General features: G+C 76.1%; 42 protein-coding genes. 27 read left to right on the top strand and 15 right to left on the bottom strand.

All coding sequences use genetic code 11. From position 1 onward, the window contains the following. The first annotated feature begins 131 nt into the window (after window positions 1-131). Window positions 132-2,186, top strand: a complete 2,055-nt coding sequence (locus ACI79B_RS21485) for a prolyl oligopeptidase family serine peptidase (protein WP_456930470.1) — start codon at window positions 132-134, stop codon at window positions 2,184-2,186. A gap of 1,848 nt (window positions 2,187-4,034) precedes the next feature. On the opposite strand, the gene ACI79B_RS21480 is transcribed toward ACI79B_RS21485, so the two are convergent. Beyond that, window positions 4,035-5,741: an Hsp70 family protein gene (locus tag ACI79B_RS21480; protein ID WP_456930471.1), complete on the bottom strand. Its 1,707-nt coding sequence runs from the start codon at window positions 5,739-5,741 to the stop codon at window positions 4,035-4,037. 97 nt (window positions 5,742-5,838) lie between these two features. Between ACI79B_RS21480 and ACI79B_RS21475 the strand changes: the two genes are divergently transcribed. Next, window positions 5,839-6,852, top strand: a complete 1,014-nt coding sequence (locus tag ACI79B_RS21475; RefSeq protein ID WP_456930472.1) for a TerD family protein — start codon at window positions 5,839-5,841, stop codon at window positions 6,850-6,852. 57 nt (window positions 6,853-6,909) lie between these two features. Here ACI79B_RS21475 and ACI79B_RS21470 read toward each other — a convergent pair whose 3' ends face one another. Continuing rightward, window positions 6,910-7,152 (bottom strand): hypothetical protein, encoded by a 243-nt coding sequence (locus ACI79B_RS21470; protein WP_456929812.1) that lies wholly within the window; start codon window positions 7,150-7,152, stop codon window positions 6,910-6,912. Window positions 7,153-7,469: 317 nt separating this feature from the next. On the opposite strand from ACI79B_RS21470, the gene ACI79B_RS21465 reads away from it, so the two are divergent. Further along, window positions 7,470-8,102, top strand: a complete 633-nt coding sequence (locus ACI79B_RS21465) for a hypothetical protein (protein ID WP_456929811.1) — start codon at window positions 7,470-7,472, stop codon at window positions 8,100-8,102. A 20-nt stretch (window positions 8,103-8,122) separates the two neighbouring features. On the opposite strand, the gene ACI79B_RS21460 is transcribed toward ACI79B_RS21465, so the two are convergent. Next, window positions 8,123-8,782 carry an MBL fold metallo-hydrolase gene (locus ACI79B_RS21460; protein ID WP_456929810.1) on the bottom strand — a complete coding sequence of 220 codons (660 nt, stop codon included), beginning with the start codon at window positions 8,780-8,782 and terminating at the stop codon, window positions 8,123-8,125. A gap of 48 nt (window positions 8,783-8,830) precedes the next feature. On the opposite strand from ACI79B_RS21460, the gene ACI79B_RS21455 reads away from it, so the two are divergent. The 3 genes from ACI79B_RS21455 to ACI79B_RS21445 all read left to right on the top strand — a co-directional run bounded on the left by ACI79B_RS21455 (window position 8,831) and on the right by ACI79B_RS21445 (window position 14,103). Further along, entirely contained in the window at window positions 8,831-10,252 is a 1,422-nt protein-coding gene (locus ACI79B_RS21455; protein WP_456929809.1) for an amidase, read from the top strand. Between the two features lie 136 nt (window positions 10,253-10,388). Next, on the top strand, window positions 10,389-13,286 hold the full coding sequence (gene uvrA / locus ACI79B_RS21450) for an excinuclease ABC subunit UvrA (protein WP_456929808.1): 2,898 nt from the start codon (window positions 10,389-10,391) through the stop codon (window positions 13,284-13,286). Window positions 13,287-13,296: 10 nt separating this feature from the next. After that, window positions 13,297-14,103: an MBL fold metallo-hydrolase gene (locus ACI79B_RS21445; protein ID WP_456929807.1), complete on the top strand. Its 807-nt coding sequence runs from the start codon at window positions 13,297-13,299 to the stop codon at window positions 14,101-14,103. A gap of 18 nt (window positions 14,104-14,121) precedes the next feature. Here ACI79B_RS21445 and ACI79B_RS21440 read toward each other — a convergent pair whose 3' ends face one another. From ACI79B_RS21440 to ACI79B_RS21430, 3 genes are all read right to left on the bottom strand, one after another. Beyond that, the gene (locus ACI79B_RS21440) at window positions 14,122-14,691 is read right to left on the bottom strand and encodes a copper resistance CopC family protein (RefSeq protein ID WP_456929806.1); all 570 of its coding nucleotides are present in this window, start codon (window positions 14,689-14,691) and stop codon (window positions 14,122-14,124) included. Between the two features lie 18 nt (window positions 14,692-14,709). Further along, window positions 14,710-15,597 carry an alpha/beta fold hydrolase gene (locus ACI79B_RS21435; protein WP_456929805.1) on the bottom strand — a complete coding sequence of 296 codons (888 nt, stop codon included), beginning with the start codon at window positions 15,595-15,597 and terminating at the stop codon, window positions 14,710-14,712. 129 nt (window positions 15,598-15,726) lie between these two features. Then, on the bottom strand, window positions 15,727-15,930 hold the full coding sequence (locus ACI79B_RS21430; protein WP_456929804.1) for a hypothetical protein: 204 nt from the start codon (window positions 15,928-15,930) through the stop codon (window positions 15,727-15,729). A 200-nt stretch (window positions 15,931-16,130) separates the two neighbouring features. On the opposite strand from ACI79B_RS21430, the gene ACI79B_RS21425 reads away from it, so the two are divergent. The 20 genes from ACI79B_RS21425 (at window position 16,131) to ACI79B_RS21330 (ending at window position 35,190) form a co-directional block, all read left to right on the top strand. Then, window positions 16,131-16,304, top strand: a complete 174-nt coding sequence (locus ACI79B_RS21425; RefSeq protein ID WP_457000244.1) for a hypothetical protein — start codon at window positions 16,131-16,133, stop codon at window positions 16,302-16,304. Window positions 16,305-16,400: 96 nt separating this feature from the next. Continuing rightward, window positions 16,401-16,871: a helix-turn-helix domain-containing protein gene (locus tag ACI79B_RS21420; protein WP_456929802.1), complete on the top strand. Its 471-nt coding sequence runs from the start codon at window positions 16,401-16,403 to the stop codon at window positions 16,869-16,871. Between the two features lie 10 nt (window positions 16,872-16,881). Then, window positions 16,882-17,304: a VOC family protein gene (locus ACI79B_RS21415; RefSeq protein WP_387993008.1), complete on the top strand. Its 423-nt coding sequence runs from the start codon at window positions 16,882-16,884 to the stop codon at window positions 17,302-17,304. A gap of 139 nt (window positions 17,305-17,443) precedes the next feature. Continuing rightward, a complete protein-coding gene (locus tag ACI79B_RS21410; RefSeq protein WP_456929801.1) occupies window positions 17,444-18,439 on the top strand; it encodes a Bug family tripartite tricarboxylate transporter substrate binding protein in 996 nt (331 codons plus the stop codon). Window positions 18,440-18,462: 23 nt separating this feature from the next. Further along, window positions 18,463-19,023: a tripartite tricarboxylate transporter TctB family protein gene (locus ACI79B_RS21405; protein ID WP_456929800.1), complete on the top strand. Its 561-nt coding sequence runs from the start codon at window positions 18,463-18,465 to the stop codon at window positions 19,021-19,023. Then, entirely contained in the window at window positions 19,023-20,606 is a 1,584-nt protein-coding gene (locus ACI79B_RS21400) for a tripartite tricarboxylate transporter permease (RefSeq protein WP_456929799.1), read from the top strand. The genes ACI79B_RS21405 and ACI79B_RS21400 overlap by 1 nt, the downstream gene beginning before the upstream one ends. Then, entirely contained in the window at window positions 20,603-21,019 is a 417-nt protein-coding gene (locus tag ACI79B_RS21395) for a universal stress protein (protein ID WP_456929798.1), read from the top strand. The genes ACI79B_RS21400 and ACI79B_RS21395 overlap by 4 nt, the downstream gene beginning before the upstream one ends. Before the next feature lie 87 nt (window positions 21,020-21,106). Then, the gene (locus tag ACI79B_RS21390; protein ID WP_456929797.1) at window positions 21,107-21,385 is read left to right on the top strand and encodes a hypothetical protein; all 279 of its coding nucleotides are present in this window, start codon (window positions 21,107-21,109) and stop codon (window positions 21,383-21,385) included. 71 nt (window positions 21,386-21,456) lie between these two features. After that, window positions 21,457-22,389: an alpha/beta fold hydrolase gene (locus ACI79B_RS21385; protein ID WP_456929796.1), complete on the top strand. Its 933-nt coding sequence runs from the start codon at window positions 21,457-21,459 to the stop codon at window positions 22,387-22,389. 69 nt (window positions 22,390-22,458) lie between these two features. After that, window positions 22,459-24,555, top strand: coding sequence for an excinuclease ABC subunit UvrC (gene uvrC, locus ACI79B_RS21380; RefSeq protein ID WP_456929795.1), 2,097 nt, complete (start codon window positions 22,459-22,461; stop codon window positions 24,553-24,555). Further along, on the top strand, window positions 24,552-25,517 hold the full coding sequence (gene rapZ, locus ACI79B_RS21375) for an RNase adapter RapZ (protein WP_456929794.1): 966 nt from the start codon (window positions 24,552-24,554) through the stop codon (window positions 25,515-25,517). The genes uvrC and rapZ overlap by 4 nt, the downstream gene beginning before the upstream one ends. Then, window positions 25,517-26,482 carry a gluconeogenesis factor YvcK family protein gene (locus ACI79B_RS21370; RefSeq protein ID WP_456929793.1) on the top strand — a complete coding sequence of 322 codons (966 nt, stop codon included), beginning with the start codon at window positions 25,517-25,519 and terminating at the stop codon, window positions 26,480-26,482. The genes rapZ and ACI79B_RS21370 overlap by 1 nt, the downstream gene beginning before the upstream one ends. Window positions 26,483-26,594: 112 nt before the next feature. Continuing rightward, on the top strand, window positions 26,595-27,569 hold the full coding sequence (whiA, locus tag ACI79B_RS21365) for a DNA-binding protein WhiA (protein ID WP_425454189.1): 975 nt from the start codon (window positions 26,595-26,597) through the stop codon (window positions 27,567-27,569). A 230-nt stretch (window positions 27,570-27,799) separates the two neighbouring features. Next, window positions 27,800-29,485 (top strand): diguanylate cyclase, encoded by a 1,686-nt coding sequence (locus ACI79B_RS21360; RefSeq protein WP_456929792.1) that lies wholly within the window; start codon window positions 27,800-27,802, stop codon window positions 29,483-29,485. 112 nt (window positions 29,486-29,597) lie between these two features. Beyond that, window positions 29,598-30,605: a type I glyceraldehyde-3-phosphate dehydrogenase gene (gene gap, locus ACI79B_RS21355; RefSeq protein ID WP_456929791.1), complete on the top strand. Its 1,008-nt coding sequence runs from the start codon at window positions 29,598-29,600 to the stop codon at window positions 30,603-30,605. Further along, complete coding sequence (locus tag ACI79B_RS21350) at window positions 30,605-31,798, top strand: phosphoglycerate kinase (protein ID WP_456929790.1); 1,194 nt, start codon at window positions 30,605-30,607, stop codon at window positions 31,796-31,798. Before gap ends, ACI79B_RS21350 begins: the two co-directional genes overlap by 1 nt. 12 nt (window positions 31,799-31,810) lie before the next feature. After that, complete coding sequence (tpiA, locus tag ACI79B_RS21345) at window positions 31,811-32,620, top strand: triose-phosphate isomerase (protein WP_456929789.1); 810 nt, start codon at window positions 31,811-31,813, stop codon at window positions 32,618-32,620. A 25-nt stretch (window positions 32,621-32,645) separates the two neighbouring features. Beyond that, window positions 32,646-34,454, top strand: coding sequence for an ABC transporter substrate-binding protein (locus ACI79B_RS21340; RefSeq protein ID WP_456929788.1), 1,809 nt, complete (start codon window positions 32,646-32,648; stop codon window positions 34,452-34,454). A gap of 35 nt (window positions 34,455-34,489) precedes the next feature. Next, the gene (gene secG / locus ACI79B_RS21335) at window positions 34,490-34,723 is read left to right on the top strand and encodes a preprotein translocase subunit SecG (protein ID WP_387992967.1); all 234 of its coding nucleotides are present in this window, start codon (window positions 34,490-34,492) and stop codon (window positions 34,721-34,723) included. Window positions 34,724-34,809: 86 nt separating this feature from the next. Beyond that, window positions 34,810-35,190, top strand: a complete 381-nt coding sequence (locus ACI79B_RS21330) for an RNA polymerase-binding protein RbpA (RefSeq protein ID WP_456929787.1) — start codon at window positions 34,810-34,812, stop codon at window positions 35,188-35,190. Here the strand turns inward: ACI79B_RS21330 and ACI79B_RS21325 are convergent. Genes ACI79B_RS21325 through tkt form a run of 9 tightly spaced genes read right to left on the bottom strand, consistent with a single transcriptional unit; the run spans window position 35,187 to window position 48,144 of the window. After that, complete coding sequence (locus tag ACI79B_RS21325) at window positions 35,187-35,609, bottom strand: HIT family protein (protein WP_456929786.1); 423 nt, start codon at window positions 35,607-35,609, stop codon at window positions 35,187-35,189. The genes ACI79B_RS21330 and ACI79B_RS21325 overlap by 4 nt on opposite strands. A gap of 40 nt (window positions 35,610-35,649) precedes the next feature. After that, on the bottom strand, window positions 35,650-36,501 hold the full coding sequence (locus ACI79B_RS21320) for a PIG-L deacetylase family protein (protein WP_456929785.1): 852 nt from the start codon (window positions 36,499-36,501) through the stop codon (window positions 35,650-35,652). Continuing rightward, window positions 36,498-39,596: a BTAD domain-containing putative transcriptional regulator gene (locus ACI79B_RS21315; protein ID WP_456929784.1), complete on the bottom strand. Its 3,099-nt coding sequence runs from the start codon at window positions 39,594-39,596 to the stop codon at window positions 36,498-36,500. The genes ACI79B_RS21320 and ACI79B_RS21315 overlap by 4 nt, the downstream gene beginning before the upstream one ends. 9 nt (window positions 39,597-39,605) lie before the next feature. Next, on the bottom strand, window positions 39,606-40,466 hold the full coding sequence (gene pgl, locus ACI79B_RS21310) for a 6-phosphogluconolactonase (RefSeq protein ID WP_456929783.1): 861 nt from the start codon (window positions 40,464-40,466) through the stop codon (window positions 39,606-39,608). After that, the gene (locus ACI79B_RS21305; protein ID WP_456929782.1) at window positions 40,463-41,608 is read right to left on the bottom strand and encodes a glucose-6-phosphate dehydrogenase assembly protein OpcA; all 1,146 of its coding nucleotides are present in this window, start codon (window positions 41,606-41,608) and stop codon (window positions 40,463-40,465) included. Before ACI79B_RS21305 ends, pgl begins: the two co-directional genes overlap by 4 nt. 25 nt (window positions 41,609-41,633) lie before the next feature. Further along, a complete protein-coding gene (gene zwf / locus ACI79B_RS21300) occupies window positions 41,634-43,151 on the bottom strand; it encodes a glucose-6-phosphate dehydrogenase (RefSeq protein WP_456929781.1) in 1,518 nt (505 codons plus the stop codon). Window positions 43,152-43,176: 25 nt separating this feature from the next. Further along, window positions 43,177-44,787: a glucose-6-phosphate isomerase gene (locus ACI79B_RS21295; RefSeq protein ID WP_456929780.1), complete on the bottom strand. Its 1,611-nt coding sequence runs from the start codon at window positions 44,785-44,787 to the stop codon at window positions 43,177-43,179. Then, a complete protein-coding gene (tal, locus tag ACI79B_RS21290) occupies window positions 44,784-45,887 on the bottom strand; it encodes a transaldolase (RefSeq protein WP_456929779.1) in 1,104 nt (367 codons plus the stop codon). Before tal ends, ACI79B_RS21295 begins: the two co-directional genes overlap by 4 nt. Window positions 45,888-45,918: 31 nt before the next feature. Continuing rightward, window positions 45,919-48,144, bottom strand: coding sequence for a transketolase (tkt, locus tag ACI79B_RS21285; RefSeq protein ID WP_456929778.1), 2,226 nt, complete (start codon window positions 48,142-48,144; stop codon window positions 45,919-45,921). A gap of 327 nt (window positions 48,145-48,471) precedes the next feature. Here tkt and ACI79B_RS21280 point away from each other — a divergent pair, with 327 nt between their 5' ends. Continuing rightward, on the top strand, window positions 48,472-49,386 hold the full coding sequence (locus tag ACI79B_RS21280; protein WP_456929777.1) for a heme o synthase: 915 nt from the start codon (window positions 48,472-48,474) through the stop codon (window positions 49,384-49,386). Window positions 49,387-49,435 lie beyond the last annotated feature (49 nt).

Genomic DNA, 49,435 nt, shown 5'->3' with positions numbered 1-49,435 from the left:
CCCCCCCCCCCCCCCCCCCGCCCCCCCCCGCCCCCCCCCCCCCCCCCCCCCCCCCCCCCCCCCCCCCCCCCCCCCCCCCCCCCCCCCCCCCCCCCCCCCGGGGGTGACGACTGCACTACGCTCAGTGGGCCATGCGGCCCGCCGACCTCGCCCTGCTGCGGACGCCGGGGACGCCGGCGGTCTCGCCGGACGGGCGCATGGCCGTGGTCGCGGTCAGCCACCCCGATCTGGATGCCGACGCCTACCGCGCCCAGCTGTGGGCCGTCCCCACCGACGGCTCGGCGCCGGCCCGCCCGCTGACCTCCGGCGCCCGCGACTCCGCCCCGGCGTTCTCCCCGGACGGCCGCTGGCTGGCCTACCTGTCGGCTGCGCCCGGTGGGCACCCGCAGCTGCACCTGCTGCCCACCGCCGGCGGCGCGCCGCGCCGGCTCACCGACGCGCCGCTGGGCGCCGGCGCCCCGGTGTGGTCACCGGACTCCCGCCGGCTGGCCTGGGTGGCCCGCGTGCCCGAGGAGGGCCGCTACGGCACCGCCGACGACGTGCCGCCGGAGGCCGAGCCGCCGCGGCTGGTCACCCGGCTGCGGCACCGCGTCGACGACGTCGGCTACACCGCCGACCGCCCCAGCTGCGTGTTCGTCCTCGACCTGCCTCCGGACCCGCTCGACGACACCGGCGACCCGCCCGAGGCGCGGCAGCTCACCGACGGCCGCGGCGAGGACACCGACGTCGCCTGGTCGCCCGACGGCGGCACCCTGGCGTTCGTCTCCGCGCGGCACGCCCGCGCCGACCGCGACTGCGTCCGCGACGTCTGGCTGGTGCCGGTGACCGGCGGGGAGCCGCGCCGGGTGACCCGCGGCCGCGGCGAGTGCCGGCTGCCGGCGTTCGACCCCGCCGGGACGTGGGTCTACGTGACCGCTCGCCCCGACCTCGGCCCCGACGGGCTCGACGTCGCCGGGCGCGGGCTGACGCTGTGCCGGGTGCCGGCCGCCGGCGGCCCGCTGGAGGCCGTGCTCGACCCACGGGAGACCCACCGCGGCGACGAGACGCCGGCGACGGTGCTGTGCGGCGGCGCGGCGCTGGTCGGCGTCGAGCGGCGCGGCTCGGTGGCACTGCTGCGGGTGCCCCTCGACGGCGGCGCGCCCGAGACGCTGGTCGAGGGGCCGTTCACCGTGCGCGGGGTCGCGGCCGGGGGCGGGGTCGTCGTCGCCACCGTCGCGCACGACCGCTCGGCGGGGGAGCTGGTGGCGATCACCCCCGGCCGGCGTCGCCTGCTCACCGGCTTCGGCGCCGCGCTCGGCGCCACCGGCCGGCTGCACCGCGCCACCGAGCGCACCGCCACGGCCCCCGACGGCGCGCCGGTGCACGGCTGGGTCACCGTGCCCGACGGCCCCGGCCCGCACCCGGTGCTGCTGCTGGTGCACGGCGGGCCGTTCGCCCAGTACGGCTGGTCGCTGCTGGACGAGACGCAGGTGTACGTGTCGGCGGGCTACGCGGTCGTGCAGTGCAACCCGCGCGGCTCGTCCGGCTACGGGGAGGAGCACGCCCGCGCCGTCGTCGGGGCCTGGGGCGACCGGGACGCCGCCGACGTGCTGGCCTTCCTCGACGCCGCGCTGGCCGACCCGGCGCTGGACGCCGAGCGGGTCGGGATCCACGGCGGCTCCTACGGCGGGTTCCTCACCGCGCTGCTGCTCACCCGCACCGACCGGTTCGCCGCCGCGGTCGTGGAGCGGGCGGTGACCGACCCGGCGTCGTTCGCCGGCTCCAGCGACATCGGCTGGTGGTACGCCGACGCCTACATGGGCGCCGAGCCGGTGAGCCCGCTGGCGCAGGCCGCGGCGATCCGCACGCCGACCCTCGTCGTCCACGCCGAGCAGGACGAGCGCTGCCCGGTCGAGCAGGGCCGGCGGCTGTTCGTCGCGCTGCAGCGGCAGGGCGTGCCGAGCGCGCTCCTGCTGTTCCCCGGCGAGGGCCACGAGCTGTCCCGCTCCGGCCGGCCCCGGCACCGGCTGGCCCGGTTCGAGCACCTGCTCGCCTGGTGGGACCGCTGGCTGCCGGTGGGAACTCAGGCCGGCCGCAGCCGCGCGCCCTCGGCGGACACCACGAGCCGGCCGTCCACCCGCGCGGCCGGGAACACCGCCACGTGGCCGGGCGCCGCGGGGACCGGCAGCCCGCCGTCGATCTCGTAGCGGGAGTTGGTGACCTTGCGGCGGGTGCCGGCCGGGTCGTCGGGGCCTGCCGGCGGCGCGTCCGGCCGCAGCACGACGACCACCTCGGTGCAGCCCGGGGGCCAGTCCCAGCGCAGCCGGTCGCCGCGCAGCACGACGCCGGAGACCGGCGGCAGGGAGACGGCAGGGGGCCGCGGCCGGGCGTCCCCGCCGTGCGCCTCGGGCGCCGCGACGCCGAGCCGGGACGCGACGACGACGTAGCCGGCGACCTCGCCGTACCCGCCGTCCTCGAGCGCGGTGACCGTGGTCGACCCGACCACCTGCCGGGTGCCGTCCGGGCGCACCCGCAGCACCCGGTACTCGACCGGGCCCGCCGACGCCGACGCCGTCCAGCGCACCTCGCGGGCACCGCCGGGCGCCGGGGCGACGACGACGTCCGTGGCCGGCGCGACGGCCAGTGCGGCGAGCTCGGCCCGGGCGGCGGGGTGGTCGGCGACGGCGTCGAGGGCGGCCAGCAGCGCGTCCTCGCGGTCCCGGCCGGCGCAGGGCGGGGCGAGGACCGCGTCGGCCAGCGCCAGCGCCTCCCGCGACCGCCGGAGCAGCCCGGCGGCGTCCTCCCCGCCCGGGCCGGGGACGTCGGCGGCCGTGGCGACCAGCTGCTCGAGCGCGGCGGCGGCCGCCGCGTGGCGCCGCGCGGCGACGGCGGGACCCACACCGCGCCAGGCCGCCTCCGCCCGCGCGACCGCCTCCGCGGCCTCCTCCTGCACCGCGCGGATCGGCGGCTGCATGCCGCCGGCCGCGGCCAGCGCGGCGGCGGCGTGCCGGCGCGCGGCGACCGGCCGCCCGGCCCGCAGCGCCGCCCGGGCCGCGGACACCTCCGCCTGCCAGGCGCCCCGGCCGGGTACGGGCGGCGGCGGGACCAGCTCGACCGCGGTGCCGGCCGCGGCGGCCAGCTCGGTGACGACGGCGGCGGCGCGCCGCGGGTCGAGCCCGGCGGCCATCGCCTCCTGCACGAGGACGTGCGCGTCGGCGGGGGTGAGCCGGTCCTCGACGAGCACCGCGGCCGCCACCCGCGGGCGCAGCGCCTCGCGGACGTCGGCGGCCAGCGCGTCGAGGTAGCGGTCCGGGTCGCCGTCGACCAGCAGCGCGCCCACGGCGGCCAGCAGGTCGTCGACGAGCGCGCGACGCCGGTCGGGGCGGCGCTGCCGGTTGAGGACGAGCAGCGCGTCGCGGCGGCGGCGCACGGTCTCCCGGTCCGCCGTCGGGGGCAGCTCCAGGAACGCGTGCAGGCCCGGCACCGGGGCCCCCTCGATCCGGCCGAGCTCCTCCAGCCCGTCGCGGACCTGCCGGAGGACGGCGTCGTCGACGGTCGGGGCGGCGCCGAGCTGCCGGTGGCGGCGCAGCCGGGCCTCGAAACCGGCGTCGTCGACGCCCGCAGCGGCGGCCAGGGCGCGCAGCCCGTCGACCTTGTCCGCCGGCACGCCGCCGAAGCGCTCGGCCAGCCGCTCCAGGGCGGCGTCGAGCTCGGCGAACCGGGCCGCCTCCCGCCGCTCCCGCTCCGCGCGGGTCTGCCCGGCCAGCCACTCCCGCCCGCCGGGGGTGCGCAGCTGCGCGGCGAGGGCGTCGTGGGACCGCAGCAGCGCGGTCACCAGCCCGCGGTACTTGGGGTGGTCGCGCTGCTTCTGCCAGAACGCCCAGACCTCCTCGACCCGGCGGGCGACCTCGTCGTCGGTCAGCCACGCCGCGGCCTCCAGCGGGAGGTCGTAGACCTCGAAGGGGTCGGTGGTGTCCGGGCCGCCGCGGCGCTCGATCGCGGCGAGGACCCGCTTGCGGTAGCCGTTGCCGTCGAACGGCGGCAGCGTCATCGGCTCAGTCCTGCCGGCGGCGGACCCGGCCGACCTGCGCGCGCTCGCGGGCGACGTCGGCCTGGCTCAGCGCCGCGCCGGTCTCCACCCGCACGGTGAGCGGGCGGTCGGCCAGCCCCTCGTGCAGCGCGGTCAGCTCGAGGATGCCGTCGAAGCCCATCCGCAGCACGACCTCGATCTCGGTGCCGGCGGGGTACCCGGGCGGGATGTCCTCGATGGAGGCCTCGGCGAGCAGCTTGGCGTCCTCGGGCCGGGCCGACTCGGCGCCGCCGCCCTGCTCGACCACCCGGATGGTGACCACCCGCTGGTCGTCGTGCACCGTGCCGAACGAGCGGCGCACGGCCACCGGCAGCCGGTCGTCGCGGTGCACCAGGAAGACCGCCGACGGCTCGCCGAACCGGTCCAGCGCCAGGACGCCGAAGCCGCGGGAGACGGTGTTGAGCACCTGGATCTCCACGGTGCGCCGCACCTGAGCCGCGGACAGACCGACGGCGTCGCCGAGGCGGGCGCAGGCGGCGTCGACGTCGGCCGGGGCGGCGTACTGCAGCGGCGCGCCACCGCGCAACTGCCCGCGGGTCACCAGGTCGGCGGTGAGCAGCCGCTCCAGCTGCTTCTTCCGGCCGTACACCGCGGCGCCCCTGGCGACGGCGAGGTCGGGGTCGTGCAGCTCGGCCGGCACGCCGAGCTCGGCGGTCAGCCGCCGCGCGACGGCGGGCATCCGGGTCGAGCCGCCGACGAGCAGCACCCGGTCGATCCGGTCGACGCCGCGGGCGCGGGCCGCGGCGACCGCCGCGCGGGTCAGCTCCACCGTGCGGTCGAGCAGGCCCGCGGTGAGCCGCTCGAACTCGGCGCGGGTCACCGGCACGTCCACCCGGCGGCCGTCGTGCTCGACCGGCACGACGACGGACTGCCGGACGCTGAGCTCGCGCTTGGCCCGCTCGGCGGCGAGCACCAGCGCCTGGCCGCCGGCGCCGTCGTCGAGCGGGTCCTCGGCCTCGGGGTGGGCGGCGAGGAAGGCGTGCGAGAGGTGGACGGCGAGCTTCTCGTCCCAGTCGGCGCCGCCGAGCTCGTGGTCGCCGTCGGTGGCGACGACGGCCAGCCGCCGGTCGGCCAGCTCCACGACCGCGACGTCGACCGTGCCGCCGCCGAGGTCGTAGACGAGCGCGACCTCCTCGAGGTGCCCGGGCGGTCCGCCGCCGTCGAGGCGGGCGAAGCCGTAGGCCAGCGCGGCCGCCGTGGGCTCGTTGATGACGTCGAGGACGGTGAGGCCCGCGTACTCGCCGGCCAGCCGGGTGGCCCGCCGCTCCTCGTCGCCGAAGTAGGCGGGCACGGTGATGACGACGTCCTGCACCGGGCCCGGCGTGGAGAAGCCGGTCTCGCTGACCAGCGCCTTGAGCACCAGGCTGCTCACCGCGGGCGCCGACCAGGACCGGCCGTGGCTGACGAACCGCCACGTGCCGTCGCCCATGCGCCGCTTGACCAGCGTGCAGACGTCGTCGGGCCGGGCGCGCGCCAGGACGCGGGCGCGCTCGCCGGTGACGTAGTCGTCGGGGCCGACGAACAGGACGACGCTGGGCAGCGTCGGGGCGCCGTCGAGGAGGGGGACGACCCGCGCGGCGCCGTCGTCGTCGACCTGCGCCAGGCAGCTGTACGTGGTGCCCAGGTCGATCCCGTACACGGCAGGGGAGGGCGAGGGGGCACCGCGCGGCATGGGCCGGAGGGTAGCGGCGGGACATAGGGTCGGGGGGACGTGTCCGCCGCTCAGAGCGCAGGTCGGCCCGGTCGGGCGACCTGCGGGGAGGCCTCCCTTGGTCGACTACACGAAGCGCCCGAAGTCCCCGCCGCCGCAGCCGGAGACCCCTCCGGCCCCGCCGCAGCCGCCGCCGTACCAGCCCCCGCAGCCGCCGCCGGGGCAGCCCTACGGTCAGCCGCCGCACCAGGGGCAGCCGCCCTACCCGCCGCCGGGCCAGTACCCGCCGCCCGGGCAGCCGCCGTACCCGCCGCCGGGCCAGCCGTACGGGCAGCCGCCGTACCAGGGGCAGCCCCCGTACCCGCCGCAGGGCCAGCCGCCCTACCCGCCGCCGGGCCAGCCCCCCTACGGCCAGCCGCCGCAGCAGGACCCGTACGGCCAGCAGTACGGCCAGCAGCCGCCGGCCCCGCCGCAGCAGGGCGGGGTCAACATGGAGAAGGTGTCGCTGACGAAGTCGGCGCCGTCGGTCTCGCTGACGAAGACGGCCGGCACCACCGGCGTCCTGCGGGTCAACCTGAACTGGAACTCCCGTCCCGGTGGTGGCGGCGGCGGGGGCGGCGGCTTCCTCAAGCGGCTGGCCGCGGCTGCCGGCGGCGGGGCGATCGACCTCGACCTCGGCTGCCTCTACGAGTACGCCGACGGGTCCAAGGGCGTCATCCAGGCGCTGGGCAACGCCTTCCGCGGGCAGCACACGCTCGGCAACGGCGGGTCGATCGTGTGGTTGGACGGTGACGACCGGTCGGGCGCCAACAGCGGTGGCGAGAACCTGATGATCGACCTGCAGCACACGCAGCTGATCCGCCGGATCCTCGTGTTCGCGCTCATCTACGAGGGCGTGCCGAACTGGGGCCAGGCCGACGCCGTCGTCACCATGTTCCCGGCGAACGGGCCGCAGATCGAGGTGCGCCTGGACGAGCACGACCCGCGCGCCCGCATCTGCGCGATCGCGATGATCGAGAACCAGGGCGGGCAGCTCGTCGTCAACCGCGAGGTGCGCTACGTGCACGGCGGTCAGGACGTGCTCGACCGCACCTACGGCTGGGGCATGGACTGGACGCCCGGCCGCAAGTGAGCCGGTAGGCCCGCGCGCCCGGGGTCCCGCGACCCCGGGCGCGCCCGCCGACGGCGCTCAGGCGGTGCGTGTGCGCGGGGAAGCCCCGTCGTCCGCGGCCTTCCGCGGTGCGGGGGCGGCCCGGCGCGAGGGGGTCTCGGGCATCGGGCCACCGGCGGTGAGCCGGTAGGCCTCCGCCAGCCGGCGCAGGAGCGCGGCCTTCTCCGCGGGCCGCATCGCGGACCGCATGTTCTTCTCGGCCTGGTCCCTGATCGCGGTGAACAGGGCTTCCTGCGCCTCTTGCTTCGCCTGCGAGTGCATGTGGCCTCCTCGTGACCCGCCGCCGGCCGTCCTGGCCTGCACGCCGGCTCCCCGACCCACGGGAGCTGCCGACGGTCGCCGGCGCAGGCACAGATGGTCGCACCGGGCGACGCTCCCGGGCACCTGCGACCAGCCCCGCTACACAGCGCGACCGCGGCCTCGCAGGAGGACGACACCCGCGCGGGGACCGGTGGTCGAGGTGGCGCGCGGTGCTCCGGGCCGTGGACGCCCGCCGCGCGGCTGGGGACCGTGCAGGCCCGAGGGACCGGCACCGCCCGCCCGGGCCGGCGCCACGCACGGTGAAGGGGGACCCGATCATGCGCGTCATCCGCATCCTGCTGGCCGCGCTGGTGGCCGTCATGGTCACCGTCGTCACCGCCCCGGCGGCGTCCGCGGCACCGGACCGTCAGCTGCGGACCCTGCTCGGGGAGCTCTGGGAGACGGTCCTCGAGACGCCCGTGCGCGAGAACCCGCTGGCCGCGGGGGACCCCTGGTGCATCGACCTCGGCGACCGCGTGGTCGCGCCGTTCACGCTGGATCCCGAGGACCCGCCGACGTGCACCGTGGCACCGGGCACCCGGATCTTCGTCGCAGCCGTGACCATCGAGTGCAGCACCGTCGAGGAGCCGCCGTTCTTCGGCAGCACCGTGGCCGAGCTGCGCGAGTGCGCGCGTGCGGTGGACGTGCCGGGGAGCGACCTCACCGTCACCGTCGACGGCAGGCCCCTCTCGCTGACCCTGGTGGAGACGCCGCGGCTGACGATCCACCTCCCGGAGGACGACATCCTCGGGGTGCCGGCTCAGCGGGCCCTCTCCGTCGGTGCCGGCTTCGTCGCCCTCCTGCACCCGCTGCCGCCGGGGACGCACGAGATCGTGATCACCGGTACGGGCACCTTCCTCGGCGACTTCACGAACGTGACGACGATCGTGGTGGAGCCGGGCCGGCGCTGAGCACCGGCCCGGCCCCTGGGTCACCAGCCGCGGGCGCGCCACTCCGGCAGCGACGGGCGCTCGGCGCCCAGCGTCGTGTCCTTCCCGTGGCCGGGGTAGACCCACGTGTCGTCCGGGAGGACGGCGAACAGCCGCTGCTCGACGTCGTCGATGAGGCTGGCGAACCGCTCCGGGTCCTGCTGCGTGTTCCCGACGCCGCCGGGGAAGAGGCTGTCGCCGGTGAAGACGTGCGTGCCGGCGCCCTCCGGCCCCCGCCAGACCAGCGCGACGCTGCCCGGTGTGTGCCCGCGCAGGTGCACCACCTCCAGCACCTGCTCGCCGACGGCGACGGTGTCGCCGTGCGCCACCGTCCGGTCGACGGGGACGGGCAGGTCGCCGGCGTCGGCCGCGTGCGCCACCGTCTGCGCGCCGGTGGCGGCGACGACGTCGGGCAGCGCCCGGTGGTGGTCCCAGTGCCCGTGCGTGGTGACGACGGTGCGCAGGTCGGCGTCGCCGACGAGGGCGCGCAGCGTGTCGGGTTCGGCGGCCGCGTCGACGAGCAGCGCCTGCCCGGTCGCGGTGTCCCGCAGCAGGTAGGCGTTGTTCGCCATCTCGCTGACGGCGACCTTGCTGATCGTGAGCCCGGGCAGCTCCCGCACGTCGGCCGGGCCGCCCACCTCGACGTCGCCGGTGTAGGTCATCGGGCCTCCGTTCGAGATCTGTCGGCGACCGCGGTTACGGTCGCCCGCATGGACGCTAGCGGAGCTCCGGGCGGCGCCCGGCTCGTCGGCCTGCCCGCCTCCGTCCTCGCCGCGCGCGTGCGCGCGGGCGAGGTGTCCGCGGTCGAGGTGGTGCGGGCGCACCTGGCCCACCTCGCCGAGGTCGAGCCCCGGATCGGCGCGTTCCGCGTGGTCCGCGCCGAGGCGGCGCTGGCCGAGGCGGCGGCGGTCGACGCCGACCCGCGCCGGGCCACGCTGCCGCTGGCCGGTGTCCCGGTGGCGGTGAAGGACAACGTCGGCGTCGCCGGGGAGACGGTGACCGACGGCTGCTCCGCGGCGTCCCTGGCCGACGCCGACCACGAGGTCGTCGCCCGGCTGCGCGCCGCGGGCGCCGTCGTCGTCGGGATCACCCGGGTCCCCGAGCTGTGCCTCTACGCCGCCACCGACGGGCCGGGCACCGTCACCCGCAACCCCTGGGACACCGCGCTGTCCCCGGCCGGGAGCTCCGGCGGCAGCGCCGCCGCCGTCGCCGCCGGCGCGGTCCCGCTGGCGCACGGCAACGACGGGATGGGCTCGCTGCGGCTGCCGGCCGCCGCGTGCGGGCTGGTCACCCTCAAGCCCGGGCGCGGCGTGCTGCCCGGCGGCATCGGCGCCGACGACTGGTCGGGCATGGCCGTCAACGGTGTGCTGGCGACCACCGTCGAGGACGTCGCGCTGGGCACCGCGGTCCTGGCGGGGGAGGACCCCGGCCCGGACCGGTCGGCGCCCGACCCGGGGCGGCCGCTGCGGATCGCCGTGGGCCGGCGCTCCCCGCTGCCGTGGGCCCGTCCCGACGCCGCCGCCCGGGGGGCGGTCGAGCGGACGGCGCGGCTGCTGCGCGGCGCCGGGCACGTCGTCGTCGAGCGCGCCCCGGTGGTCCCGTGGGGAGCCGCCTTCGGCGCGACCGCCCGCTGGCTGGCCGGCGCGGAGGACGACGCCGCGGCGCTCGGGCTGGACCGGGCGGCGCTGCAGCCGCGCAGCCGCACCCACGCCCGGCTCGGCCGGCTGGCCCGCCGGGCCGGCCTCGTCCGGCCGGCGACCGCCGAGCGGTTCCGGGAGCGGACGGCGGCGTTCTTCGCGGACGGCGACCTCGACGTGCTGCTGACCCCGATCACCAACGGCCCGCCGCTGCCGGCGCGGCCGTGGCACGAGCGCGGGTTCCTGGCGAACTTCGACGCCAACAACCGGTGGGCCCCGTGGGCCTGGCCGTGGAACCTGGCCGGGGTCCCGGCGGTGGTGCTGCCCGTCGGGACGCGCGAGGAGGGGGTGCCGCTGGCGGTCCAGCTGGTGGGCCCCCCGGGTAGCGAGACGCGACTACTCTGGCTGGCCGGAGAGCTGGAGCGACGCGCGCCCTGGCGCCGTCACGCCCCGGTGTTCGACCCCGCCGGAGCGCCGTCCCCGGCTCCCGTCTGAGCACCCCCACCGGCGGCAACGTCGCCGTCGTCACGGATTGCGCGCGGGCAGTGACGGCGTTGTCCGTATCGACATCTCGACACACCCTCCGCGGCCCGGCGAGACCGGCCGGCCCGGCTGACCGACAGGGATCACTTTGGACCGTCTCGTCGTCCGCGGCGCCCGTGAGCACAACCTCAAGGACGTCCACATCGACCTGCCCCGCGACGCCCTGATCGTCTTCACCGGGCTGTCCGGGTCGGGCAAGTCGAGCCTGGCCTTCGACACGATCTTCGCCGAGGGCCAGCGGCGCTACGTCGAGTCGCTGTCGGCCTACGCCCGCCAGTTCCTCGGCCAGATGGACAAGCCCGACGTCGACTTCATCGAGGGCCTGTCGCCCGCGGTGTCGATCGACCAGAAGTCGACCAACCGCAACCCGCGGTCGACCGTCGGCACCATCACCGAGGTCTACGACTACCTGCGGCTGCTCTACGCCCGCGCCGGCCAGCCGCACTGCCCCAACTGCGGCAAGCCGATCGCCCGGCAGACGCCCCAGCAGATCGTCGACCAGGTGCTCGCCATGGAGGAGGGCACCCGCTTCCAGGTGCTCGCCCCGGTCGTGCGGGCGCGCAAGGGCGAGTACGTCGACCTGTTCAGCTCGCTGCAGACGCAGGGCTTCTCCCGCGTCCGGGTCGACGGCGTGGTGCACCCGCTGACCGAGCCGCCGAAGCTCAAGAAGCAGGAGAAGCACACGATCGAGGTGATCGTCGACCGGCTGACGGTGAAGGAGAGCGCCAAGCGCCGCCTCACCGACTCGGTCGAGACCGCGCTCGGCCTCGCCGGCGGCCTCGTCGTCCTCGACTTCGTCGACCTGCCCGAGGACGACCCGGAGCGCGAGCGGACCTTCTCCGAGCACCTGGCCTGCGTCGACGACGGCCTGTCGTTCGAGGCGCTCGAGCCGCGCTCGTTCTCGTTCAACTCGCCGTTCGGCGCCTGCCCGGAGTGCACCGGCATCGGGACGCGCAAGGAGGTCGACCCCGACCTCGTCGTCCCCGACCCGGAGAAGAGCCTGGCGCAGGGCGCGATCGCCCCGTGGGCCGGCTCGATGAGCAACGAGTACTTCCAGCGGCTGCTGTCCGGGCTGGCCGACCAGCTCGGCTTCTCCATGGACACCCCGTGGGAAGGGCTCCCGGCCAAGGTGCAGAAGGCCGTCCTGCACGGCTCCCCGGACCAGGTGCACGTCCGCTACAGGAACCGCTACGGCCGCGAGCGCAGCTACTACGCCGCGTTCGAGGGCGTGCTGCCGTTCCTCGAGCGCCGGCACGAGGACACCGACAGCGACTACATGCGGGACAAGTACGAGGGCTACATGCGCGACGTGCCCTGTCCCGTCTGCCACGGCACCCGGCTCAAGCCGGAGATCCTCGCGGTCAAGCTCAACGGCCGCTCGATCGCCGAGGTGACCGGCCTGTCGATCGGCGAGGCCTCCGACTGGCTGGGCGCCCTGGAGCTGGGCGAGCGGGAGCGGGCGATCGCCGACCGCGTGCTCAGGGAGATCCAGGCACGGCTGTCGTTCCTGGTCGACGTCGGCCTGGACTACCTGTCCCTCGACCGGCCGGCGGCGACGCTGGCCGGTGGCGAGGCGCAGCGGATCCGGCTGGCCACGCAGATCGGCTCCGGCCTGGTGGGCGTCCTGTACGTGCTCGACGAGCCGTCGATCGGGCTGCACCAGCGGGACAACACCCGGCTGATCGAGACGCTGGTCCGGCTGCGCGACATGGGCAACACGCTCATCGTCGTCGAGCACGACGAGGACACGATCAAGACCGCCGACTGGGTGGTCGACATCGGCCCGGGCGCCGGCGAGCACGGCGGCGAGGTGATCGTCAGCGGCACCGTCGAGGAGCTGCTCGCCAGCGAGGAGTCGCTGACCGGGCAGTACCTGTCGGGCCGCAAGGAGATCACCGTGCCGAAGGTGCGGCGGCAGCCGCAGCCCGGTCGCGAGCTGGTGGTCAAGGGCGCCCGGGAGCACAACCTCAAGGGCGTCGACGTCACGTTCCCGCTGGGCATGCTGGTGGGCGTCACCGGGGTGTCCGGCTCGGGCAAGTCCAGCCTGGTGAACGACATCCTCTACACGGTCCTGGCCAACGAGCTGAACCGGGCGCGGATGGTGCCGGGCCGGCACCGGACGGTCACCGGGCTCGAGCACCTGGACAAGGTGGTGCACGTCGACCAGTCGCCGATCGGGCGGACCCCGCGGTCCAACCCGGCCACGTACACCGGCGTGTGGGACCAGGTCCGCAAGCTGTTCGCGCAGACGTCGGAGGCGAAGATCCGCGGCTACCAGCCGGGGCGGTTCTCCTTCAACGTCAAGGGCGGACGCTGCGAGGCGTGCTCCGGCGACGGCACCCTCAAGATCGAGATGAACTTCCTGCCGGACGTCTACGTCCCGTGCGAGGTGTGCAAGGGCGCCCGGTTCAACCGGGAGACGCTCGAGGTGCACTACAAGGGCAAGACGGTCGCCGAGGTCCTCGACATGCCGATCGAGGAGGCCGCGGACTTCTTCGCCGCGATCCCGTCGATCTCGCGGTACCTGCGCACGCTGACCGACGTCGGCCTGGGCTACGTGCGGCTCGGCCAGCCGGCGACGACGCTGTCCGGCGGCGAGGCGCAGCGGGTCAAGCTGGCCAGCGAGCTGCAGAAGCGGTCCAACGGCCGCAGCGTGTACGTCCTCGACGAGCCGACCACCGGCCTGCACTTCGAGGACATCCGCAAGCTGCTGCAGGTGCTGCAGGGCCTGGTCGAGAAGGGCAACTCGGTCATCGTCATCGAGCACAACCTCGACGTGATCAAGAGCGCCGACTGGCTGATCGACATGGGGCCCGAGGGCGGGTTCCGCGGCGGCACGGTCGTGGCCGAGGGGCCGCCGGAGTTCGTCGCGTCGGTGCCTGAGTCGCACACCGGCCGGTACCTGGTGCCGCTGCTGGACGCCGCCGCGATCGAGGCGGCGGCCGCCGGTCCGAAGAAGCGGGCCACGCGCAAGCGCGCGAGCTGAGCAGGACCGGGTGCGCGTCGGGGACGTGCGGGTCGACGCCGTCGCGGACGGGACGTTCGTCGCCCGCCGGAGCTACTTCGGCGGGGACGTCCCGCCCGGCGCGCACCCGGAGCTCTTCGACCGGGACGGCGCGGCCTGGCTGCCGATCGGCTGCTTCGTCGTCCGCGCCGGCGGCCGGGTCGTGCTGGTCGACGCCGGGATGGGGCCGGAGGCGCAGGCGCTGCCGGACCGGATGCTGCTCGTCGGCGGCCAGCTGCCGACCGGCCTGCGGGCGCTGGGCGTGCACCCGGACGACGTGACCGACGTCGTGTGCACGCACCTGCACGCCGACCACGTCGGCTGGCTGTTCGGGCTCGACGGCGAGCCGGTGTTCCCCGGCGCGACGATCTGGTTCGGCGCCGCCGACGGCGCCCACTTCGTCGACGGGCCGGGGGATATGGCCGCGCACGTCCGCACCGGCTTCCGCCGCTGGGCCGGGACCGCGCGGCTGCGCCCGCTCGGCGAGCACGCCACCGTCACGCCCGGGGTCGACGCCGTGCTGACACCGGGGCACACGCCGGGGCACCTGGCCGTGTCGGTCACCTCCGGCGGGGAGCGCCTGGTGCTGCTCGGCGACGCCATCACCTGCCCGGTGCAGCTGGCCGAGCCGGGCTGGCGGTCGATGAGCGACGTCGACGCCGCCCTCGCCGACCGCACCCGCCGGCGGCTGTGGCGGGAGCTGGGGGAGGAGGGGACGTCCGGCGTGGGCGCCCACTTCCCGCAGCTGGCGCGTGGCCGGGTGACCCGCGCGGGCCGGCGCTGGGAGCAGGCGGACTGACGCCGGTCGCGCCGCGCCTCAGCGGCGTCCGCGCCGGGCGAGGAGGCCGGCGGCCAGGACGGCCGTGAGCCCGAGGGTCACGAGGGCGGCCCCTGCCCGGGCCGGCGCGCCGCCGTCGTCGGCGGTGGACGCCGTGTCGCTGCGGGTGGGCTCCCCCGCGGTGGGTACCGGGGTGCTCCCGGCCGGCCGCAGCGGGGACGGCGACGGCGCGGGTGCGTGGTAGAAGACGAAGGCGCCGCGCTGCCGGTGGCCGTCGTCGGAGACCGCCGACCAGGTGACGGCGTGCCGGCCGGCTGCGGTGAGGGCGACGGGTGCGGCCATCACGGCGCCGTCCAGCACCACCGGGCCGGCGCCGACGGGCGCGCCGTCCGGCCCGGTGACCGCGACCTCGCCGCCCGCGGGCCGGGCCGCGAAGGTCAGGACGACCGCCTGCGGGGTCGTCATCACGGTGCTGTCGGCCACCGGCTCGGTGGCGAGCAGCAGCGGGTGCGCCGACGCGGTGCCGGGCGCGGCCAGCGCGAGGCCGAGGACCAGCAGCGCCGTGAGGAGCAGGTGCGGCGGTGTCGTGGGTCCGCGGACGGTCGGCACGAGGGCCTCGGGGCGTCGCTACGTCCAGCGTCGGATGAAGTCGATCGTGGCGCGGTCGACCTCGGCGGGGTGCGAGGCGCTCAGGAAGTGCCGGCCGCCGTCGACGACGCGCAGCTCGGCACCAGCGCTGTTCGTGAAGAGCGCGATCTCCTGCTCGGCATTCGCGACGGAGTACACCGGGTCCTCGGTGCCGTGCATCCACAGGACCGGGCACCGCACGTCGTCCAGGCGGCCGTGCAGGCCGTCGCGGTCGCGCAGGTTGATGCTGGAGAGCCGGAGACGGCGGCGGCCGTCGTCCCCGCTGTAGTTCTGCTGGTGCGTCCCGCGCCAGAACGAGCGCTCGGCCGGTGACACGTCCTCGCCGAGCCCCTCGGCGAGGACGGCGTCGACCAGTTCCACCGGGATGACCCAGTCGTCGCCGACCTCCTCGGCGAGCGCGTCGATGGCCGGGGTGCAGAAGGCGACGCCGTCCCAGCAGCCCAGGTCGCGGCTGCGCGGGCTCTCGTGGTCCATCGAGGTGCCCAGGGGGACGATGCCCTTCACGACGCGTGGCGCCAGCACGGCCATCCGGGCTGCCACCCACCCGCCCTGGGACGTGCCCAGGACGAAGGCCTCGGGGATGCCGAGCGCGTCGAGGACCTGCAGGTCGGCGATGGCCGAGTCCCAGTAGGTGAACTGCTCGTACGAGGCGCGGGTGCGGCCGTGGCCGTAGGGCTCGAGCGCGAGCAGGTTGGCGGTGGCGGCGAGTTCCTCGTCGGCGAACTGGGGCCGGTAGAGGTCGGCGGACGTGCTGAAGGAGTTGACCAGGACCAGCGTCGGGAGCAAGGGGTCGTAGGGCCGGCCGAACCGGTAGCCGATGGCCGAGGTGCCGAGGTGGGGCACCGTGATCGTCCCCGTGTCCGCCATGGTCGCTCCCGTCGCTCGGGCCGGCGCACGGCAGGTCGGCCATGCAGGGCGTGCGCCGTCATCGTGTCCGCGGGCTCCGGGACCGGTCAACGCTCCGGGTCGCGTCCGCGCCTCGCCCCGGGTCCCGCCTCAGTAGGGCGGCGGGGCGGTCGTCGCGGTGAGGCCGGGGGGCGTGGTGACGGTCAGGGTGCCGTCGGGGGTCAGGTGGTGCCGCCAGCCGGGGGCCTGGTGCTTGCCGCGGTGGTGGCCGGCGCAGTAGCCGGCCGGCGGCCCGGACGACAGGCCCGACCGCTCCGGCGCCACGGGCACCGGAGCGGTCAGCACGTCGTCCACGTGTTCGCTCGCACGTTCGACGAGGCGACCGAACAAGACGCCGAGCAGGGGAAGTGCCGGAACGGTAACGAGACGCCGCCGTCCGAGACGCGGCCGGATGTGATCCGGGGCACCCTGGGGGTGTGATTACTGACCGAACAGTCAGTGCGGTCGGCACGAGCCTCCTCTGCGGCCGGCCGCGGTCCTGCTGGCCCCCACGGATGAGCCCGGGCGGGGAGGCGGGGCTCGTGCACGCCGTCGAGGTGCACCGCAGCGCAGAGGAGCTGACGGGGGAGAACGAGGTCGCGCTCTGCGGGGCGATCGTGCAGGTGCTCGACGCGCCCTGGGCGGGCGCTCCCGACCGGTGCCCGCAGTGCCGCGAGCTCACGGCCTGACGCAGCAGCACGGCCCTGCCGGGGGTCACCCTCCGCGGGAGTGACGTGCCGCCGTCACGCCGCAGGAACCCGTTCCGACCCTGCGATGCTGCCCGGGTGAGCCGGGCCAGCGAGGACTCGAACCGGCGGATGCTGCGCGCGCGGGACGAGATGGACCGCTCCTACGGGGAGCCGCTGGACGTCCCGGCGCTCGCCCGCGTCGCGCACGTCTCCGAGGCGCACTTCATCCGCACCTTCAAGGAGACCTTCGGCGAGACGCCGCACCGGTACCTGCAGCGCCGCCGGGTGGAGCGGGCGATGTTCCTGCTGCGCAGCACCGACCGCACGGTCACCGACATCTGCATGGCCGTCGGCTTCTCCAGTCTCGGCACGTTCAGCCGGGTCTTCGCCGACGTCGTGGGCGAGCCGCCGAGCGCCTACCGGAGGCGCGGGCCGCTGGCGCCGGTGCCCTCCTGCTTCGGCATGCGCTGGCTGCGCCCCAGCCAGAAGCCGGGCCGGGAGTCGGACGGCGAGACGGGCGAGAAGACAGCAGTTCCGGAGAAGCCCGCCGCCGGCGCCCGCCCCTAGCGTCGTCGGCATGTTGACCTCCATCTCGATCACCTCCCTCTACGTCCTCGACCAGGACCAGGCGCTGGACTTCTACGTCGGCAAGCTGGGCTTCGAGGTCCAGACCGACCAGCAGTTCGGGCCGATGCGCTTCCTCACCGTCGTCCTGCCCAGCGACCCCGGCCACGCGGTGCTGCTGGAGCGGCCCGCCCCGCCGTCGGTGAGCCCGGAGATCGCCGACACGGTGCGCGACCTGGTCACCAAGGGCGCCGGCGGCGGCCACCTGTTCCTCACCACCGACGACGCGCACAAGACGCACGCCGCGCTCAAGGAGAAGGGCGTCGACCTGCCGGAGGAGCCCGTGGTGCAGCCCTACGGCATCGACTTCGGCTTCCGCGACCCGTTCGGGAACTCCGTCCGCATCGCGCAGATGACGCCGCCGCCGTCGGCGTGACCCCCGCCGGCCGGGCCCGGCAGGACCGCGTCGCGGTCCCCGGCCCGGCCGCCAGGGTGTCGTCGGGGCCCCGCGGTGGCCGGGGAGGCACGCCGGGTCTAGCGTCCCGCGTGACCGCCGTCACACCTGGGGGTTGTCCGTGCCGCTCAGCCGGAGGTCGTTCCTCGCCGGGGCGCTGGCCGCCCCGGCCCTGGCGACCGCGGCCGGGGCGCTCACCGGGTGCGCCGGCACGGTCGTCCAGCCCGGCGACCTCTCCCGGCTGCGGGTCATGGCCCCGGCCAGTCCCGGCGGCGGGTGGGACACCACCGCGCGCGTCTTCCAGCGGGTCGTCCAGACCAGCGGCCTGGCCCGCAACGTGCAGGTCTTCAACGTCGAGGGCGCCGGCGGCACGATCGGCCTCGGCCAGCTCGCCCGGGAGACCGACGACGCGCTGCTGATGATGATGGGCCTGGTCATGGTCGGCGCCGTCGACACCAACGACTCCGCCACCCGGCTCTCCGACGTCACCCCGATCGCCCGGCTCATCGGCGAGACCGAGCTGATCGTCGCCCCGGCCGAGGCGCCGTACACCGACATCGGCGGCTTCGTGGAGGCGTGGGCCGCCGACCCGGCCGGCACCCCGATCGCCGGCGGCTCCGCCGGCGGCACCGACCAGATCCTCGCCGGGCTGCTCGCCGAGGCCGCCGGCATCGACCCCGCGCAGGTCAACTACATCGCCTACTCCGGCGGTGGGGAGTCCCTCGCCGCGCTGCTCGGCAACCAGGTCGCCGCCGGCATCTCCGGCCCCACCGACTACGGCGAGCAGGTCCGCACCGGCGACCTCGTCGGCCTCGCGGTGTCCACGGCCGAGCGCTCGGAGCAGGTGCCCGACGTCCCGACCCTCGTCGAGTCCGGCTTCGACGTCGAGGTCTCCAACTGGCGCGGTCTCATGGCCCGGCCGGGGATGTCGGCGGAGGCGCGCGAGGACCTCACGCAGCTCGTCGTCGACGTCCACGACACCCCCGAGTGGGCCGAGGCGGTCGAGACCAACGGCTGGGACGACCTGCTGCTCGCCGGCGACGAGTACGGCGACTTCCTGGCCGACGAGGAGGAGCGGGTGCGCGCGATCCTCGAGCAGATCGGGCTCGTGCAGTGAGCGGCGGGTCGCCGGACCCGGACGTGTCGACCGCCGACGCGACCGGCACGCACGACGCCGCGGAGTCGCGGCACCCCGCCCCGCCACCGACGGGCGTCAGCCGCGGCGAGCTGGCCATGGTGGTCCTGCTCGGCGCGCTCGGGCTCTACCTCGTCCTCGACGCCGCGAACATCGCCGTCCCCGGCTCGGCGAACACCATCGGCCCGCGGTTCTTCCCCTACCTGGTCGGCGGGGTGGTCCTGGCCACCGCGCTGGCGCTGGGCTTCCGCGTGCTCCAGGGGGACCGCGGGCCCTCCGACGAGAGCGAGGACGTCGACCCCGACGCCCCGACGTCGTGGTCCGCGGTCGGCATCATCGCCGTCGCGTTCCTCGGCCACGCGCTGCTCATCAACGTCATCGGCTGGCCGCTGGCGGTCACGCTGATGTTCGCGCTCGTCGCCTGGGCCCTCGGCGCCCGCGGCATCGTGCGGCCGCTGCTGGCCGGCGGGGTGCTCTCGGTCGTCGTCTGGATCGTGTTCGTCAAGGGCCTCGGCGTCGCGCTGCCCGGCGGCACCCTCCTCGAGCTGGCGACGGGCTGGTTCTGATGGGCGCGCTGGCGGACCTGGCGAGCGGCTTCGCCGACGCGCTCACCCCGGTCAACCTGCTGTTCGCGCTGCTCGGCGTGCTGCTCGGCACCGCCGTCGGCGTGCTCCCGGGCATCGGCCCGGCGATGACCGTCGCGCTGCTGCTGCCGGTCACCTACGCGCTGGAGCCGACGACGGCGTTCATCATGTTCGCCGGCATCTACTACGGCGGCATGTACGGCGGGTCGACGACGTCGATCCTGCTCAACACCCCCGGCGAGTCCAGCTCGATCATGACCGCGCTCGAGGGCAACCGGATGGCCAAGGCCGGCCGTGGCGCGGCGGCGCTGGCCACCGCGGCGATCGGGTCGTTCGTCGCCGGCACGATCGCCACGCTGCTGCTGGCGCTGGTCGCGCCGACCGTCGTCGACCTGGCCATCGGCATCACCCCGGCCGACTACTTCGCCCTCGCCGTCCTGGCCTTCGTCGCGGTCGCCACCGTGCTCGGCGCCTCGCCGCTGCGCGGGCTGGCCTCCCTCGGCGTCGGCCTCTACCTCGGGCTGGTCGGCACCGACGTGCTCACCGGGCAGGAGCGGTTCACCCTCGGCGTCCCGCAGCTGGCCGACGGCGTCGACGTCGTCGTGGTGGCGGTCGCGCTGTTCGCCGTCGGGGAGGCGCTGTACGTCGCCTCCCGGCTGCGCCGCGGGCCGGTGCAGGTGATGGCCGCCTCCGGGCCCTGGCTCACCCGCCGCGACCTCCGCCGCTCGGTCGGCCCGTGGCTGCGCGGGACGGCGCTGGGCTTCCCCCTGGGCGCGCTGCCCGCCGGCGGCGCGGAGATCCCCACGTTCCTGTCCTACGCCGCCGAGCGGAAGCTCACGAAGCACCCGGAGGACTTCGGCCGCGGGGCGATCGAGGGCGTCGCCGGGCCGGAGGCGGCCAACAACGCCGCGGCGGCCGGCGTCCTCGTCCCGCTGCTCACCCTCGGCCTGCCCACCTCGGCCACCGCGGCGATCATCCTGGCCGCCTTCCAGGGCTACGGCATCCAGCCCGGCCCGACGCTGCTGTCCACCGAGTCCTCGCTGGTCTGGACGCTGATCGCCGCACTGCTCGTCGGCAACGTCATGCTGCTGGTGCTCAACCTGCCGCTGGCCCGGGTGTGGGTGCAGCTGCTGCGCGTCCCGCGGCCCTACCTCTACGCCGGGATCCTGCTGTTCGCCTCGCTGGGCTGCTACGCGGTCAACGCCGACCCGCTGGACCTGGTCCTGCTGCTGGTCCTCGGCCTGCTGGGCTTCGCGATGCGCCGGTACGGCTGGCCGGTCGCGCCCGCGGTCATCGGGCTGATCCTCGGCCCGGTCGCCGAGACCAACCTCCGGCGCGCGCTGGCGATCAGCAGCGGCGACCTCGGCGTGCTGGTCGAGACCTGGTTCAGCCGGGTCGTGCTGTTCCTGGCGCTGCTCGCGCTCGTGCTGCCGGTGGTGCTGCGGGCGGTGCGCGGCCGCCGCTCCACGCCGGAGGAGCTGCAGGCGGGGGAGGGGCTGCGCCACCACGAGCAGGGCCACCACGAACCCGTGGGCGCCGGCCCCGACCGGGAGGAGGAGCGGTGAGTCGGCAACCGGTGGTCGTCGTCGGGCACGTGCCCACCCCGCGCGGGCAGGCCGCGCTCGAGCACGCGCTGGCCGAGGCGCACCGCCGCGGCGCCCGGCTCGTCGTGGTCAACAGCAGCCGCGGCGACGCGCTGGTCGACGAGGAGTACCTCCAGGGTGCCCCGCTGCGCCGGCTGCAGGACGAGCTCACCGTCTCCGGCCTGCCCGTCGAGCTGCGCCAGCCGATCGGCCGCGACGTCGCCGAGGAGCTCGCCGACACCGTCTCCGAGACCGGCGCCGACCTGCTGGTCATCGGCCTGCGCCGGCGCAGCGCCGTCGGGAAGCTGCTCATGGGCAGCGCGGCGCAGCGGATCCTGCTCACCGTCGACTGCCCGATCCTCGCCGTGAAGGGGCCGCCCGCGGCGACGGCTTGAACGCCGGGCGTCACTGCGCTTATCGTCCGTGTGACGGACGTCACGCCGTCGGACGGTGTGACGGGGTCCCCGACCGAGGAGTCGCCCATGAGCGCGCTCACGCCCGACTGCGATCCCGACCTGGCGCACTGCGGTCAGCCCCGGCCCAGTGACGGGATCCGCTCCACGCTGGTGCTCGTCGCGCTCGTGACCGTCGCGGCCCTCGCCGTCACCGGCGAGGCCGTCCCCGGTGCGGTCGCGGTCGTCGCCGGCGGTGTCGGGCTGGTCGCGGCGCTCCTGCTGGGCGCCCGCGCCGTCCGCCTGGGCCGGCGCGCCGTCGCGGCGGTGCACCTGCCCGCGCTGCACCGCTCCCGCCCGGCCGGCTGACCACCCCGCGCGGCCCGCCGCGCGGACCGGCAGGCTGACCTCCGACGACGACGTCCGAGGAGGCCAGCCCCATGACCCTGCCCGCCGACCCCACCCTCGTCCCCGCCGCCGACGGCGCGCGGCTGGCCGAGCGCCGCTGGACCCCCGACGGCGAGGTGCGCGCGGTCGTGCAGGTCGTGCACGGGCTCTCCGAGCACGCCGGCCGCTACGCCCGCCTGGCCGCCGCGCTCACCGCCCACGGGTTCGCCGTCGCCGCGCAGGACCAGCGCGGCCACGGCCGGACGGCGGAGTCCACCGGCCCCGGCCGGTTCGGCGACCCTGCCGCCGGACACGCTGCGGGGAGCGACGCCGTCCTCGACGACGTCCGCGAGCTCGGCCGCCGGCTGGCCGCCGACCACCCCGGCGTCCCCTACGTCCTGCTCGGCCACTCGCTGGGCTCGGCGGTCGCGCTGGCCTCGGCCGAGCGGGACGGCGACGGGCTGGCCGGGCTGGTGCTGTCCGGGCCGATCGGCGTGGCGCCCCACCTCGCCGCGACGGCCGAACAGCTCGAGGCCGCGGTCGCCGGCGGGTCGGGCGACGAGCCGATGGAGGCGCTCGCCGCCTTCAACGCGCCGTTCGAGCCGGCCCGCACGCCCTACGACTGGCTGACCCGCGACCCGGCCGAGGTGGACGCGTACCTCGCCGACCCGCTGTGCGGCGACGACGTCCCGCCCACCCACCGCTACGGCGCGGGCATGTTCGCCCTCGTCGCCCGCGCCGCGACCCCCGAGGCCGTCGCCGGGCTGCCGGACGGCCTGCCGGTGCTGCTGCTGTCGGGGCAGCGGGACCCGGTCGGCGGCGAGGACGCCGCCCAGGTGACCGCCCTCGCCGGCCTGCTGCGCGACCGCGGCCTGCCCGTCGACCAGCGCGTCTACCCCGACGCCCGCCACGAGGTGTTCAACGAGACCAACCGCGACGAGGTGACCGCCGACCTGCTCGCCTGGCTGGAGTCGCGGGTGGGCTGAACCACACCGATGTGGTTCCCCGCGACCGAGGGTGAGCAGACCGTCGGCCGCGCCACCTACTGTGGGTGCGTGCCCGACCCGTCCACGTACCGCCCGGCGGTCGGCTCCATCCCCGAGTCGCCGGGGGTCTACAAGTTCCGCGACCCCACGGGCCGCGTCGTCTACGTCGGCAAGGCCAAGAGCCTGCGCCAGCGACTGAACAGCTACTTCGCCGACGTCGCGGGCCTGCACCCGCGCACCCGGCAGATGGTCACGACCGCGGCCAGCGTCGAGTGGACCGTCGTCGGCACCGAGGTCGAGGCCCTCCAGCTCGAGTACAACTGGATCAAGGAGTTCGACCCGCGGTTCAACGTCCGGTACCGCGACGACAAGAGCTACCCGTCGCTGGCCGTGACCCTCAACGAGGAGTACCCCCGGCTGCAGGTGATGCGCGGGCCGAAGAAGAAGGGCGTCCGCTACTTCGGTCCCTACGCGCACGCCTGGGCCATCCGCGAGACCCTCGACACCCTCACCCGCGTCTTCCCGGCCCGCACCTGCTCCAACGGCGTCTTCAAGCGCGCCGGGCAGATCGGCCGGCCCTGCCTGCTCGGCTACATCGGCAAGTGCGCCGCGCCCTGCGTGGGCCGGGTCAGCGCCGAGGAGCACCGGGCGATCGTCGACGACTTCTGCGACTTCATGGCCGGCCGCACCGACCTCATGGTCAAGCGCCTCGAGCGCGAGATGGCCGCGGCCGCCGAGGCGATGGAGTACGAGAAGGCCGCCCGGCTGCGCGACGACCTCGGCGCGCTGCGGCGGGCGATGGAGAAGCAGGCCGTCGTCCTCGGGGACGGCACCGACGCCGACGTCGTCGCGTTCGCGCAGGACGAGCTCGAGGCCGCCGTCCAGGTCTTCCACGTCCGCGGCGGCCGGGTGCGCGGCCAGCGCGGCTGGATCATCGACAAGGTCGAGGAGGTCACCACCGGCGAGCTGGTGGAGCAGTTCCTCCTGCAGGTCTACGGCGGCGTCGACGAGCAGACCGGGTCCTTCGAGGCGGGCGAGTCGGTGCCCAAGGAGGTGCTCGTCCCCGAGCTGCCCGCCGACGCCGACGTCTACGAGGAGCTGCTCAGCGAGCTGCGCGGGTCGAGGGTGTCGCTGCGCGTGCCGCAGCGCGGAGACAAGCGCAGCCTGCTGGAGACCGTCGAGCGCAACGCCAAGGAGGCCTTCGCCCGGCACCGGGTCAAGCGCTCCAGCGACCTCACCGCCCGCTCCCTGGCGCTGGCGGAGCTGCAGGAGGCGCTCGAGCTGCCCGAGGCGCCGCTGCGCATCGAGTGCATCGACATCAGCCACGTGCAGCAGACCAACGTCGTCGCCTCGATGGTGGTGTTCGAGGACGGGCTGGCGAAGAAGTCCGACTACCGGCGCTTCGCCGTGCACGAGGGCACCGACGACACCGCGGCGATGGCCGAGGTGGTCCGCCGCCGCTTCGCCCGGCACCTCAAGGAGGAGGCCGACCGGCGCGACGAGCAGGGCGTCGCCGCGGAGGAGGGCCGGCCGCGCCGGTTCGCCTACCCGCCGAACCTGCTGGTCGTCGACGGCGGTGCCCCGCAGGTGGCCGCGGCGGCGCGGTCGCTGGACGAGCTGGGCATCGTCGACGTCGCCGTCTGCGGGCTGGCCAAGCGCATGGAGGAGGTGTGGCTGCCCGGGGAGAGCGACCCGGTGATCCTGCCGCGCACCTCCGAGGCGCTGTACCTGCTGCAGCGGGTGCGGGACGAGGCCCACCGGTTCGCCATCACCTACCACCGGCAGAAGCGTTCGGTCAGCATGCTGGTCTCCCTGTTGGACGACGTCCCCGGTCTCGGGGAGACGCGGCGGAAGGCGCTGATGAAGCAGTTCGGGTCCCTCAAGCGGCTGCGTGCGGCCACGGTGGAGGAACTCACGGCCGTCCCCGGCATCGGCCGCCGGACGGCGGAGGCGGTCATGGCCGCCGTCGCCGAGCCCGCCGCCGACCGTCCCGCGGAGGAGGACGCGGCCGCGGAGACCGGCACGGAGACCGGCGCGGAGACCGGCGCGGAGACCGGCACGGGGACCGTCGTGGAGAGCACCACGGCACCCAGCGGGCCGGCGGAGCGGGGCACCCCCCGCACCGGGGCCGGGGAGACCGCCGAGGTCGGCCGGGTCGCCTCGTGAGCGCCGGGCAGGACGCGGGGACGGCGCCGGTGCCGTCCCCGGAGGGCCAGCACGGGCCGCACGCCGACGTCCTCGCCGGGTTGGACCCGGCGAGCACCGAGACCCCGCCGGTCGAGGTCGTCGTCGTCACCGGGCTGTCCGGCGCGGGCAAGAACACCGCCGGCCGGGTGCTCGAGGACCTCGGCTGGTACGTCGTGGAGAACCTGCCCCCGGCGCTGCTGCTGCCGATGGTGGAGCTCGGCGCCCGCGGCGACGTGCGCCGCTTCGCCGCCGTCGTCGACGTCCGCAGCCGGGCCTTCTCCAGCGACCTGCAGGAGGCCATCCGGGTGCTCGCCGAGGCCGGCCACCGCCCCCGGGTGGTGTTCGTGCACGCCCGCGACGAGGTGCTGGTGCGCCGCTACGAGTCCAACCGGCGGGAGCACCCGCTGCAGGGCTCCGGGCGCCCCCTCGACGGCATCACCGCCGAGCGGACGCTGCTGACCGGCATCGCCGGCGAGGCCGACCTGTGGGTGGACACCAGCGACCTCAACGTGCACCAGCTGCGCGCCACGCTGGAGAACGCCTTCGCCCGCGAGGGCCGCACGCCGCCGCTGACGGCGACCGTGCTCAGCTTCGGCTTCAAGTACGGGCTGCCGCTGGACGCCGACCTCGTCGTCGACGCCCGGTTCCTGCCCAACCCGCACTGGCTGCCCGAGCTGCGCCCGCACTCCGGGCAGGACGCCGACGTCCGCGACTACGTGCTCGGCCAGGCCGACGCCGGGCCGTTCCTCGACCGGTACACCGAGGTCCTGCGGCTGCTCATCCCCGGTTACCGGCGGGAGGGCAAGCGCTATCTGACGCTGGCGGTCGGCTGCACCGGCGGCAAGCACCGCAGCGTCGCCATCGCCGAGGAGTTCGCCCGCCGGTTGCGCGCCGAGGGCACCGACGCGGTCGCGCGCCACCGCGACCTGGGCCGCGAGTAGTGGGCACCCCACCCCGGGGCGCCGCGCTGCGGGTCGTCGCCCTCGGCGGCGGTCACGGGCTCGCAGCGGCGCTGGGCGCCTGGCGGCGGATCGCGTCCGACCTCACCGCCGTCGTCACGGTGGCCGACGACGGCGGCTCGTCCGGCCGCATCCGCCGGGAGATGCCGGTGCTGCCGCCCGGTGACCTGCGGATGGCGCTGGCCGCGCTGGCCGGCGAGGACCACGGCCGGCAGGAGATGGCCCGGCTGCTGCAGCACCGCCTCGGCGGTACCGGCGTGCTGGCCGGGCACCCCGTCGGCAACCTGCTGCTCACCGGGCTGGTCGAGCTGCACGGCGGCGACACCGTCCGCGCCCTCGACGCGGTCTGCGAGCTGGTCGGCGCGTGCGGCCGGGTGCTGCCGATGGCCGACGTGCCGCTGGACCTCGTCGCCCGGGTGGAGACGATCGACCCCGACGACCCCGCGCGCACCCGCACCATCCGCGGGCAGGTCGCCATCGCGTCCACCCCGGGGCGGGTGCGCGACATCCTCGTCTCGCCGCCGGACCCGCCGGTGCACCCCGACGTCCTCGACGCGATCGCCACGGCCGACGTCGTGTCGCTGGGCCCCGGCTCCTGGTACACCTCGGTGCTGCCGCACCTGCTGGTGCCGCGGCTGCGCGCCGCGCTGGCCGCCACCCGCGCCCGGGTGGTCGTCGTCCTCAACCTGGAGCCGCAGCCGGGGGAGACCGACGGCTTCTCGCCGGAGGAGCACCTGCGCGTGCTGCAGGCGCACCTGGGCGGTGTGGCGCTGCACACCGTGGTCGCGGATGCGGAATCGGTGGTTGACCGCTGTGGTCTCCTGTCAGCGGTGCGCGAGTGTGGCGCCGAGCTGGTCCTGGCTCCGGTCGCCGCGCCCGACGGATCACCGCGCCACGACCCCGCGCGGCTGGCGGCCGCGCTGAGCTCGGTGGTCGGGGCGCGGTGAGCGGGAACGGTCCCAGCCGGAGCACCGGGAGCGGGGGTGCCCGGACGGTACGAGGGGGAGAGGTGACGCCGAGGATGGCGCCGCAGCAGAGCAGGGGGTGGTCGTCGTGGCGATGACGGCCATGGTCAAGGACGAGCTGTCGCGGGTGGAGTGCACGCGCACCTCCGAGCGCAAGGCCGAGGTGACGGCGCTGCTGCGCTTCTCCGGCGGCCTGCACATCGTGGGCGGCCGGGTGGTCATCGAGGCCGAGCTGGACACGGGCTCGGTCGCGCGCCGGCTACGCCGGGACATCAGCGAGGTCTACGGCTACACGAGCGGGGTCAGCGTGCTGGCCGGCGGCAACATCCGCCGCGGCGTGCGCTACCTCGTCCGGATCGCCAAGCACGGCGAGGGCCTGGCCCGCCAGACCGGGCTGGTCGACCAGCGCGGGCGTCCGGTGCGCGGCCTGCCGCCGTCGGTGGTCTCCGGCAGCATCAACGACGCCGAGGCCGCCTGGCGGGGTGCCTTCCTCGCGCACGGCTCGCTCACCGAGCCCGGCCGCTCCTCCTCGCTCGAGGTGACCTGCCCCGGGCCGGAGGCGGCCATGGCCCTGGTCGGCGCGGCCCGCCGGCTGGGCATCGCCGCCAAGGCCCGCGAGGTCCGCGGCGCCGACCGGGTCGTCGTCCGCGACGGCGACGCGATCAGCGCGCTGCTCACCCGCATGGGCGCCCACGACGCGGTCCTGGCCTGGGAGGAGCGGCGGATGCGCCGCGAGGTCCGGGCCACCGCCAACCGGCTGGCCAACTTCGACGACGCCAACCTGCGCCGCTCGGCCCGCGCCGCGGTCGCGGCCAGCGCGCGCGTCGAGCGGGCGCTGGAGATCCTCGCGGGCGACGCGCCCGAGCACCTGCTCGTCGCCGGCCGGCTGCGCCTGGAGCACGGCCAGGCGTCGCTGGAGGAGCTCGGCCAGCGCGCCGACCCGCCGATGACCAAGGACGCCGTCGCGGGCCGCATACGGCGTCTCCTGGCGATGGCCGACAAGCGGGCCAAGGACCTCGGCATCCCCGACACGGAGTCGGTGGTCACCGAGGACATGCTGGCCCAGTAGTCGAAGGACCCCTGCCCCCCACCGCTCGCAGGCTCGCGGCGGGGCCCTGCAGGGGGCCGTTCCAGCACGTCACCATCCGGGGCGCCCTCCGCTCACGCGGGGGGCGCCCCGTCGTCGTCACCCCCGGGGGTGAGCGCCCGGCCGGGCCGCTGTACCCCGCGCCTGGAGCCGCCGATGGCGCGGGGGAGAGGCGGCCGTTCCGGCCCGCCCCGGTGCGGAGCGGAGGCGGCATGACCGCGGGGAACTGGGCCGTCGTCTTCGGCTGTGCCGCGCTGGTCGCCGTCGGCACCGCCGTCCTGGCGTGGCAACGGCGGCGGCGGACCCCCGCGGCCACCGCGCTCGCGGTCACCATGGCCGGCGTCGCCACCTGGTCGGCCGCCGACGGGGTGGTCTACCTGGCCGGCAGCGAGCCGGTGCAGCGCGTCTACGTCCCGCTGCTCATGGCCGCCGTCGGGCTGGTGGTCGTGGGCACCTGGGTGCTGGCCCGCACCGTCGCCGACCCCTCGTGGCGGCTCTCGCCGCGCGCCGCGGCGCTGCTGGCGGTCGAGCCCGTCCTGCTGGTCCTGACCGGGGCGCTGCCGGCCACCCGCGACCTGGTGATGACCGACATGGTCACCGGCACCGCCGGCGCCGAGTCCCGGGTGACGTTCGGGCCGCTGTTCCTGGCCCACACCGCCTACTCCTACGCGCTGATCGGCGTGGCCTACGCCGTCCTCGCCCGCCGCTGGCTGCGCGTCGCCGGCGTCTTCCGCCGCCAGATCGGCATCCTGCTCGGCTCGGCGTGCCTGTCCACGGTCGGCAACGTGGTCGCCGTGGGCGGCCAGCTCGACGGGCACGGCACCGACGTCACCCCGCTGTTCTTCCTGCTCACCGGGCTGCTCGACTGCTGGGCCATCTTCCGCGGCGGCCTGCTGCGGCTGGTCCCGGTCGCCCGCGAGCAGGTCGTGGAGACCGTCCCCGACGCCGTGCTGGTCGTCGACCCCGACGGCGTCCTCATCGACTGCAACCCCGCCGCCACCCGGATGCTGCGGGAGCTGCGCCCCGAGCTCGACGGCGACCTGGTCGGCCGGCCCCTCCACGACGTCGCCGGCCCCCGGGCGGTCGGGGTGCTGCTCAGCACCGAGCGCCGCGACGGCCACCGCGTCGCCGAGGTCCGGCCCGGCGTGTGGCTGGACGTGCGCGACTCCGCCGTCGCCGATCCCCGCGGCCGCGCGCTGGGGCGCATCCTCGTCGTCCGCGACGTGAGCGAGCAGCAGCGGCGGCAGCTCGCCGTCGAGCGGCTCAACCGGCAGCTGGCCGAGCAGGTCGAGGTCATCGAGCGGCTGCGCGCGGTCCTCGCCGAGGAGGCCGTCCGCGACCCGCTCACCGGCCTGCACAACCGCCGGCACCTCGACCGCGCCCTGGAGGCCGACCTGGCCCGCCGGCCGCGCACCGGGCAGCTGTCGCTGCTCGTCGTCGACGTCGACCACTTCAAGGCCGTCAACGACCGCTTCGGGCACGCCTCCGGCGACCGGGTGCTCCTCGGCGTCGCCGGGACGCTCGCCGCCGCCGTCCGCGAGGGCGACACGGCCGCGCGGCTGGGCGGCGAGGAGTTCGTCGTGGTCCTGCCCGGCGCCGGGCGGGAGCAGGCGCTGGCCCGCGCCGAGCAGGTCCGCCGCGAGGTCGCCGCCACCCGCCACCTGCTCGACGGCGAGGACGTCGGCGTCACCGTGAGCGTCGGCGTCGCCGTCTGCCCGGCCGACGGCACCTCGGCGGCCGCGCTGCTCGAGGCCGCCGACCGCGCCCTCTACACCGCCAAGGCGACCGGCCGCGACCGCGTGGTCGCCGCCGTGCCGGCCGCTGTGCCGGCCGCCGGCCCGGTGCTGCCCGTGCCGGCCCCGCCCGGCGACCTCCCGGAGCTCGTGGCCGGGGCCTGACCTCACCCGGACGGGCCCCGCCCGGGTGCCGATAGGGTCGTCGCCGATCGAGGCCGCGCGCCGTGCGGCCGACCGGGGCGACGGGCGTCGCCGGGACACATGGAGGTCAGTCGTGACCGTACGCGTGGGCATCAACGGGTTCGGCCGGATCGGGCGCAACTTCTGGCGCGCCGCCGCGGCCAGCGGCAAGGACATCGAGATCGTGGCGGTCAACGACCTGACCAGCCCCGAGGTCTTGGCCCACCTGCTCAAGTACGACAGCATCCTGGGGGTGCTGGGCGAGGACGTCGCCGCCTCCGACGGCGGCATCGACATCGCCGGCAAGACGATGAAGGTCCTGTCCGAGCGCGACCCGGCCGCGCTGCCGTGGGGCGACCTGGGCGTCGACGTCGTCGTCGAGTCCACCGGCTTCTTCACCAAGGCCGACGACGCCCGCAAGCACGTGGACAAGGGCGGCGCGAAGAAGGTCGTCATCTCCGCGCCGGCCACCGGCGACGACCTGACCATCGTCATGGGCGTCAACCACGACAGGTACGACGGCACCCAGACGATCATCAGCAACGCGTCCTGCACCACGAACTGCCTGGCCCCGCTGGCCAAGGTGCTCAACGACGCCTTCGGCATCGAGCGCGGCCTGATGACGACGATCCACGCCTACACCGCCGACCAGAACCTGCAGGACGGCCCGCACAAGGACCTGCGCCGCGCCCGCGCCGCCGCGCTCAACATGGTCCCCACCTCGACCGGCGCCGCGAAGGCGATCGGCCTGGTGCTGCCGGAGCTGCAGGGCAAGCTCGACGGCTACGCCGTCCGCGTCCCGGTGCCCACCGGCTCGGCCACCGACCTCACCGTCCAGCTGACCCGCGAGGCCTCGGCCGACGACATCGACGCCGCCTACCGCGAGGCCGCCGAGTCCGGCCCGCTGGCCGGGATCCTCAAGTACACGTCGGCGCCGATCGTCTCCTCCGACATCGTCACCGACCCGGCCTCGTGCATCTACGACGCCAAGCTGACCAAGGTCTTCGGCCCGATGGCCAAGGTCCTCGGCTGGTACGACAACGAGTGGGGCTACTCCAACCGGCTGGTCGACTCCGTCGAGCTCGTCGGCAACTCGCTCTGATGCGGTCCCTCGACGACCTGCTCGCCGAGGGGGTGTCGGGCCGGCGCGTGCTGCTGCGCGCCGACCTGAACGTCCCCCTCGACAAGCAGACCGGGGCCATCACCGACGACGGCCGGATCCGGGCGAGCCTGCCGACGATCGCGGCGCTGCGCGACGCCGGCGCCCGCGTCGTCGTCGCGGCGCACCTGGGCCGGCCCAAGGGCGCGCCCGACCCTCAGTACTCGCTGGCCCCGGTCGCCGCGCGGCTCGGTGAGCTGCTCGGCGCCGAGGTCCCGCTGGCCGCCGACGTCGCCGGCGACGACGCCCGCGCCAGGGCCGACGCGCTCGGCGACGGCGACGTCCTGCTGCTGGAGAACGTCCGCTTCGAGGCCGCCGAGACCAGCAAGGACGACGCCGAGCGCGGCGGGCTGGCCGACCGGCTCGCCGCGCTGGCCGACGTCTACGTCGACGACGCGTTCGGCGCCGTGCACCGCAAGCACGCCTCGGTGTTCGACGTCGCGCAGCGGCTGCCGCACGTGGCCGGCCGGCTGGTGGCCACCGAGCTCGACGTGCTGCAGCGGCTGACCACCGACCCCGACCGGCCCTACGTCGTGGTGCTCGGCGGCTCGAAGGTCAGCGACAAGCTCGCCGTCATCGAGGCGCTGCTGCCCAAGGTGGACCGGCTGCTGGTCGGCGGCGGGATGTGCTTCACCTTCCTCGCCGCGCAGGGCCACGGCGTCGGCAAGTCCCTGCTCGAGGCCGACCAGGTCGACACCTGCCGCCGGCTGCTGGCCGAGGCGGGGGAGCGGATCGTGCTGCCGCTCGACGTCGTCGTCGCGCCGGAGTTCAGCGCCGACGTGGACACCGCCGTCGTCCCCGCCGAGCAGATCCCCGACGGGCAGATGGGCCTCGACGTCGGCCCGCGCACCGTCGAGGCGTTCGGCCGCGAGCTGGCCGGCGCCCGCACGGTGTTCTGGAACGGCCCGATGGGCGTGTTCGAGCTCGCGCCCTTCCAGGCCGGCACCCGCGGCGTGGCCGAGGCCGTGGCCGCCGTCGACGGGCTGTCGGTGGTCGGCGGCGGCGACTCCGCGGCCGCGGTCCGCCGGCTCGGCCTCGACGAGGCCGCCTACGGGCACGTCAGCACCGGCGGCGGCGCGTCGCTGGAGTACCTCGAGGGCCGGGAGCTGCCGGGCCTCGCGGTGCTCGCGGACTGAGAGGGGCCGGGGATGGCACGCACGCAGCCGCGCGCCCCGCGCGAGGGCCGCCGCCCGCTGATCGCGGGCAACTGGAAGATGCACATGACGCACCTGGAGGCCATCGGCCTGGTGCAGAAGCTGGTCTTCAGCCTCAAGGAGCGCGAGCTCGACGACGCCGAGGTCGTCGTGCTCCCGCCGTTCACCGCGCTGCGCAGCGTGCAGACGCTGGTCACCGGCGACAAGCTGCCGGTCGGCTACGGCGCGCAGGACCTGTCGGCGCACGACTCCGGCGCCTACACCGGCGAGGTCAGCGGCGCGATGCTCGCCGCGCTGGCCTGCGGCTTCGTCGTCGTCGGCCACTCCGAGCGGCGCGCGCTGCACGGCGAGGACGACGCCACGGTGGCCGCGAAGGTGCAGGCCGCGCTGCGGCACGGCCTCACGCCGATCCTGTGCGTGGGCGAGGGCCTCGACGTCCGCCGCGCCGGGCAGCACGTCCCGCACTGCACCGACCAGCTCGACGCCGCGCTCGAGGGGCTCTCCGCCGACCAGGTGCGCGCGGTCGTGCTGGCCTACGAGCCGGTGTGGGCGATCGGCACCGGCGAGGTGGCCACCCCCGAGGACGCCCAGGAGGTCTGCGGCGCACTCCGGTCCCGCCTCGACGGGCGTTTCGGCCCGGAGACGGCCGCGGCGGTCCGTATCCTCTACGGCGGGTCGGTGAAGGCCGCGAACACGGCCGGGATCCTGGCCGGGCCGGACGTCGACGGTGCACTGGTCGGGGGCGCGAGCCTGGACGCCGACGAGTTCGCGCAGATCTGTCGGATCGCCGCAGGCGGCAGCTAGCCCGCGGCCGCACGGGAGCGGGTGGGTGGACAGCACGCTGCAGGGACCCGCCCGCTCCCGGGGCCGCCGCCTGCCCGAGTGGCTGCGCGGCACGCCCGGGCGCGTCCTCGGGCTCGCCCTCGTCGTCCTGCTCGTCGTCGCGGTGGCCGTGAGCTGCGGCGGCGGCGGGGACGGCGACAGCGGCGTCCCGGTGCTCGGCGACGGGCCCGACGCCGGCGTCGACGGCGTCCGCGCGCCCTCGGACGCGACCGGCGGCACGCTGCGCGTGGTCACCAGCGAGGTCGACAGCCTCGACCCGCAGCGGTCCTACCAGCCCGGCGTGTGGAACCTCATGCGGCTCTACACCCGCACGCTGGTCACCTACGCCAGCGAGCCCGACCGCACCGGCGAGCTGGTCCCCGACCTCGCCACCGACCTCGGCACCACCCCCGACGGCGGCCTGAGCTGGACGTTCACCCTCAAGCAGGGCGCCCGGTTCGAGAACGGCCGGGCGATCACCTCGCGCGACGTCAAGTACGGCATCGAGCGGTCCTTCGCCTCCGACGTCGTCGTGGGGGGGCCCACCTACGTCGTCGACCTGCTCGACGACCCCGAGAACCCCTACGCCGGGCCGTACCAGGACGAGACCCCGGGGAAGCTGGGGCTGGCCGCGATCGAGACGCCCGACGACGCCACGATCACCTTCCGGCTGCGCTCGGCCCAGCCCGACTTCCCCTACGTGCTGGCGCTGCCCTCGAGCAGCCCGGTGCCGATCGAGAACGACACCGGAGCCGGCTACGGCAGCGACCCGGTCTCCTCCGGCCCCTACGCGGTTACCACCGTCGACGCCGCGACCGGGATCGTCCTCGACCGCAACCCGCAGTGGGACCCGGCCACCGACGAGGTCCGCACGGCGCTGCCCGACCGCGTCGTCGTCCGCACCGGGCTGTCCACCCTGGAGCGCGACCAGCAGCTGCTCGCCGGCTCGGCCGACGTCGACGTCTCCGGCGCCGGCCTGCACGCGGCCACCGCCGCCCGGCTGGCCGAGGGCGCCGGGGGTGACGTGCCGCTGACCGACCGGGTCGACGACCTGACCACCGGCGCGGTGCGGCTGCTCGCGCTGCCCACCGACGTCGCGCCGATGAACGACCCGAACTGCCGCGCCGCGGTGGCCGCCGCGATCGACCGCGGCGCCGTCCAGGAGGTCGCCGGCGGCGCGGACAACGCCGTCCGCACCTCGCAGCTGTGGCCGCGGTCCCTGGGCGGCGGGCCGGAGGACCCCGACCCCGGCCCCGACCCCGACGCCGCCCGGGAGGCGCTGGCCGCCTGCGGGCAGCCCGACGGGTTCCACACGGTGCTCGCCGTGCCCGACGCCCAGGCCAGCGTCGCGGTGGCCGAGGAGGTCGTCGCGCAGCTCGCCGAGGTGGGGATCGAGGCGGAGCTGCGCCCGCTGCCGGCGACCAGCTTCTACGCCACCGACGTCGGCAGCCCGGACAACGTGGCGCGCAACGGCTTCGGCATCGTCCTGGCCACCTGGACCGCCGACTTCCCGACGCCGGGCTCGTTCCTCGTGCCGCTGGTCGACGGCCGCTCCGTGAGCCTGGTCGGCAACACGAACTACGCCCGGCTCACCGACCCGGCGATCTCCGGGCTGGTCGACGCCGCCCGCGCCGCCGCCGACCCCGAGGCCGCGCGCGGCGCCTGGCGGGAGGTCGCGGCGGCGGCCGGCGGGACCGGCGCCTACGTGCCGCTGGTGGAGACGCGGGTGCAGCTCCTGGCCGGGCAGCGGCTGCGCAACGGGCTGGTCATGGAGCCCTACGCGGGGCACGACCTGGCCACCGCGGGCGTGCGCTGACCGGGGCGCCTGCGGGCACCGGTTACGCTGGGGCCATGGTCGAGCTCGTCCTCAACGTGCTGCTGGTCCTCACCAGCGTGCTGCTCGTGGTGCTGATCCTGCTGCACCGGGGCAAGGGCGGTGGCCTGTCCTCGATGTTCGGCGGCGCGGTCTCCTCCCAGCTGTCCGGCTCCTCGGTCGTCGAGAAGAACCTCAACCGGCTCACCGTGTTCACCGGCCTGATCTGGACGGTGTGCATCGTGGCGCTGGGCATCCTCCTCAAGGTCTGAACCCCGGCTGCCCCTGGTCGCGGCGAAATAGTGACCGGGGAGACATCCTCAGGCCCTAGACTGCCCGCGCGGCGTGGTCACGCGCCGTGACGATCCAGCAGGCAGGTCGGAACGAGGGGGCGCTCGTGGCTGGTGGCAACGCGATCCGGGGGACCCGGGTCGGCGCGGGTCCGATGGGTGAGGCCGAGCGCGGTGAGGCGGCCCCGCGGCACCGCGTCGGCTACTGGTGCAGCTCGGGACACGAGACGCGGGTGGCCTTCGCCACCGACGCGGAGGTCCCCGAGACCTGGGACTGCCCGCGCTGCGGTCTCCCCGCCGGTCAGGACCCGCAGGCGCCCCCGCCGGCGCCGCGGACCGAGCCGTACAAGACGCACCTCGCCTACGTGCGCGAGCGGCGCAGCGACGCCGACGGCGACGCCCTCCTCGAGGAGGCCCTCGCCAAGCTCCGGGCCCGCCGCGGCGCCTAGAACTCCCGTCTGATCGCCCCGGCGGCGGCCTCGTGGGCCTCCGCCGGGGCGTCGGGCGTGCCCGGCGCCAGCAGCCCGCGGCCGCCGACCAGCGGCCCGCCCTCGCGGTGCGGCGCCAGGTTGACGTGGAAGTGCGGGACGCGGTCGCCGAAGACGCAGGCGTACACCCGGTCCGCGCCCGTCGCGTCCCGCACCGCGCGCGTGCTGCGCGCCAGCACGGGACCGAACGTCGTCGCCTCGTCGCCGTCGAGGTCGGTCACCGAGGGGACGTGCCGCCGGGTCTCCAGGTGGCAGAACCCCGGCAGCGCCCCGCGGAGCACGACCGACAGCCGCCACAGGTCGTCCTCCCACACCCGCGTGCGGGAGAAGAACGCGTCGGCCTCCCCGACGTCGCACAGCAGGCACGACTCGGGGGTCACGGCCGCAGCATCGCGCCGCGGCCCCCGGCGCGCCAGGCGGTCACCGCCCGCCGGTGCCGGACACCCACGCGGCGCGGCGGTGGTCCCACCAGCGGTCCCGCCGCACGGGCCGGTGGGCCACCCGCGCCAGGTGGTCCGCGCCGAGGAAGGCCCGCCGCAGGCCGGCGCTGAGCCCGTCGAACGGCGAGGCCTGCGAGCGGTGCTCGGCGATGGCCGCCTCCCGCCGGTCGAGCACGGCCGTGACGTCCAGGACGTCGGTGACCTCCGCGTCGGGCCGGCCGAGGACCGCCGGGTCGATCGCGTGGTAGGCGGTGTCCGGCCGCAGCGTGCGCATCTCCTCGAGCCAGCGCCGCATCAGCGCGTTGGGCAGGCAGTGCTCGACGAGCAGTGGGCCCGGAGCGTCCCGCAGCGCCGCGGCCACCGCCGCGCGGACGTGCAGGTGGTCGCGGTGGCCGTCGCTCCCGTCGAGGACGAGCACCACGTGCGGCCGGACGTCGGCCACCAGCCGGCCGACGACGCCGGCCACGTCGGCGAGGGACGCTGCGCACAGCGAGCCGCGCGGCGCCGGGCCGTCGAAGCCGGAGTCCCGCCAGCCGAGCAGTTCCACGCGGGCGACGCCGAGGTGCTCCGCGGCGCGGTACAGCTCCGCCTCGCGCACGGCGCCGAGGTCGGCCGCGTCGGGCAGCCCCGGCCCGGGCTCGCCGGCCTCGCCGCGGGTGGCGCAGGCCACGGTCACCCGGGCGCCGAGAGCGGCGGCGCGGGCCACGGTGGAGCCGCAGCCGAAGGACTCGTCGTCGGGGTGCGCGACGACGACCAGCCAGCGGTCACCGGGACGCACGTCGACGACGGGGTCGCGGACGGGAGGGGCGGGGAGGACGGTCGCAGCGGTCATGGACCGGACACTGACGGCCGCGTCTGGACGGGCTCTTGCGGTCCTCTGGTGCCGGCGCCGTCCAGCGCTGCGGCCCGCAGCCGGGTGAGCTCGCGCACGCGGAACCGCTCGCCGCGCTCGGCGACGGCGAGGCCCGCGTCGCACATCGCGACCGCCGCGGCCGGCTCCCCGGCGGCCAGGGCGGTCGCGGCCAGCAGCCCGAGGAACACCGAGCGGCCGGCGGCCAGCCCCTGGTCGGCCAGCACGGCGTGCGCCGCGCGCATCTCCGCGAGGCCCGCCCGCGGGTCGTCGCGGGCGCGCAGCCAGCCCTCCGCGAAACGCACCACCGCGGACGGGTAGCGATAGCGCTCCCACGCCGGCTCGTGCAGGGGCAGCGCCACCAGCCGGCGCACCCGCGCGGCGTCGCCGTCCAGCAGCGCGAGGACCAGCGCCCAGCGCCGGGCGAACCCGGCCGCGCCGAGCCCGGCCCGCTCCGCGGCCGCGAGCGCGGCGTCGGAGGAGGCGAGCGACTCCTCCCGCCGGCCCAGCAGCCACTGGCACAGCGCGCGGACGACGGCGATGCGGGTGGGCGGGGAGAAGGCCAGCGACCGCCGCAGGTCCACCCCGCCGCCGGCCACCAGCACCTCCGCGCGGCCGGCCGCGGCCAGCCCGTCCGCGGGGCGGTCCTGCATCCAGCGCACGACGGCGGTGATGTCCTCGGTCAGGTACGCGGCGGTCGGGTCGCCGAGCGCGGCGGCCAGCTCCGCCATGCGGGCCACGGTGGTGTCGGCGTCGTCGAGCCGGCCCACCTGGCACTGGAACAGCGTGGCCACCCACAGCAGCTCGACGTCGTCGGGGGAGGCCGGGTCGGGCACCTCCCAGGCGGCCACCAGCCGCCCGTACTCGCGGATGCTCGGGCTGTCGTACCCGGCCGACCAGGCGTCGGCGTAGGCGGTGCGGCTGAGCGCGCGCAGCTCGCGCCGGCGCCGGTCGGGCCCGGCGGGCAGGGCGGCCGCCGCGCCCAGCAGGTGCCCGCCGAGCTCGCGCAGCTGGTCGAGGGCCGACACCCGCACCGCGTGGTCGGTGGCCCGCTCCAGCCAGGGGACCGCCGCGGCCCCGCCGTCCAGGGCCCGGGCGGCGAGCAGGTGCCCGGCGATCCGCGACGCCTGCTCCGGGTCGTCGCCGGCGCGCGCGGCCAGCCGCTCGCCGAGCGCGCGGTGCAGCCGCGCGGTGCGGGCGCTGGACAGCCCGCCGCGCAGCACCGCGCCGAGCAGCGCGTGCGCCACGGCGAAGGTGCCCCCGCCGGCGTCGACGGCGAGCCGGGCGCCGACGGCGGTCTCGAGCGCCTCCAGCGCGTCGTCGACGGGGACGCCGGTGACCGCGGCGAGGTCCTCGGCCGACGCGGGGCCGCCCGCGACCGCCGCCGCGGCCAGCAGCTCCGGCACCGGCGCCGGCCGGTGCAGCACCCGCTGGCGGAGGACGTCGTGCACCGCCGCGGGCACCCCGCCGACGGGCCGGCCGCGCCCGGACGGGACGGCGGCGTCCGCGGCCGCCGACGCCCGGGCCAGCTCGAGGGCGAAGAACGGGTTGCCGTCGGCGCGGGTGACGACGTCCCGCACCTCCCGGTCGCCGAGCGCGGAACCGGCGACGTCGCGCACGAGGTCGGTGACCGCGCCGTCGGCCAGCGGCTCGAGGTCCAGCCGCGTCAGGCGCGGGGACCGGCCGAGGGCGGCCAGGGTGTCGAGCAGGGCCGGCGGGCCGGCCTCGCCGCTGCGCAGGGCCAGCGCGAGCACGACCGGCGTGCCCGGCACCTCCTCGGCCAGGCCGGCGACCAGCCGCAGCGTGGCCGGGTCCGCGGCGTGCAGGTCGTCGAGGGCGAGGACAGCCGGACGGCCCCCGGCGGTCAGCAGGGCGCGGAGGGCGTCGGTGAGGTGGACGAGCACCATGGCCGGGTCGATGCCGCCGTCGGCGGAGGTGGTGCCACCCAGGCCCGGGAGCACGTCCCGCAGCGGGCCGAGCACCCGGGCCAGCTCCGCCTGCGCGGCGGGCCCGAGGCCGGGCAGGGCCGAGCGCAGGACGGCGAGCACGGGCCAGTACGGGGGTGCAGCGAGCCCGTCGCGGCAGGTGCCGGTGTGGTGAGCGCCCCCGGCCGAGGACGCCGCGCCGCCGAGCCACCGCAGCAGCGCGGTCTTGCCCATCCCGGCGTCGCCGGTGAGCAGGACCACCGACCCCGCGCCGGTCGCGGCGTCGCCGAGCACCCGGGTGAGCAGCGCGCACTCGCCCTCCCGGCCCCGCAGCGGCGCCGCCGCTGCCACCGGTGCCGGTGCCGGTGCCGGTGCGGGCGGGGGAGCGGGCTGCAGGCCCGGGTCGTGGTCGAGGATCTGCGCCTCCAGCCGGCGCAGCCCGGGCCCGGGGTCGAGGCCGAGCTCGTCGCGCAGCAGCCGCCGGCCCTCGGCGAGCACGGCCAGCGCCTCGGCGGACCGGCCCGAGCGGTACAGCGCCCGCGCGAGGGACTCGCGCGCCTGCTCGCGCAGCGGGTGGGCGGTGACGTGGGCCTGCAGCTCGGCGACGGCGCGGCCCGGGTCGCCGAGCGCGAGCAGGGCGCCGGCCCGCAGCTCGACCGCCTCCTGCCGGAGCGTCTCCCAGCGGTCGGCCGCGGCGCGGGCGAAGGGCTCGTCGGCGAACTCCGCCAGCGCCGGGCCGCGCCAGAGTCCCAGCGCCTCGTCGAGCAGCGCGACGGCCCGCCCGGCGCCGGACGGCGGCAGCCCGCGCGCCTCGCCGAGGAGGCGCTCGAAGCGGGCGGCGTCGACCTCGACCGACTCCCGCGCCAGCCGGTAGCCCGGCGGGGCGGTGAGGAGCACCGAGCCGCTCGACCGCGGTGCCCGGCCGGGCTCGAGCGCGCGGCGCAGGTGCGCGATGGAGCTGTGCAGGGACGCGATGGCCCGCGGCGGCGGGTCGCCGCTCCACACCAGGTCCACGAGCCGGTCGGCGGGGACCAGCCGGCCGGCCTCGAGGACGAGCACCGAGAGCACGGCGCGCTGCAGGCGGGCGCCGATCGGGACGGGGACGTCGTCCCGGCGGACCTCCAGCGGGCCCAGGACCCCGATCCGCAGCACCCCGGCCCCTCAGCCGGCGGCGCCCGCGCGCCCGGCCCCCTCGTCCTCGGCACCCGGCAGGCGGCTCGCCGCGGCCGCGTCGAGCAGCCAGCGGGTCGCGCGGCGGCCGCGGGCCCCGGCGGCCGGGACCTCGGTGCGGTCGGCGCCGCCCAGCGCCCGCGCCACGGCCTCGGCCTTGCCCTCCCCGGACACCAGCAGCCAGACCTCCTCGGCGGCGGTGATCGCGGCGAAGCCGAGGCTCACCCGTGTCGGTGGCGGCTTCGGGCAGTCCCGCACCGGCACCACGGTCCGCTCGTCGGTCACCGCGGGGGAGTCCGGGAAGATCGACGCCACGTGGCCCTCGGCGCCCATCCCGAGCAGCAGGACGTCGAGCCGGGGGAGCGGATCCCCGGTCCCGGCGTCGCGGGCGGCGTCGGCCAGCGTCCCGGCGTACCAGTCCGCGGCCTCCTCGGGGGTGTCGAAGCCGGCGTCGGACGCCGGGATCGCGTGCACCCGCTCCGGCGGCGCCCCGACCCGGTCCAGCAGCGCCGCGCGGGCGCCCTTCTCGTTGCGCTCGTCGTCGTCGGCGGGGACGAACCGCTCGTCGCCCCACCAGACGTCGACCGCGGTCCAGTCGACCGCCTGACCGGGCGCCGGCTCCTCGGCCAGCTCCGCGGCGTGCCGCAGCACCGCCGTCCCGATCCCGCCGCCGGTGAGCACCACCGACGCCGTCCCGTGCACCGCCTGGGCGGCGGCCAGCCGCGCGACCAGCGCGGACGCCACCGCCCGCGCCAGCCGCTCCGCGTCGGGCTCGACGACGATCTCGGGCGTGGGGCCCTCGATCCGCTCCGCGAGCGCCTCGGCGATCCGGTCCCCGGGGGGCAGCGTCACCGGACGGCCTCGGGCGCCGTCGGGTCCGGGGTGTCGTGCTCGCCGTGCTCGGCCACCTCGTCGGTGCCCTCGGAGTCCGGCGGCACCGTCGGCGCCTCGCCGTGCGGGCTGTCCACGCCGACGTCGTCCTTCGCGAACGGCGCGCCGGCCTGCTCGGCCGGGTCCACCCACACGTGCGCGCGCACCGGCGCCCGGCCGGCCAGGCCGGTCACCCCGGTGGTGGCCTCCAGCGCCTCGGCGTAGGGCTCGTCGGGGTCCAGCCGGCGCAGCTCCTCGCCGAGCAGGTCGCCGAGCGTGCGGTCGGGCAGCGCCATCGTGGCGTCGGGCCGGTACGGCTGGCTGATCACCGCGCCGCCGCGGCGGTCGGCGTGCACCCGCACCTCCTCGTCCTGGTCCAGGGACAGCAGCACCGAGTCGATGCCGCTGGGCCCGGGGTGCCGGGTGGCCTGCACGACCTCGACCGCGCTGCCGGTGCGGGACGCGAGCCAGCCGCGCAGCAGCTGCGCGGTGGCCGCCCCGGGGTCGCCCTCGACGCGGGCGCCGAGCACCTTGACCGCGTCCCCCCGGCGGCCGGACACCGAGTCCAGCGCGGAGGTGAGCGTCGCCCGCCAGCCGGTGGCGCGGGTCCAGGCCAGGTCGGTGTCGCCGGGGGAGTAGTCCTGCGCCCGGATGCGCAGCGAGGCCAGCTGGTCCGACGCCGACGTGCTGTCGGTGATCCGCCGGTCGGCGATGACCGCGAGCGCGTCGGTGCTCAGCTGCCGCGGCGGCTCGGTGTGCCACCAGGTGACCACCGGCGCGTCGGCGGCCAGCAGCGGCAGCACGACCGACTCCGCGTGCAGCGCCAGGCGCCCGTACATGCGCATGACGACCGCCTCGCCGGGGCCCAGCCGCCCGCCGATGGACACCTCGGCGTCCAGCCGCGGCACCGGGGCCTCGATCTGCCGGCGGACGACGAGCAGGATGCGGCAGGGGTGCTGCTCGGCGGCCGTCGTCGCGGCCTCCTCGGCCTCGGCCACCCGGCCCTCGTCGGCGACGACCACCAGGGTCAGCGCCACCCCCGACAGCACCGCGCCGCCGGTCCGCCGCTGGGCGGCGAGCTCCTTGACCACGGCGGAGCCGGTGGTGTCCCAGAGCGTCGTCATCGCGTCTCCTCTCCGCGGGGGCGCCTCACGGACGCCGCCACCGGCGGCCCTCGGCGGCCAGCATCTCGTCGGCGGCGCGCGGCCCCCACTCGCCGGCCCGGTAGGGGTGCGGGGTGCTGCCGGCCCAGAACTCCTCGAGCGGGTCGATGACCGCCCAGGAGGCCTCGACCTCGGCGTTGCGCGGGAACAGCGTGGCGTCGCCGAGCAGCACGTCCAGCAGCAGCCGCTCGTAGGCCTCGGGACTGGCCTCGGTGAACTGCTCGCCGTAGAGGAAGTCCATGGACACGTCCCGGACCTCCATGACGCTGCCGGGCACCTTCGACCCGAACTTGAGGGTGACCCCCTCGTCGGGCTGCACGCGCACGACCAGCTGGTTGTTGCCCAGCTCCTCGGTGTCGGTGTCGGCGAAGGGCAGGTGCGGCGCCCGGTTGAACACCAGCGCGATCTCGGTGACCCGCCGCGGCAGCCGCTTGCCGGTGCGCAGGTAGAACGGCACGCCGGCCCAGCGGCGGGTCTCCACCCCGAGCCGGACCGCGGCGTAGGTCTCGGTCGTCGAGTGCGTGTCGACGCCGTCCTCCTGCCGGTAGCCCTTGGCCCGCTGCCCGGCCAGCCAGCCCTGCTCGTACTGGCCCCGGACGGCGAAGGTGTGCAGGTCCTCGGGCAGCGAGATGGCGCGCAGCACCTTGAGCTTCTCGGTGCGGATCTCGTCGGCCGAGAACTCGACCGGCTCCTCCATCGCGGTGAGCGCGAGCAGCTGCAGCAGGTGGTTCTGCAGCACGTCGCGGGCCGCGCCGGTCTTCTCGTAGAACCCCGCCCGGCCGCCGATGCCGACGTCCTCGGCCATGGTGATCTGCACCGAGTCCACGTGGTGGCCGTTCCAGACCGGCTCGAACAGCTCGTTGGCGAACCGCAGCGCCATGAGGTTCTGGACGGTCTCCTTGCCCAGGTAGTGGTCGATGCGGAAGACGTCCTCGGCGCTGAACACCGAGTCGACCAGCTCGTTGAGCTCCCGGCTGGAGGCCAGGTCGGTGCCGAAGGGCTTCTCGACGACGACCCGCCGCCACCGGTCCGGCGTGCTCTCGGCCATGCCGGTGCGCTGCATCTGCTTGAGCACGACGGGGAACATCGCCGGCGGGATCGACAGGTAGAACGCGGCGTTGCCGCCGATGCCGTGGCTGCTCTCCAGGTCGGCGAGGGCGTGGGCGAGCTCGTCGAAGGCGTTGTCGTCGTCGAAGGAGCCCTGGACGAACCGGACGCTGTTGGCCAGCCGCTCCCACACCTCCTCCCGCCACGGCGTGCGGGCCGCGTTGCGGGCCGCGTCCCGGGCCAGCTCGGCGAAGTCCTGGTCACCCCAGTCCCGCCGGGCGAAGCCCAGCAGCGCGAAGTTGGTCGGCAGCAGCCCGCGGTTGGCCAGGTCGTACACGGCCGGCAGCAGCTTCTTGCGGGCCAGGTCGCCGGTGATGCCGAAGACGACCAGGGCGCAGGGCTCGGGGACCCGCGGCAGCCGCCGGTCCCGCGGGTCGCGCAGCGGGTTGGGGATCACGTGCCCTCCTCGAGGGGGTGCGGGGTCAGTCGAGGGCAGCGAGGACCTGATCGATGCCGGCGGACCGGTCGGTCAGGTGCAGGTGCAGCAGCGGCCGCTGCCGGTCGGCCAGCGCCTGCCGGTCGCCGGCGGCCTGGGCGGCCTGCAGCGTGCCGAAGGAGTACGGCCGGTCGGGCACCGGGAGGTCCTGCGTCACCGCGCCGGTGAGCTGCAGGAACGCGCCGACCTGCGGACCGCCCTTGTGGTACTGGCCGGTCGAGTGCAGGAAGCGCGGGCCCCACCCGAAGGTCACCGCGTGCTCCGTGCGGCGGGCCAACGCGGCGCGCAGCTCCCCGGCCCGGGCGTCGGCCTCGCGGTCGAGGTAGGCCATGACGGCGAGGTAGCCGCGCGGCGGGACGGCGCCCAGCAGCGCGTCCAGCGCCGGCCGCAGCCCGTCGGACTGCGCGAGGTCGACGCCGTCGAGCACGCCGCCGGAGGCGTACACCTCCACCGCGCCGATCGTGGCGACCGGCCGCTCGTCGGGCAGGCCGGACTCGAGGATCCGCGAGGTGTTCTGCTTGGACTCGGTGACGTTGGGCTGGTCGAAGGGGTTGATCCCCAGCACCCGCCCGGCCACCGCGGTCGCGTACTCCCAGCCGAGGAACTGCGCGCCCAGCGGGCCGGTGACGCCGACCGATGGCCGGCCGTCGACCGGGTCGCCGTCGACGACGGCCAGCAGCGCGTCCGGCGCCTGCGCGCCCGGCGCGTCCACCGACTCCAGGACGACGGGCAGCAGCCCGCGGCCCTCCTTGCCGGTGGACTCGGCGATGAGCTGCTCGGCCCAGTCTCCGAAGCCCTCGATGCGCGGGCCGCTGCCGCCGGTGCCCTCGGCGAGGGCGACCTTGTCCCGGCCGGTGCGGAAGCCCGCGCCCATGGCGACGCCGAGCTCCAGCGCCGGGTTGCCCGGCTCGGCCAGGTGCTCGGCGAGGTCGGTGGCCTCGTCCAGCAGCGCCCCGACGTCGACCCCGGCCAGCGCCGCGGGCACCAGCCCGAACGCCGACAGGGCGCTGTAGCGGCCGCCGACGTTCGGGTCGGCGAGGAACACCGCGCGGGCGCCCATGGCGGCGGCGGTGTCGGCCAGCGGCGAGCCGGGGTCGGTGACGACGACGAACCGCCGGCCGACCTCCTTCTCGTCCAGCCCGGCCTCGGCGAACGCGGCGACGAACGCCCGCCGGTGGCTGTCGGTCTCGATCGTGCCGCCGGACTTGGAGCTGACCACGACCACGGTGCGGTCGAGGTCGGTCATCGCCGCGAGGACCTGACCGGGGTCGGTGGTGTCGAGGACCACCAGCGGCGCGCCCGCGGTGCGGCAGATGACCTCCGGCGCCAGCGAGGAGCCGCCCATGCCGCACAGGACGACGCGGTCGATCCCCTCGCCGGCGAGCTCGGCCCGCAGCTCGGCCAGCCGGGACACCAGCTCGCGCGAGGACGCGGGCAGGTCCAGCCAGCCGAGCCGGATCGAGGCCTCGCTCTCGGCCTCGGGGCCCCAGAGGGTGGCGTCCTTGGCCACCAGCCGCGCGGCGACGTCGTCGTCGGCGAGCTGGGTGCGGACCACCTCCGGGACGTCGAGGCCGGAGCAGGAGAACTCCAGGGTCATGCCTTGTCCTCGAGCTGGCCCCGCACCGAGTCGGTGAGCTCGTCCCACGAGTCGACGAACTTCTGCACGCCCTCCTCCTCGAGGACGCGGAACACGTCGTCGAGGTCGACGCCGGCGTCGGCGATGGCCTGCATCGTCGCCGCGGCGTCGTCGTAGGTCTTCTGCACCGGGGTGCCCGGCTCACCGTGGTCGGCGTAGGCCTGCAGCGTCTTCTCCGGCATCGTGTTCACGGTGCCGGGGGCGATGAGCTCGCTGACGTAGAGGGTGTCGGGGTACTCCGGGTTCTTCACCCCGGTCGAGGCCCACAGCGGCCGCTGCGGCCGGGCGCCCTTGGCCTCCAGGGCCTTCCAGCGGTCGGAGGAGAACACCTCCTCGTAGGCCTGGTAGGCCAGCTGCGCATTGGCCAGCGCCGCCTTGCCCTTGAGCTGGTCGGCGCCGGCCTTCTCCAGCCGCTTGTCGATCTCGCTGTCCACGCGGGACACGAAGAACGAGGCGACCGAGGCGATCCCGCTGAGGTCGGCGTCGGGGTCCTGCTCGAGGCGCTGCTCCAGCCCGGACAGGTAGGCGTCCATGACGGCGCGGTACCGCTCGAGGCTGAAGATCAGGGTGACGTTGACGCTGATCCCGCGGGCGATCGACGTCGTGATCGCCGGCAGGCCCTCCACGGTGGCCGGGATCTTGATGTAGAGGTTCGGCCGGTCCACCAGCCACCACAGGTGCGCGGCCTCGGCGGCCGTGGCGTCGGTGTCGTGCGCCAGGCCCGGCGCGACCTCCAGCGACACCCGGCCGTCGCCGGGCTGCCGCTCGGCCACCGGGGCGAGCAGGTCGCAGGCGTCGCGCACGTCGGAGGCGGTGATGGTGCGCAGCGCCTCCTCGACGCTCACCTTGCGCACCGCGAGGGCGTGCAACTGGTCGTCGTAGGAGTCCGACCCGCTGATCGCCGCGGCGAAGATCGTCGGGTTGGTGGTGACGCCGACGACGGAGTACTCGTCGACCAGCGACTGCAGGTTGCCGCTGCGGATGCGGTCGCGTGACAGGTCGTCGAGCCAGACGGCGACGCCCGCCTGCGACAGCTCGGCAAGCTTCTCGTTCTGTGCCATGGTCAGGTCCCTTTCCGGTGGGTCCGACGGCTCAGCGGTCGCCGGTGGGGTGGGGGAGGCCCCCGGTGGCTGCAACCGGGCCGGCCGGGACGGCGTTCCCCGCGGCGGCCGCCTCGATCGACTCGCGGGCGGCGACGACGACGGCCTCGTCGGTCAGCCCGAACTCCTCGTAGAGCACCGAGTAGGCGGCGCTCGCGCCGTAGTGGGTGAGCCCCACGATCCGGCCCGCGTCGCCGACGAACTCGCGCCAGCCCATGGGCACGCCGGCCTCGACGCTGACCCGCGCGCGGACCGAGGGCGGCAGCACCTCGTCCTTGTAGGCCTGGTCCTGGTCGGCGAACCACTCGACGCAGGGCACCGACACCACGCGGGTCGGGACGCCGTCGGCCTCCAGCCGCTCGCGGGCGGCGACGGCGATCTGCACCTCCGAGCCGGTGCCCAGCAGGATCACCTCGGGCTGCCCGTTCGAGGCGTCGGCCAGCACGTAGGCGCCGCGCGCGACGCCCTCCGCGGAGCCGAACTCCGAGCGGTCGAACACCGGCAGGTTCTGCCGGGACAGCAGCAGGCCGGCCGGGCGGTCGTTGTGCTCGAGGATCGTGCGCCAGGCGACGGTGACCTCGTTGGCGTCGGCCGGGCGGACGACGTCGAGACCGGGGATGGCCCGCAGCGCGGCGAAGTGCTCGATCGGCTGGTGCGTGGGGCCGTCCTCGCCCAGGCCGATCGAGTCGTGCGTCCACACGTAGGTCACCGGCAGCTGCATCAGCGCGGCCAGGCGGACCGCACCGCGCATGTAGTCGGAGAACGTGAGGAACGTGCCGCCGTAGACGCGGGTGCCGCCGTGCAGCGCGATGCCGTTCATGACCGCGCCCATGCCGTGCTCGCGGACGCCGAAGTGCAGCGTGCGGCCGTAGGGGCCACCGCTCCACATCTTGGTCTGGCGGTCGGCCGGCAGGAAGGACGGTTCGCCCTCGACGGCGGTGTTGTTGCTCTCCGCGAGGTCGGCCGACCCGCCCCACAGCTCGGGCAGCGCCGGGTAGAGGGCGGCGAGGACCTTGCCCGACGCCTTGCGGGTGGCCACGCCCTTGGGGTCGGCGTCGAAGGTCGGCAGGCCGTCGGCGAAACCCTCGGGCAGCCGGCGCTCGCGCATCCGCTCCAGCAGGGCGGCGCGCTCGGGGTTCTCCTGCGCCCAGGCGTCGAACCGCTCCTGCCACTGGGCGTGGGCCTTCTCGCCGGCGTCGACCACCGAGCGGGCGTGCGCGAGCACCTCGTCGTCGACCTCGAAGGTCTTCCCCGGGTCGAAGCCCAGGACCTCCTTGGTGGCGCGGACCTCGTCGTCGCCCAGCGCCGAGCCGTGCGCGGCGCCGGTGTTCTGCTTGCTCGGCGCGGGCCAGGCGATGATCGTCCGCAGCACGACGATCGACGGGCGGCGCGTCTCGGCCTTGGCGGCGGCGAAGGCGGCGTCGACGGCGGCCAGGTCCTCGCCGTCGTCGACGTGCTGCACGTGCCACCCGTAGGCCTCGTAGCGCTTGCCGACGTCCTCGGTGAAGGCGACGTTCGTGTCGTCCTCGATGGAGATCCGGTTGTCGTCGTAGACGAGGACCAGGTTGCCCAGCTGCTGGGTGCCGGCCAGCGACGACGCCTCGCCGCTGACGCCCTCCTCCAGGTCGCCGTCGGAGGCGAAGCACCAGACGGTGTGGTCGAACAGGCTCTCGCCCTCGGGGGCGTCCGGGTCGAGCAGGCCGCGCTCGCGGCGGGCGGCCATGGCCATGCCGACGGCGTTGCCGACGCCCTGGCCGAGCGGGCCGGTCGTCGTCTCCACGCCCGGGGTGTGGTTCACCTCGGGGTGGCCCGGGGTCTTCGAGCCCCAGGTCCGCAGCGCCTGCAGGTCCTCGAGCTCCAGCCCGTAGCCGGACAGGTAGAGCTGGACGTACAGCGTCAGGCTCGAGTGGCCCATCGACAGGACGAAGCGGTCGCGGGCCACCCAGTTCGGGTCCGTGGGGTCGTGCCGCAGCCACTTGTGGAACAGCAGGTAGGCCGTGGGCGCCATGCTCATCGCGGTGCCGGGGTGGCCGTTGCCGACCTTCTGGACGGCGTCCATCGCCAGCACGCGGGCGGTGTCGATGGCGCGGCGGTCGAGGTCGCCGAAGTCCTCCGGCAGCGTGGGGTGCGGCTGCCGGGGCGATCCGGTGGGGGAGTCGGTCGCGGCCTCAGCGGGGGCCTCGGACTCCGTGCTCTTCGTGTCGTCAGCCTGGGTCATGTCGGGCGGAACTCCTCGAGGTCGGCCGTGCGTGGGGCCGTCCGGGGAGCGGTGGTCCGGTGCTCCCGGGCGGACGACGTCGGGTGCGGGGCAGCGGATCGGCGTGTCCCTGGTCTCCCTCGACCCGTGACCCTCCGTCGTCGGCGACGGCCCTACCCGCAGTTCCCGCGGCGTCAACGTGATCAACCCTAGTCATCCGCACCGGTGGGCGGGGTGGCCGAGGGCTACAGTGGGCCCGTTCCATCCCCGGTTCGAAGGGACCATCGTGCTGTCTTCGTGCCCGGTGGCTCCCTGCCGTCCGTGCCTGCGCGCGGCGGAGGTCGCCCGGTGACGGCGCTCACCCAGCGGCCCGCCGTCCCGGCCCGCCGGCTGTCGGGCGTGGTCGGGGCCTACGTCGCGCTGACCAAGCCGAAGCTCGTCGAGCTGCTGCTCGTGACGACGCTGCCGGCGATGATGATGGCGGCCGACGGGTGGCCTTCCTGGCGGCTGGTGGCCGCCACGATGGTCGGCGGGATGTTCGCCGCCGGCGCGGCCAACGTGTTCAACTGCTGGTACGACCGCGACATCGACCGGCTGATGTCCCGCACGCGGAACCGGCCGATCCCCTCCGGGGTGGTGTCGCCGCGGGCGGCCCTGGTCTTCGGTGGGGCCCTCGCCGCGGCGTCGCTGGCGATCCTGTGGTTCGAGACCACGCCGCTGGCCACCGCGCTGGCCGCGGTCGCCATCCTGGCCTACTCCGTCGTCTACACGATGGTGCTCAAGCGCCGGACCCGGCACAACACGGTCTTCGGGGCGTTCCCGGGGGCGGCGCCGGTGCTCATCGGGTGGGCGGCGGTGACCGGCTCGCTCGACTGGCCGGCGCTCGCCTTCTTCGCCGTCGTCTTCTGCTGGCAGATGCCGCACTTCTGGGCGCTGGCCAGCCGCTACCGCGACGACTACGCCCGCGCGAACGTCCCCATGCTCACCGTCGTCGCGGGCCCGGAGAGCGTCGGCCGGCAGTCGGTCGCGTGGGCGTGGGCGACGCTGGGCGCCACCCTGCTCATGGGGTCGATCACCCCGGTGCTGAACTGGGCCTTCGCCATCGGCGGGGGGCTGCTCGGCGCCTGGTACGTCGCCGAGACCCACCAGTGGCTGGACCGCATCCGCGCCGCCGTGCCCGACCGGCCGATGAAGCTGTTCTCGGTGTCGATCACGCACATGACGCTGCTGTCGATCGCCATCGCCATCGACGTCCTCGTCTGACCCGCCCCGCTCCGCCGCGAGCCCGGACCCGCCTGGGGTCCGGGCTCGC

The organism is Geodermatophilus sp. SYSU D00879, assembly GCF_054050375.1.
This window is presented reverse-complemented; position numbering and strand designations above follow the sequence as displayed.

Coding starts and splice junctions, on each gene's coding strand:
- ACI79B_RS21485 (WP_456930470.1), top strand. CDS start 132: ATGCGGCCCGCCGACCTCGCCCTGCTGCGGACGCCGGGGACGCCGGCG.
- ACI79B_RS21460 (WP_456929810.1), bottom strand. CDS start 8,782: ATGACCTACACCGGCGACGTCGAGGTGGGCGGCCCGGCCGACGTGCGG.
- ACI79B_RS21425 (WP_457000244.1), top strand. CDS start 16,131: ATGAGCCCGGGCGGGGAGGCGGGGCTCGTGCACGCCGTCGAGGTGCAC.
- ACI79B_RS21295 (WP_456929780.1), bottom strand. CDS start 44,787: ATGACCCTGGAGTTCTCCTGCTCCGGCCTCGACGTCCCGGAGGTGGTC.
- ACI79B_RS21415 (WP_387993008.1), top strand. CDS start 16,882: ATGTTGACCTCCATCTCGATCACCTCCCTCTACGTCCTCGACCAGGAC.
- ACI79B_RS21390 (WP_456929797.1), top strand. CDS start 21,107: ATGAGCGCGCTCACGCCCGACTGCGATCCCGACCTGGCGCACTGCGGT.
- ACI79B_RS21350 (WP_456929790.1), top strand. CDS start 30,605: ATGCGGTCCCTCGACGACCTGCTCGCCGAGGGGGTGTCGGGCCGGCGC.
- ACI79B_RS21455 (WP_456929809.1), top strand. CDS start 8,831: ATGGACGCTAGCGGAGCTCCGGGCGGCGCCCGGCTCGTCGGCCTGCCC.
- secG (WP_387992967.1), top strand. CDS start 34,490: ATGGTCGAGCTCGTCCTCAACGTGCTGCTGGTCCTCACCAGCGTGCTG.
- ACI79B_RS21470 (WP_456929812.1), bottom strand. CDS start 7,152: ATGCACTCGCAGGCGAAGCAAGAGGCGCAGGAAGCCCTGTTCACCGCG.
- ACI79B_RS21465 (WP_456929811.1), top strand. CDS start 7,470: ATGCGCGTCATCCGCATCCTGCTGGCCGCGCTGGTGGCCGTCATGGTC.
- ACI79B_RS21385 (WP_456929796.1), top strand. CDS start 21,457: ATGACCCTGCCCGCCGACCCCACCCTCGTCCCCGCCGCCGACGGCGCG.
- ACI79B_RS21480 (WP_456930471.1), bottom strand. CDS start 5,741: ATGCCGCGCGGTGCCCCCTCGCCCTCCCCTGCCGTGTACGGGATCGAC.
- tpiA (WP_456929789.1), top strand. CDS start 31,811: ATGGCACGCACGCAGCCGCGCGCCCCGCGCGAGGGCCGCCGCCCGCTG.
- tal (WP_456929779.1), bottom strand. CDS start 45,887: ATGGCACAGAACGAGAAGCTTGCCGAGCTGTCGCAGGCGGGCGTCGCC.
- ACI79B_RS21400 (WP_456929799.1), top strand. CDS start 19,023: ATGGGCGCGCTGGCGGACCTGGCGAGCGGCTTCGCCGACGCGCTCACC.
- ACI79B_RS21360 (WP_456929792.1), top strand. CDS start 27,800: ATGACCGCGGGGAACTGGGCCGTCGTCTTCGGCTGTGCCGCGCTGGTC.
- whiA (WP_425454189.1), top strand. CDS start 26,595: ATGACGGCCATGGTCAAGGACGAGCTGTCGCGGGTGGAGTGCACGCGC.
- ACI79B_RS21320 (WP_456929785.1), bottom strand. CDS start 36,501: ATGACCGCTGCGACCGTCCTCCCCGCCCCTCCCGTCCGCGACCCCGTC.
- ACI79B_RS21435 (WP_456929805.1), bottom strand. CDS start 15,597: ATGGCGGACACGGGGACGATCACGGTGCCCCACCTCGGCACCTCGGCC.
- ACI79B_RS21305 (WP_456929782.1), bottom strand. CDS start 41,608: ATGACGACGCTCTGGGACACCACCGGCTCCGCCGTGGTCAAGGAGCTC.
- tkt (WP_456929778.1), bottom strand. CDS start 48,144: ATGACCCAGGCTGACGACACGAAGAGCACGGAGTCCGAGGCCCCCGCT.